Origin of the sequence: Halomonas sp. Ps84H-12 (assembly GCF_024124725.1) — a bacterium.
GTDB lineage: Bacteria > Pseudomonadota > Gammaproteobacteria > Pseudomonadales > Halomonadaceae > Vreelandella > Vreelandella aquamarina.
The window spans coordinates 54,820-112,490 of sequence record NZ_JAMXSJ010000006.1 but is presented as its reverse complement, the minus strand read 5'-3'; the positions used below and the strand labels follow the sequence as shown (position 1 = coordinate 112,490).

General features: G+C 56.7%; 49 protein-coding genes, 4 tRNA genes and 1 pseudogene (1 of these 54 running past the window's edge). 40 read left to right on the top strand and 14 right to left on the bottom strand.

The genetic code is table 11. From position 1 onward, the window contains the following. The 18 genes from motB to NH344_RS04695 all read left to right on the top strand — a co-directional run. Positions 1 to 148 carry the 3' end of a flagellar motor protein MotB gene (gene motB / locus NH344_RS04780; RefSeq protein WP_253027591.1) on the top strand. Its footprint begins 773 nt before the window's first position, so only the last 148 of its 921 coding nucleotides appear in the window; its start codon lies beyond the left edge, outside the window; its stop codon occupies positions 146 to 148. Between the two features lie 44 nt (positions 149 to 192). Further along, on the top strand, positions 193 to 2,295 hold the full coding sequence (cheA, locus tag NH344_RS04775; RefSeq protein ID WP_044629562.1) for a chemotaxis protein CheA: 2,103 nt from the start codon (positions 193 to 195) through the stop codon (positions 2,293 to 2,295). Continuing rightward, the gene (cheW, locus tag NH344_RS04770) at positions 2,292 to 2,792 is read left to right on the top strand and encodes a chemotaxis protein CheW (RefSeq protein WP_044629561.1); all 501 of its coding nucleotides are present in this window, start codon (positions 2,292 to 2,294) and stop codon (positions 2,790 to 2,792) included. Before cheA ends, cheW begins: the two co-directional genes overlap by 4 nt. A gap of 132 nt (positions 2,793 to 2,924) precedes the next feature. After that, on the top strand, positions 2,925 to 4,202 hold the full coding sequence (locus NH344_RS04765; RefSeq protein WP_044629600.1) for a methyl-accepting chemotaxis protein: 1,278 nt from the start codon (positions 2,925 to 2,927) through the stop codon (positions 4,200 to 4,202). An 87-nt stretch (positions 4,203 to 4,289) separates the two neighbouring features. Next, entirely contained in the window at positions 4,290 to 6,467 is a 2,178-nt protein-coding gene (locus tag NH344_RS04760; protein WP_044629599.1) for a methyl-accepting chemotaxis protein, read from the top strand. Continuing rightward, complete coding sequence (locus NH344_RS04755) at positions 6,464 to 7,336, top strand: CheR family methyltransferase (RefSeq protein WP_044629560.1); 873 nt, start codon at positions 6,464 to 6,466, stop codon at positions 7,334 to 7,336. Before NH344_RS04760 ends, NH344_RS04755 begins: the two co-directional genes overlap by 4 nt. 84 nt (positions 7,337 to 7,420) lie before the next feature. Next, a complete protein-coding gene (locus NH344_RS04750; protein WP_058577009.1) occupies positions 7,421 to 8,482 on the top strand; it encodes a chemotaxis response regulator protein-glutamate methylesterase in 1,062 nt (353 codons plus the stop codon). A 57-nt stretch (positions 8,483 to 8,539) separates the two neighbouring features. Beyond that, the gene (locus NH344_RS04745; RefSeq protein ID WP_172515208.1) at positions 8,540 to 10,243 is read left to right on the top strand and encodes a methyl-accepting chemotaxis protein; all 1,704 of its coding nucleotides are present in this window, start codon (positions 8,540 to 8,542) and stop codon (positions 10,241 to 10,243) included. Positions 10,244 to 10,296: 53 nt separating this feature from the next. Continuing rightward, positions 10,297 to 10,686 carry a chemotaxis response regulator CheY gene (gene cheY, locus NH344_RS04740; protein WP_044629557.1) on the top strand — a complete coding sequence of 130 codons (390 nt, stop codon included), beginning with the start codon at positions 10,297 to 10,299 and terminating at the stop codon, positions 10,684 to 10,686. 42 nt (positions 10,687 to 10,728) lie between these two features. Next, positions 10,729 to 11,424, top strand: a complete 696-nt coding sequence (gene cheZ, locus NH344_RS04735; RefSeq protein ID WP_172515209.1) for a protein phosphatase CheZ — start codon at positions 10,729 to 10,731, stop codon at positions 11,422 to 11,424. Positions 11,425 to 11,557: 133 nt separating this feature from the next. Next, entirely contained in the window at positions 11,558 to 12,724 is a 1,167-nt protein-coding gene (flhB, locus tag NH344_RS04730; protein WP_253027596.1) for a flagellar biosynthesis protein FlhB, read from the top strand. Continuing rightward, entirely contained in the window at positions 12,721 to 14,802 is a 2,082-nt protein-coding gene (gene flhA, locus NH344_RS04725; RefSeq protein ID WP_058577010.1) for a flagellar biosynthesis protein FlhA, read from the top strand. The genes flhB and flhA overlap by 4 nt, the downstream gene beginning before the upstream one ends. 52 nt (positions 14,803 to 14,854) lie before the next feature. Next, on the top strand, positions 14,855 to 17,044 hold the full coding sequence (flhF, locus tag NH344_RS04720) for a flagellar biosynthesis protein FlhF (protein ID WP_253027590.1): 2,190 nt from the start codon (positions 14,855 to 14,857) through the stop codon (positions 17,042 to 17,044). Beyond that, positions 17,041 to 17,640, top strand: coding sequence for a hypothetical protein (locus tag NH344_RS04715; protein ID WP_089674599.1), 600 nt, complete (start codon positions 17,041 to 17,043; stop codon positions 17,638 to 17,640). The genes flhF and NH344_RS04715 overlap by 4 nt, the downstream gene beginning before the upstream one ends. Positions 17,641 to 17,811: 171 nt before the next feature. Then, positions 17,812 to 18,162: a flagellar protein FlhE gene (locus NH344_RS04710; protein WP_244154881.1), complete on the top strand. Its 351-nt coding sequence runs from the start codon at positions 17,812 to 17,814 to the stop codon at positions 18,160 to 18,162. A 26-nt stretch (positions 18,163 to 18,188) separates the two neighbouring features. Continuing rightward, positions 18,189 to 18,890, top strand: coding sequence for an RNA polymerase sigma factor FliA (locus tag NH344_RS04705; protein ID WP_044629552.1), 702 nt, complete (start codon positions 18,189 to 18,191; stop codon positions 18,888 to 18,890). A 39-nt stretch (positions 18,891 to 18,929) separates the two neighbouring features. Beyond that, on the top strand, positions 18,930 to 19,745 hold the full coding sequence (locus tag NH344_RS04700) for a MotA/TolQ/ExbB proton channel family protein (RefSeq protein ID WP_062360455.1): 816 nt from the start codon (positions 18,930 to 18,932) through the stop codon (positions 19,743 to 19,745). 4 nt (positions 19,746 to 19,749) lie between these two features. Beyond that, on the top strand, positions 19,750 to 20,421 hold the full coding sequence (locus NH344_RS04695) for an OmpA family protein (RefSeq protein WP_044629550.1): 672 nt from the start codon (positions 19,750 to 19,752) through the stop codon (positions 20,419 to 20,421). Positions 20,422 to 20,564: 143 nt separating this feature from the next. On the opposite strand, the gene NH344_RS04690 is transcribed toward NH344_RS04695, so the two are convergent. Next, a complete protein-coding gene (locus NH344_RS04690) occupies positions 20,565 to 21,155 on the bottom strand; it encodes a hypothetical protein (protein ID WP_052509941.1) in 591 nt (196 codons plus the stop codon). Between the two features lie 193 nt (positions 21,156 to 21,348). Between NH344_RS04690 and NH344_RS04685 the strand changes: the two genes are divergently transcribed. Further along, positions 21,349 to 23,460 carry an adenosylcobalamin-dependent ribonucleoside-diphosphate reductase gene (locus NH344_RS04685; RefSeq protein WP_253027589.1) on the top strand — a complete coding sequence of 704 codons (2,112 nt, stop codon included), beginning with the start codon at positions 21,349 to 21,351 and terminating at the stop codon, positions 23,458 to 23,460. Between the two features lie 58 nt (positions 23,461 to 23,518). Continuing rightward, positions 23,519 to 24,274 carry a hypothetical protein gene (locus tag NH344_RS04680; RefSeq protein WP_044629547.1) on the top strand — a complete coding sequence of 252 codons (756 nt, stop codon included), beginning with the start codon at positions 23,519 to 23,521 and terminating at the stop codon, positions 24,272 to 24,274. 9 nt (positions 24,275 to 24,283) lie between these two features. On the opposite strand, the pseudogene NH344_RS04675 reads toward NH344_RS04680, so the two are convergent. Next, a pseudogene (locus NH344_RS04675) lies at positions 24,284 to 24,511 on the bottom strand (helix-turn-helix domain-containing protein); the annotation flags it as partial. A 32-nt stretch (positions 24,512 to 24,543) separates the two neighbouring features. Then, positions 24,544 to 27,393 carry an excinuclease ABC subunit UvrA gene (gene uvrA / locus NH344_RS04670; RefSeq protein ID WP_044630317.1) on the bottom strand — a complete coding sequence of 950 codons (2,850 nt, stop codon included), beginning with the start codon at positions 27,391 to 27,393 and terminating at the stop codon, positions 24,544 to 24,546. Between the two features lie 171 nt (positions 27,394 to 27,564). Between uvrA and NH344_RS04665 the strand changes: the two genes are divergently transcribed. From NH344_RS04665 to NH344_RS04650, 4 genes are all read left to right on the top strand, one after another. Then, a complete protein-coding gene (locus tag NH344_RS04665) occupies positions 27,565 to 28,944 on the top strand; it encodes an MFS transporter (protein ID WP_044630318.1) in 1,380 nt (459 codons plus the stop codon). Between the two features lie 79 nt (positions 28,945 to 29,023). Continuing rightward, a complete protein-coding gene (gene ssb / locus NH344_RS04660) occupies positions 29,024 to 29,614 on the top strand; it encodes a single-stranded DNA-binding protein (protein ID WP_044630319.1) in 591 nt (196 codons plus the stop codon). A 75-nt stretch (positions 29,615 to 29,689) separates the two neighbouring features. Then, positions 29,690 to 30,583: a sugar nucleotide-binding protein gene (locus NH344_RS04655; protein ID WP_058579859.1), complete on the top strand. Its 894-nt coding sequence runs from the start codon at positions 29,690 to 29,692 to the stop codon at positions 30,581 to 30,583. After that, positions 30,580 to 31,314, top strand: a complete 735-nt coding sequence (locus tag NH344_RS04650) for a lysophospholipid acyltransferase family protein (RefSeq protein ID WP_044630321.1) — start codon at positions 30,580 to 30,582, stop codon at positions 31,312 to 31,314. Before NH344_RS04655 ends, NH344_RS04650 begins: the two co-directional genes overlap by 4 nt. A 61-nt stretch (positions 31,315 to 31,375) precedes the next feature. On the opposite strand, the gene fabB is transcribed toward NH344_RS04650, so the two are convergent. Beyond that, positions 31,376 to 32,593 carry a beta-ketoacyl-ACP synthase I gene (fabB, locus tag NH344_RS04645; protein WP_044630322.1) on the bottom strand — a complete coding sequence of 406 codons (1,218 nt, stop codon included), beginning with the start codon at positions 32,591 to 32,593 and terminating at the stop codon, positions 31,376 to 31,378. A gap of 12 nt (positions 32,594 to 32,605) precedes the next feature. Further along, a complete protein-coding gene (gene fabA, locus NH344_RS04640) occupies positions 32,606 to 33,121 on the bottom strand; it encodes a 3-hydroxyacyl-[acyl-carrier-protein] dehydratase FabA (RefSeq protein ID WP_044630323.1) in 516 nt (171 codons plus the stop codon). Positions 33,122 to 33,391: 270 nt separating this feature from the next. On the opposite strand from fabA, the gene NH344_RS04635 reads away from it, so the two are divergent. Beyond that, positions 33,392 to 35,230, top strand: coding sequence for a GGDEF domain-containing phosphodiesterase (locus NH344_RS04635; RefSeq protein ID WP_058579858.1), 1,839 nt, complete (start codon positions 33,392 to 33,394; stop codon positions 35,228 to 35,230). 169 nt (positions 35,231 to 35,399) lie between these two features. Here NH344_RS04635 and phrB read toward each other — a convergent pair whose 3' ends face one another. Together phrB and NH344_RS04625 are read right to left on the bottom strand one after the other, a co-directional pair. Beyond that, a complete protein-coding gene (gene phrB, locus NH344_RS04630; protein ID WP_253027588.1) occupies positions 35,400 to 36,812 on the bottom strand; it encodes a deoxyribodipyrimidine photo-lyase in 1,413 nt (470 codons plus the stop codon). A 33-nt stretch (positions 36,813 to 36,845) separates the two neighbouring features. Then, a complete protein-coding gene (locus NH344_RS04625) occupies positions 36,846 to 37,766 on the bottom strand; it encodes a MerR family transcriptional regulator (RefSeq protein WP_253027587.1) in 921 nt (306 codons plus the stop codon). A gap of 690 nt (positions 37,767 to 38,456) precedes the next feature. Between NH344_RS04625 and NH344_RS04620 the strand changes: the two genes are divergently transcribed. Next, the gene (locus NH344_RS04620) at positions 38,457 to 39,359 is read left to right on the top strand and encodes a TIGR01777 family oxidoreductase (protein WP_062373737.1); all 903 of its coding nucleotides are present in this window, start codon (positions 38,457 to 38,459) and stop codon (positions 39,357 to 39,359) included. A 25-nt stretch (positions 39,360 to 39,384) separates the two neighbouring features. On the opposite strand, the gene rapA is transcribed toward NH344_RS04620, so the two are convergent. Both rapA and NH344_RS04610 read right to left on the bottom strand, forming a co-directional pair. After that, positions 39,385 to 42,330, bottom strand: coding sequence for an RNA polymerase-associated protein RapA (gene rapA / locus NH344_RS04615; RefSeq protein WP_253027586.1), 2,946 nt, complete (start codon positions 42,328 to 42,330; stop codon positions 39,385 to 39,387). Positions 42,331 to 42,443: 113 nt separating this feature from the next. Further along, positions 42,444 to 43,247, bottom strand: coding sequence for a TlpA disulfide reductase family protein (locus NH344_RS04610; RefSeq protein ID WP_062363398.1), 804 nt, complete (start codon positions 43,245 to 43,247; stop codon positions 42,444 to 42,446). A gap of 66 nt (positions 43,248 to 43,313) precedes the next feature. Here NH344_RS04610 and NH344_RS04605 point away from each other — a divergent pair, with 66 nt between their 5' ends. Together NH344_RS04605 and NH344_RS04600 are read left to right on the top strand one after the other, a co-directional pair. After that, positions 43,314 to 43,562, top strand: coding sequence for a hypothetical protein (locus NH344_RS04605; protein WP_058579851.1), 249 nt, complete (start codon positions 43,314 to 43,316; stop codon positions 43,560 to 43,562). 97 nt (positions 43,563 to 43,659) lie between these two features. Further along, on the top strand, positions 43,660 to 44,868 hold the full coding sequence (locus tag NH344_RS04600; RefSeq protein ID WP_253027585.1) for an ABC transporter substrate-binding protein: 1,209 nt from the start codon (positions 43,660 to 43,662) through the stop codon (positions 44,866 to 44,868). A 71-nt stretch (positions 44,869 to 44,939) separates the two neighbouring features. On the opposite strand, the gene NH344_RS04595 is transcribed toward NH344_RS04600, so the two are convergent. From NH344_RS04595 to typA, 5 genes are all read right to left on the bottom strand, one after another. Further along, positions 44,940 to 46,265: a branched-chain amino acid ABC transporter permease gene (locus tag NH344_RS04595; protein ID WP_058579849.1), complete on the bottom strand. Its 1,326-nt coding sequence runs from the start codon at positions 46,263 to 46,265 to the stop codon at positions 44,940 to 44,942. Continuing rightward, positions 46,265 to 47,269 carry a branched-chain amino acid ABC transporter permease gene (locus NH344_RS04590; protein ID WP_058579848.1) on the bottom strand — a complete coding sequence of 335 codons (1,005 nt, stop codon included), beginning with the start codon at positions 47,267 to 47,269 and terminating at the stop codon, positions 46,265 to 46,267. Before NH344_RS04590 ends, NH344_RS04595 begins: the two co-directional genes overlap by 1 nt. A gap of 16 nt (positions 47,270 to 47,285) precedes the next feature. Beyond that, positions 47,286 to 48,014 (bottom strand): ABC transporter ATP-binding protein, encoded by a 729-nt coding sequence (locus NH344_RS04585; protein ID WP_058579847.1) that lies wholly within the window; start codon positions 48,012 to 48,014, stop codon positions 47,286 to 47,288. 104 nt (positions 48,015 to 48,118) lie between these two features. Beyond that, positions 48,119 to 48,889 carry an ABC transporter ATP-binding protein gene (locus NH344_RS04580; RefSeq protein WP_253027584.1) on the bottom strand — a complete coding sequence of 257 codons (771 nt, stop codon included), beginning with the start codon at positions 48,887 to 48,889 and terminating at the stop codon, positions 48,119 to 48,121. Positions 48,890 to 49,332: 443 nt separating this feature from the next. Continuing rightward, positions 49,333 to 51,159 (bottom strand): translational GTPase TypA, encoded by a 1,827-nt coding sequence (gene typA / locus NH344_RS04575; RefSeq protein WP_058579846.1) that lies wholly within the window; start codon positions 51,157 to 51,159, stop codon positions 49,333 to 49,335. Positions 51,160 to 51,322: 163 nt separating this feature from the next. On the opposite strand from typA, the gene NH344_RS04570 reads away from it, so the two are divergent. The 12 genes from NH344_RS04570 to rplL all read left to right on the top strand — a co-directional run bounded on the left by NH344_RS04570 (position 51,323) and on the right by rplL (position 57,384). Further along, positions 51,323 to 52,306, top strand: a complete 984-nt coding sequence (locus tag NH344_RS04570) for a biotin--[acetyl-CoA-carboxylase] ligase (protein ID WP_074211191.1) — start codon at positions 51,323 to 51,325, stop codon at positions 52,304 to 52,306. Beyond that, positions 52,303 to 53,142 (top strand): type III pantothenate kinase, encoded by an 840-nt coding sequence (locus NH344_RS04565; RefSeq protein ID WP_054644986.1) that lies wholly within the window; start codon positions 52,303 to 52,305, stop codon positions 53,140 to 53,142. Before NH344_RS04570 ends, NH344_RS04565 begins: the two co-directional genes overlap by 4 nt. Positions 53,143 to 53,269: 127 nt before the next feature. Continuing rightward, positions 53,270 to 53,353: transfer RNA gene (locus tag NH344_RS04560), tRNA-Tyr, on the top strand. Positions 53,354 to 53,459: 106 nt separating this feature from the next. Continuing rightward, positions 53,460 to 53,533, top strand: a tRNA-Gly gene (locus NH344_RS04555). 14 nt (positions 53,534 to 53,547) lie between these two features. Further along, positions 53,548 to 53,622: transfer RNA gene (locus NH344_RS04550), tRNA-Thr, on the top strand. A gap of 149 nt (positions 53,623 to 53,771) precedes the next feature. Then, positions 53,772 to 53,847 (top strand) — tRNA-Trp (locus NH344_RS04545). A gap of 72 nt (positions 53,848 to 53,919) precedes the next feature. Continuing rightward, on the top strand, positions 53,920 to 54,303 hold the full coding sequence (gene secE, locus NH344_RS04540) for a preprotein translocase subunit SecE (protein ID WP_044628847.1): 384 nt from the start codon (positions 53,920 to 53,922) through the stop codon (positions 54,301 to 54,303). A gap of 8 nt (positions 54,304 to 54,311) precedes the next feature. Next, positions 54,312 to 54,845, top strand: coding sequence for a transcription termination/antitermination protein NusG (gene nusG / locus NH344_RS04535; RefSeq protein ID WP_054640893.1), 534 nt, complete (start codon positions 54,312 to 54,314; stop codon positions 54,843 to 54,845). Between the two features lie 122 nt (positions 54,846 to 54,967). After that, positions 54,968 to 55,399, top strand: a complete 432-nt coding sequence (rplK, locus tag NH344_RS04530; protein ID WP_044628845.1) for a 50S ribosomal protein L11 — start codon at positions 54,968 to 54,970, stop codon at positions 55,397 to 55,399. 2 nt (positions 55,400 to 55,401) lie between these two features. Then, entirely contained in the window at positions 55,402 to 56,094 is a 693-nt protein-coding gene (gene rplA, locus NH344_RS04525; protein WP_044628844.1) for a 50S ribosomal protein L1, read from the top strand. A 299-nt stretch (positions 56,095 to 56,393) separates the two neighbouring features. Further along, positions 56,394 to 56,900, top strand: coding sequence for a 50S ribosomal protein L10 (gene rplJ, locus NH344_RS04520; protein ID WP_044628843.1), 507 nt, complete (start codon positions 56,394 to 56,396; stop codon positions 56,898 to 56,900). Between the two features lie 112 nt (positions 56,901 to 57,012). After that, the gene (rplL, locus tag NH344_RS04515; protein WP_054640897.1) at positions 57,013 to 57,384 is read left to right on the top strand and encodes a 50S ribosomal protein L7/L12; all 372 of its coding nucleotides are present in this window, start codon (positions 57,013 to 57,015) and stop codon (positions 57,382 to 57,384) included. The last annotated feature ends 287 nt before the right edge of the window (positions 57,385 to 57,671 follow it).

Genomic DNA, 57,671 nt, shown 5'->3' with positions numbered 1-57,671 from the left:
GCGTATTGAGTTGGTTGTGTTGTTACCTGAAATTGCCGAAGCCATTCGTAACCCTGGTGTTCTAGCGCCTGATGCTCAGTTTTCTGAGGAAGAGGTGCCGAAAGAGCTAGTGCCACAAAACACCCCACAAGCCAACGACGACCAGTAAGCGCGGCTTGTCACAAAAAATATGACGTTCACGTGGAGCGGTGCATGGATATAGCGGATTTTTTTGACACCTTTTTTGAAGAGGCTGAAGAGCTGCTCGCTGATATGGAGCAGCACTTATTGGAACTGGATGTCGATGATCCGGATAGCGAGCAGTTGAACGCTATCTTCCGCGCAGCCCACTCTATCAAAGGTGGCGCAGGAACCTTCGGTTTTAGCGTGCTACAAAAAACCACGCATATTTTCGAAAACCTGCTGGATCACGCGCGCAAAGGGGAACTCACCCTGCGTGCTGACCTCGTGGATACCTTTTTAGAGGCCAAAGACATCATGCACGAGCAACTCGATGCCTATCGCAACGAGGAAGAACCCAATCAAGAAGCGTATGAGCGTATCTGCCAAACGCTGCAGCAAATTGCCCTCGAAGAGATTGGCAAAACACTTGATGCCCCTGCGGAGGCACCGGCCCCTCAAAAATCAGCGCCTGCAGAGGACGACAAAGAAGCATCGGCAGCCGCTAGCTCCAGCGAGCACACCCTCAAAGTGGTGCTTCTCAATGTGGGCGATAAAGATCGTGGGCTGCTGGTAGAAGAGTTAGAGCAGCTAGGCGATATTCAATCCCAGTCGGGGGATGAAAAGCGCTATGAGGTCACCCTAAAAGGGGGCGTCAGCGCCGATGATATTGAAGCCGTAATGTGCTTCATTATTGAGCCAGAACAAATTGAAATCACCACGGTAGCTGTGGAGGAGGCTGCTTCGGCAGCAGAGCCCGCAACACCTGTACCCAGCACACCGGCTGAGCCCTCTGCGTCAGAAGAGAAGCCAGCCGCGCCAGTGGCCGAAAAAGCACACGCCAGCAAGTCGCCTGCTAGCAGTAAACCAGGTAAAGCGGCTCCGAAAAAGGCAGCAGCAGAGTCCTCCTCTATTCGGGTGTCCGTGGATAAGGTCGACCAGATTATTAACTTGGTGGGCGAGCTGATCATCACTCAGTCGATGCTGGACCAAACAGTGAGTGATCTTGGTGACCAGTCGGTCGGCAACAGTTCGCTACAGAATGGCATGAGCCTATTGCAGCGTAATGCCCGCGATCTTCAGGAAGCGGTCATGTCGATTCGCATGATCCCCATGGAGTTCGTATTTAGCCGTTTTCCGCGTGTAGTGCGTGATACCGCTGGCAAACTAGGCAAAGAGATTGAACTGATCACCGAAGGTAAATCCACAGAGCTTGATAAAAGCTTGGTCGAGCGTATCACCGACCCGCTAACGCACTTGGTGCGTAATAGTCTGGACCACGGTGTTGAAATGCCCGACGAGCGTGAAGCCCTGGGCAAGCCGCGTACGGGTAAGTTAGTTCTGTCTGCCCGGCATCAAGGTGGCAATATTTTGATTGAAGTGCGTGATGACGGCGCCGGAATGGATCGTGAACGCCTGCTAGCGAAAGCCCGTGAGAATGGTCTTAACGTCTCCGATACCATGTCGGATGAAGATGTTTTTCAGCTGATTTTTGCCCCCGGTTTCTCGACTGCTAAAGAGGTTACCGATGTCTCTGGACGTGGCGTGGGCATGGATGTTGTCAAACGGAATATTCAAGGCATGGGCGGCCGGGTTGAGATCCAGTCGAAAAAAGGTGAAGGCACTAATACACGTATCGTGCTGCCGCTAACTCTGGCAATTCTCGACGGTATGTCGATTAAAGTCGGAAAGGAAACCTTTATTCTGCCCCTGTCTACCGTACTTGAGTCACTGCAGCCCGCCAAAGGCGATATGTATGCCATGGCAGGGGACGACGTGGTACTAAAAGTACGCGATGAGTACCTGCCCGTAATAGCCATTCATGAAGTGCTCGATGTGGAGAACGCCATTACGGACCCCACTAAGAGCATCGCTGTAATTGTGCAGGGCGAAGGGCGTCGCTATGCCATGCTGGTCGATGAATTGATTGGCCAGCAACAGGTCGTGGTTAAAAACCTCGAAGATAATTACCGCAAAGTGCCCGGGGTATCGGCCGCTACCATCTTGGGAGATGGCAGTGTTGCGTTAATTCTGGATATCACAGGCTTGCATCGCTTAAGCCGTGCCAAAAAAGAAGCAGGAAAAGCCGCTAACCAACCATATCTCTCTTATTACAAGGAGGCTGAGCCGTCATGAGTCAAGCATCTAATGAGGCGGTGCTAGCCGCAGCAGAAGCGGAAAATCGCGAGTTCCTGGTGTTCTCTTTAGGTGATGAAGAGTACGCCATTGATATCTTAAAGGTTCAGGAAATTCGTGGTTACGAAAACGTCACACGTATTGCGAATGCACCCGACTTCATTAAGGGAGTAACGAACCTGCGTGGCGTGATTGTGCCGATTGTGGATCTGCGCATTAAGTTTCACCTGGATAACGTTGAGTACGGTGGCCAAACTGTGGTGATCGTCGTCAACGTGGCAGATCGTATCGTAGGTATCGTGGTAGATGGCGTTTCTGACGTAATGACCTTGACGCCGGATCAAATCAAGCCTGCGCCAGAGTTTGGCGTAACGCTCTCCTCTGATTTCCTAAGTGGCCTCGGTAGCCTGGATGACCGAATGCTGGTGCTGGTCGATATCGATAAGCTGCTGACGAGCGAAGAGATGGCGCTGGTAGATAGCACCAGTAACCGCTAACGACCTGCCACGGGGCACAGGGAGACGTGCCCATCTTGAGCCAAAAAACAACCCACTCTGGCGCGATGGATGGCGCTGGCTAGTACGGTTGTGTTTGGAGAAATGCGTGTGACACAGCTAGTACGTCAACTGATGAGTAATATGACCGTCCGTCTGAGTTGGGGGCTAGTATTGGCCACCTTCTCGCTGCTGGTGCTCATTGCCTGTGGTATCGGTCTTTATGCGCTGCATCACGGGGCGACCATTGTACAAAGTGCCAGCGACCCACAAGTCCAGCAGTTGGCCTTTACTTCCTTTGCCACCCGCATCCGCTGGGTATTGATCGGCGTTGTGGCCATGACCGTTTTAACGGTAGTGGTAGTGGTATGGGGCGTCAGTGCCAACGTACTGCGCCCGCTGGATCGGCTGGTCGGCTATTTTGAGCGCATGGCGCAGGGTGACCTCAGTCAGCAGATCCAGTCACCTGGCAACAATGAGATCGGCAAGCTCTATAGCGCGATGGCCCATATGCAAGGTTCCTTGTCGGAAACTGTTGGCGTGGTCAGGCGTAGCGGCACCACGATTTTTGAGCGCTCCCAGCACATTGCCAGCGGCAACAACGACCTCTCCTCTCGCACAGAACAGCAGGCTTCATCGCTAGAAGAGACGGCATCGAGCATGGAGCAACTCGCGTCGACCGTTAGCCACAATGCCGACAATGCTCGGCAGGCAAGCCAGTTGGCAGGAGACGCGACGCTCACGGCGCGTCGCAGTGGGGAAGAAGTCAGTAACATTGTTGAGACCATGCAGGAGATTAGCGCCAGTTCTCATCAAGTCGCTGACATTATCACCCTGATCGACAATATCGCTTTCCAAACCAATATCTTAGCGCTTAACGCTTCTGTAGAGGCGGCGCGTGCGGGCGAGCATGGCAAGGGCTTTGCCGTGGTAGCACAAGAAGTTCGCAGCCTTGCCAGCCGCAGTGCCAATGCTGCCAAAGAGATTCGTACGCTGATTGATGCGTCGCTCGGTAAAGTAGACGCTGGCACACATCGCGTGAATCAGGCGGGCCAAACCATGCAGGATCTCGTCGCGGCGGTACAGCGCGTTAGCGACATCATGGATGAGATTGCCTCCGCTTCAGAAGAGCAGAGCAACGGTATTGGCCAAGTTAACCAAGCGGTTGCGCAAATGGATCAAGTCGTTCAGCAGAATGCTCAGCTGGTGCAGCAAGCCGCGCGGAGCGCCAATGAGCTAGAGAGCGAGGCAGCACGCCTGCGTGAAGCCGTGGAACGGTTCCGTGTAGCAGGTGGTGGGCAGCCCGACACACAAAAACGTGTCATCAGCGCCCCTTCGCACTCGCCAACGACAACGCAGCGCCTACCGGCCACTAAAACACAAGCGCTGACCGAAGAGTGGGAAGAGTTCTAACTCAGCGCTCTCTGCTCTGGCCATGGAATGAACCAAGCTATTACCGCGTTAAAACATAAACAATAACATAAACAATGAGGCAGCATGATGCGTAATAACCAGCCAGTGACTCAACGGGAAGTTGAGCTTAAACAAGACGATTTTCTCGTTTCGCGTACTGATCTAAAAGGGCGTATAACCTACGCAAATCCAGCATTTATCGAGATTAGCGGCTATCAGCATGAAGAGCTGATAGGAGCGCCTCATAACCTAATACGTCATCCAGACATGCCGTCGCCTGCGTTTGAGAACCTCTGGAAAACCGTTCAGGCGGGGGAGACATGGCGAGGGCTGGTGAAAAATCGCTGTAAGAATGGAGACCACTACTGGGTAGACGCCAGCGTCACACCGATTGTAGAGAACGACCAAGTAATTGGTTACACCTCTGTGCGGGTGCAAGCGACCCGCAAGGCGATTGCTCAGGCTGAACAGCGTTATGCAGAGATACGAGAAGGGCGCAATAAGCGCCTCTACTTGGATAAAGGGCGCGTGCGCCAAAAGGGCTTGTTACAGCGCATTAAGCGCATTCGTCTCGACACAATACGTGCCAAATTAGTTGGCATGGTGGTCGTGGCAGGGGCCCTGCTAGTAGCGAGCGGTGGCGTGGGGCTTTATGGCCTTAATGTGGCAGGCGAACGATTGGGTGAGCTAAATAACGATGGCTTAAGGGATGTTATTCGCCTTCAGCAAATTGATCAAACGATTGCGCAAACACGTCAGGCGCTGATTGAGCCTGAGCGCATGGAGCTGATTAACCAGCGTTTCGAGATGGGGGAGGCGATAGAGGGAAGTGCTACACAAATCGTTGATATCTGGCAGGCATACTTCAGTCGCGATGTGAATACGACGCCGTTGGCCACTTCGTTCAACGAGCGGCTACAAGCTTTTTTGTCTGAAGGCATGAACCAAGCGGCTAGCGTGCTACAGGCTGAAGAGACTTACCAAGCGTTCACCGGCCTGGATGCTGTTATCAGTGTGATGAACGAGGAGGGGCGGGAGCTATCCGCTATGGTCAATCAACTGATCGCTCAAAAGCAGGAAGCTGCGGAGGCAATGGCAGCAGAGGCCGAGCGTGGTCAAACCGCCATGCTTAGCGTACAAGCTGGTGTATTAGGCGCAGGACTATTGTTACTGGTACTGATTAGTGTCCTAACGCTGCGCTCTATTATTACGCCACTGAAGCGCGCGTCACGTTTTACGTTGCAAATCGCAGGCGGCAATTTAGCGGCACATGTACCGCCCAAACGCCGTGATGAAATTGGTCAGTTGATGGACTCTCTCAACACCATGCGTAAAAGCCTGAGCAACATCATTAGTGATGTAAAAAGTGGCATTGACGTAGTCACCCCAGCAGCTAAAGACATTGCCAGTGGCAACGAAGCGCTCTCCACGCGAACTGAACAGCAGGCAGCTTCGCTTCAGCAAACGGCCTCCAGTATGGAAGAAATGACTACTACAGTTAGACAGAACAGTGATAACGCTCAAGAAGCGCGTCGACTGGCCGATAATAATGCAACAAGGGTTACACAAACCGGGGAATTGATGACACAACTGGTCGCTAATATGCAGCGGATAACACAAAGCTCGCAGAAAATGACCGACATTATCAACGTCATCGATTCGATTGCGTTTCAGACCAATATCTTGGCTCTGAATGCCTCGGTGGAAGCCGCCAGGGCGGGAGAGCATGGTCGTGGCTTCGCTGTGGTGGCCGAAGAGGTGCGTAAGCTTGCTGGGCGTAGTGCTGGAGCAGCGCAGGAAATTCGCACACTTATTGACGATTCGAGCCAGGAAGTGAGCGTAGGCGCTGGCTTAGTCGAAAAAGCTGAGGCAGCGATTAGTGAGGTTGCCGAAGCCGCACGCAGCGTTACTCATATTATGCACGACATCTCGGCGGCTTCTGCGGAACAAAGCAGCGGTATTACGGAAGTCAACCAAGCCGTTGCGGAAATGGATCAAGCAACACAGCAAAATGCTCTGCGCGTTCAAGAAACTGCACGGGCAGCTGTTGCCCTAGAGCAACAAGCAGGACTGTTGTCGCTTTCCGTTGAAGCGTTTCGACTTAACCAAAGCCCGCTAGCGGCCACTGGCTTGCAGCCGCCTGTGACCGCAACTCCAAAGGCAAACGTGTTGCCAGCGGGGTCTGCACATAACAGCAGTGCCACATCGCCTGTGCCGACTAAGAAACGGCAAATGGCCTCTGTAGAGGAGTGGGAAGAGTTTTGACAGACCAACGCGAACGGGGTAGCGACGCAGGCCAATGGGCGTCCAGTGGACAGATCGAACGCGATCTGGTGCTGACCGATGCTGATTTTGCGCGCATTCGAGAGCTGATTTACCAGCGCGCTGGTATTGTATTAGCTGAGCATAAGCGCGAAATGGTCTATAGCCGCTTAGCTAAGCGGCTGCGCCATCATGGCATGACGCGCTTTACTGACTACCTGTCGCGGCTGGAGCGTCAACCCGACGCGAAAGAGTGGGAGGCGTTTACCAACGCCTTGACTACCAATCTAACTGCTTTCTTTCGTGAATCGCATCACTTCCCATTATTGGCGGAACATATTAGGCATAAGCAAGATCCGGTAACGATCTGGTGTTCAGCCGCTTCGACAGGGGAAGAGCCCTACTCGATTGCCATGACGCTGCTAGAGACACTTGGCGCGAAAGCCTCCCAAGCCAAAGTGATTGCTACCGACATTGATACCGATGCACTGGCGAAAGCACGTAAGGGGATTTATCCCCAGGAGCAAGTGCGCAAACTGGACGAAGCGCGAGTGAAGCGGTTCTTTCAAAAAGGTACCGGCAATCACATCGGGCTTGCCCGCGTGCGCCCAGAAGTCTCGGCACTTGTTGAGTTTATGCCACTGAACTTGCTGGCCCCTCAGTGGCCTATCAAAGGCCCTTTTGATGCAATATTTTGTCGTAATGTCATGATTTATTTCGACAAAGAGACGCAAGCTAAGATTTTGAAGCGGTTTGCGCCGCTGATGAAACAGGATGGTCTGCTATTTGCGGGACACTCCGAAAACTTCTCGTATATCAGCGATGCGTTTAAGTTGCGCGGGCAAACGGTTTATACCCTCGCGAATAAGTGAACAATAGACGTGAGCTAAGCTCCGGCGAGGGCGTTTGCCAGCAGGGAGTGATGCCGCGGTGGATACCGTAAGAGGAGGCGTGCTTTGAGCGCTGCCAAGATCAAAGTGTTGTGCGTCGATGACTCGGCGCTGATTCGTGATTTGCTGACCGAAATCATTAACTCACAGCCAGACATGGAAGTTGTCGCCGTTGCGCCTGACCCCATTGCTGCCCGAGATCTGATCAAGCAGCATAACCCAGATGTACTGACGCTTGATGTCGAGATGCCGAGGATGGACGGCCTCGATTTTCTTGAGCGGCTGATGCGATTGCGCCCTATGCCGGTGCTGATGGTGTCGTCGCTAACCCAAAGCGGCTCTGAAATTACCCTGCGCGCCCTGGAGCTCGGTGCGCTGGATTTTGTAGCGAAGCCAAGCCTGGGTATTCGCAGCGGTATGATGGAGTATGCTAACGAAATTGCTGAAAAATTGCGTGCTGCAGCTCGTTCGCGTCCGCGTCAGGCACGCCATAAAAACACGCCGCCGCCCACTCGGCTTAAAGCACCCATGATATCCAGCGAGAAGCTCATTATTATTGGTGCTTCTACTGGCGGCACTGAAGCAATCCGTGCCGTATTAGAACCTTTACCTGCCAATGCGCCTGCCATTTTAATTACCCAGCATATGCCCGGTGGCTTCACGCGCTCTTTTGCAGAACGCCTGGATCGACTGTGTAGTATTACCGTGAAGGAAGCCACGGACGGTGAGCGGGTTCTGCCAGGCCATGCCTATATTGCCCCTGGCGACCAGCACTTAGAGCTTGCCCGCAGTGGCGCCAACTACGTAGCCCGCCTAAATGATGGACCGCCGGTTAACCGCCATCGCCCCTCGGTAGATGTGTTGTTTCACTCCGCTTCTAAGCATGCTGGCAAAAACGCCATCGGCGTCATTCTGACCGGTATGGGGAAAGATGGCGCGGCAGGCCTATTAGAAATGCGTCAAGCAGGTGCGCCGACGATCGCACAAAATGAAGAGACCTGTGTGGTTTTTGGTATGCCGCGAGAGGCGATTGCCGTTGGGGGAGCAGTCGAGGTCGTTGCACTCGACGATATACCGTCGCGTCTTATGGCGCTGGTTGCTGCTTCAGGGCGCGCGCAGCGCGTTTAAGTACCAAGAAATGTCAAACCCTTCTTGGTTCATGCATTAATAAGGGGAGCCATAACAATGACGCGTTTACTGCGCAATTTAAGTATTCATTCGACCGTGGTAACGGCGCTAACCTGCCTCGTCACGCTGATGTTGGTTGTGGGTGGGCTTGGCGTCGTGGCTGACCGTAATGCTCAGAGTAACTTAGCGACGCTGAATCTTATTGGAAATGAACAGCTTAACGAGCTGAACCGCGCCGACTCTCTACTCAACCAAGCCATGCTAGCCATGGAGACTGCCTCTAATTTACTGATGGTGGGGCAGACTCGCCAATCTAATGAGCAGGTAGAGGTGGCGGCAAATCGTATCGAACGGGCCGAGCGTCGCTTTGAGAAGTATCAGGCCGCGCCGCGTACAGCACGGGATGAAGTTTTGGGAAGCGCTGTCGATGAAAACTTCCGCGCTGTGCTTGATCTGGTAAAGCAGCAACACGCTAGCTTTGAGTTCATGGATATCAATACGTTTAACCAGCTACGAGGCGAACTGGCCGAGCCACTAAACGCACTCTCCGAAAGTATTGATGCCTTCGTCGATTATGGTTTTGGGCGTGTTGATACAATCCGTGTGGATGCTGAGTCTCAGGGAGAGCTGTTTACCTTAATCAACGCGCTAGCGGTAGGCCTTGCGCTGATAGTGACGCTGGCCATTTATATCGGTTTACGCCGCACAGTCATTGCGCCACTTAACAATGCCGTTCAGCGGCTTGATCGCATTGCCGAGGCAGACTTAACGCAGCCGCTGCCAGAGGCCGGTAAAAACGAAATTGGCCGTTTATTTTCGGCTATGGCCACCATGCAGCAAAACCTTAGCGCAACGGTGGCACGGGTGCGCGAGGGGAGTCGAGAGATTCACCACGGCACCCGAGAAATCGCCAGCGGCAACGCTGATCTTTCATCGCGTACTGAGCAGCAGGCAGCGTCCATTGAGCAAACGGCGGCCAGTATGGAGCAGATGACAGCCACCGTGAAACAGAATGCTGACAACGCTCGACAGGCCAGTACGCTAGCCGCTGATGCTTCCACCACAGCAGAACGGGGTGGCCAAGTCGTTGAACAAGTGGTGCAAACCATGCACGGTATCTCCACCAGCTCTCAAAAAGTGGCAGATATCACTAATGTGATCGATTCCATCGCGTTTCAGACCAATATTCTGGCACTGAATGCTTCGGTTGAGGCAGCACGGGCTGGCGAGCAGGGGCGCGGGTTTGCGGTGGTGGCCGGGGAAGTGCGTAACCTCGCTAGCCGCAGTGCGGATGCGGCAAAAGAGATTAAAACGCTGATTGAGGCGTCTGTTAGTCAGATCAACCAGGGTTCATCTCTGGTAGAAAAGGCGGGCCAGACAATGACGGAAGTCGTCACCGCGGTGCGCCGGGTTACAGATATCATGGATGAGATTTCAGCGGCGTCCCAAGAGCAGAGCGACGGTATTGAGCAGGTGAGTCAGGCAGTGGGGCAAATGGACCAGGTGACTCAGCAAAATGCCGCGTTAGTCCAGCAGGCAACCGCAGCGGCCGCTTCACTAGAAGAGCAAGCAAATCGCTTAGAAGAGGCGGTCGCGGTCTTTCAGGTGCTAAGTGCTCAGCAGGCATCACATGCGTTACCTACGCGTGTATCAGCATCGCACACGTCGGTTCCTAAGGCGTCTGCTGCTCAGTCAACGGCTTTACCGCCGAATCGTCGAGCAACTGCCCAGCAGCACCACGAAGAGTGGGAAGAATTTTAACCCTGACTGAATTCCCAGTCACCCTATAGATGTCGTTATTGAGAGGATGACCAATGGCTGATAAGAACATGAGTTTCTTGGTAGTAGACGATTTTCCCACTATGCGCCGGATCGTACGTAGCCTGCTGAAAGAGCTGGGCTTCACTAATGTTGAAGAAGCCGAAGATGGTCAAGATGCGCTTAATAAATTGCGCGCGGGCAATTTTGAGTTTGTGGTTTCCGACTGGAACATGCCCAACCTAGATGGCCTGGAAATGCTGAAAGAGATTCGCCAGGACAATGCGCTAAAAGACTTGCCAGTACTGATGGTAACGGCCGAAGCAAAGAAAGAGAATATTATTGCTGCCGCACAAGCGGGTGCCAATGGTTATGTCGTCAAACCGTTCACTGCCGCGACCCTAGAAGAGAAGCTGAATAAAATCTTCGAGAAAATGGGTAAATGACGCAGCTGAGCCAAGGCGCTCGGTTAACGAGGAGACAACACAATGAGTCAGAATGAGCAGGGTGGTTCTGCCCAACTGTCTGAAGAAGCCGCAGAAGACCTTATCTTTCGTATTGGTAAGCTTACCCGCATGCTGCGTGACAATATGCGCGAGTTGGGCTTAGACAAAGAGATTGAAAAGGCCGCTGAAGCGATCCCCGACGCCCGTGACCGGCTGCACTACGTGGCGACGATGACCGAGCAGGCTGCAGACAGGGCGTTGAACGCCATTGATCGTGCGCAGCCGCTGCAAGATCAGCTCTCTGAGCGTGCGGAAGCACTCGACAAGCGTTGGGCCGAGTGGTTCGAAGCACCAAAAGAGCTAGACGACGCAAAGGTGTTGGTAAAAGAGACGCGCACCTACCTGAGCGACGTGCCAGAAATTACCTCAGCGACCAACAAGGAGCTGATGGACATTATGATGGCACAGGATTTCCAGGATCTTACCGGTCAAGTCATCAAGAAAATGATGGATGTGATCCGTGAGATCGAGCATCAGCTGGTACAGGTACTCATCGACAATGTTCCCGGTGTTGAAGCTCGTGAAACGATGCAGCGCAAGGCCGAAGATCAGTGGAAAAATGAGAAAGCTCGCCGCAATGAAGATCTTCTTAATGGGCCGCAGGTGAAAGGGAACGCCCCTGATATCGTTACCGGCCAGGATCAGGTAGACGACTTATTGGACGAATTAGGCTTTTAATGCTGGGTTATTAGCTCATTGTAAGCCGCTACATCTGGCAAAATAGGTAGACTGTTCAGCCGTCCTTTAGGGCGGCTGAGTTTATGGTATGCCTTATTTTGGTCAACTGGCCACTCGTCAGCCGGATAACAGCATGGCAGATAACGACAGCGATCAGGAAAAAACCGAAGAGGCCACGCCCAGGCGATTAGATAAAGCCCGCAAAGAGGGTCAGGTGCCTCGATCCCGCGAACTAACTACCTTCATGATGCTGCTGGGTGGGGTGATGGGGTTGTGGGGTATGGGGCAAATGCTCTATGACCAGCTTGGGATGGTGATGGAGCAGGCGTTTTTATTTGAGCGCCGCCATGCCATGGAAAGCACGCCTATGTTGGTGAATGCGCTGGATCTTGGCCAGCGAACCCTCATCGCTATGCTTCCCTTATTTTTACTGCTCACGGTGATTGCACTGGTTGCACCGGCACTGCTAGGTGGCTGGTTAATCTCTTCAAAATCGTTGCAGCCTAAATTTTCAAAATTAAACCCAGTGAAAGGGTTAAAAAGGATATTTTCTGTTCAGGCCCTTGCTGAGCTGGCTAAGGCGATTGCTAAGTCCATCTTGGTGGGCGGTGTGGCAGCTGGCTTTTTATATTTTAATATTGGCAAATTTATGGGGCTAATGGACCAGCCCGTGCAGCAGGGACTGGTCAGTGCGCTGAATATGGCAGCGCTGGTGGCGGGCCTCATCGTCCTGTCACTGATCGTGGTTATTCTCATTGATGTCCCATTTCAGCTGTGGAATAACGCCAAACAGCTGCGTATGACCAAAGAAGAGGTGAAGCAAGAGCATAAAGACTCTGAGGGCGACCCCCATGTGAAGGGCCGTATTCGCCAGCAGCAGCAGGCCATGGCCCGCGGGCGCATGATGAGCAAAGTACCTGAAGCTGATGTCATTATTACCAACCCAACCCACTATGCAGTGGCGCTGGTTTACCAGGAGGGGCGTATGGGGGCTCCTCGGTTGGTGGCCAAAGGGGCCGATGCTGTTGCCGCTCGAATCCGTGAGATTGGCGAGGAAGCAGGTGTTCCGCGCTTGGAGGCAGCACCTCTGGCGCGCGCCCTGTATCATCATGTCGACTTAGAAGCTGAAGTGCCCGCCGAACTGTACACTGCCGTGGCCGAAGTGATGGCCTGGGCCTACCGCCTGAAACATGTTGCACAACAAGGAGGCGAGGTGCCCCCCACACCCGATAATTTACCGGTACCCCCGGAAATGGATAGTCCCGGCCGTCGTGCCGATGGCAATGAGGCGCAACCATGAAAGGCTTAAGCCAGTTGATCAATCAGCGTAACTGGATGAACGATGTGAGCATGAAGCTGCTCGCCGGTCCGCTGCTGATTTTAATGATTCTGGGCATGATGATTCTGCCCCTTCCGCCGTTCGCGCTGGATCTGCTGTTCACTTTCAATATTGCGCTATCGATTATGGTGTTGTTGGTCAGCATGTTCGCCGAGAAGCCGCTGGACTTTGCCGCGTTTCCGGCCGTGCTGCTGTTTACCACGTTGCTGCGTCTTTCGCTGAACGTCGCCTCGACCCGTGTGGTATTGATGGAAGGCCACGAAGGCGGCGATGCGGCGGGCAAGGTCATTGAGGCCTTCGGCACCTTCCTGGTAGGCGGTAATTTCGCGGTAGGCTTGGTCGTGTTCCTCATCCTGGTGATTATCAACTTTATGGTAATCACCAAGGGGGCTGGGCGTATTGCCGAGGTAGGGGCCCGCTTCGTGCTTGACGCTATGCCCGGCAAGCAGATGGCGATTGATGCCGACCTGAACGCTGGCCTGATTGGTGAGGACGAAGCGAAAAAGCGCCGTGCCGAGGTTGCCCAGGAAGCGGATTTTTATGGCTCAATGGACGGTGCCAGTAAATTCGTCCGCGGTGATGCCGTGGCAGGCCTGGTTATCATGGTGGTTAATATTATCGGCGGCCTACTGATTGGTATGATGCAACACGACCTGGGGTTTGCCGATGCCGCCCGCACGTATACGCTGCTAACGATTGGTGATGGCCTCGTCGCCCAGATTCCAGCGCTGGTGATCTCCACGGCGGCGGGCGTGACCGTGTCACGGGTAAATACCGAGCAGGACGTTGGTCAGCAGATGATCAGCCAGCTGTTTGTAAACCCCCAGGTGATGATTCTGGCAGCCATGGTAATGGGCCTGCTAGGCCTTGTTCCCGGTATGCCCAACCTCGTTTTCCTTATTTTCACGGCGCTGCTGGGCGGCCTAGCCTGGTATCTAATGCGTAGAAAAGAGCAGACCTTGGTTAAGGAAGAGATCTCTGCAGCACCACCGCCCATCCAGGAAACACCTGAAGCCAGCTGGGAAGATGTTCAGCTGGTAGACATGCTTGGTTTAGAGGTGGGGCATCGCTTGATCCCCTTGGTGGATTCCCGGCAGAAGGGTGAACTGCTGGACCGTATTAAAAGCGTACGCAAGAAGTTTGCCCAGGAAGTGGGCTTCCTGCCGCCCGTGGTGCACATTCGCGATAACTTAGAACTACCACCCAATACCTATGTGCTCTCCATGAAGGGAGCGGAAATTGGCCGCGCTGAGGCGCAGGCCGGTAAATGGCTAGCCATTGATCCTGGTCAGGTCTCGGGGGAGCTTCAGGGTACACCGACCCAAGACCCTGCCTTTGGCTTGCCAGCAGTATGGATTGACGCTAACCAACGGGAGCATGCTCAGGTATACGGGTACACGGTCGTGGATGCCAGTACGGTCATCGCCACGCACCTTAACCATCTGCTGCACCGCCACTCGCCTGAACTGCTGGGCCGCCAGGAGGTTCAAAAGCTGCTGGACAAGTTGGGCGAAGATCAAAAATCGCTGGTCGAAGAAGTAGTGCCGAAGTCCATCTCCCTCACCGTGCTGCAGCGCATTTTGCAGAACCTACTGGATGAGGATGTCTCGATTCGTGATATGCGTACCGTGCTGGACACCTTGGCAGAGCATGCGGGTCAGCAGAAAGATCCCAACGAGCTAACGGCTCTGGTGCGTATTGCGCTGGGCAGGGCCATTACCCAGCAGTGGTTCGCGGGCCAAGATACGCTGCATGTGATGGGGCTGGATGCGCAGTTAGAGCAAGTCTTGTTGCAAGCAATGAACGGCAATGGTGCGATGGAGCCAGGGCTGGCGGATACCTTGATGAATCAAGCGCAGCAAGCGTTAGAGAAACATGAAGGCAGTGGTGAAGCGCCTGTGCTGGTGGTTCAGCACTCGCTACGGGCCGTGTTGTCGCGCTTCCTGCGCCGCCGCATGCGCCACTTAGTGGTGATGTCTCAAGCGGAAATTCCCGACGACCGCACCCTGCGCGTTACCACGCTGGTGGGTGGTCGCTAATGGCCACACTTCGAGCGGTAATAGCCTTTTACGTTTTGGCAACAGGTGAAACATGAGCGTTAGACGTTTTGTCGGAGCAAATAGCCGCGACGTAATGCGCCAAGTGCGCGAAGTGTTAGGTGATGATGCACTTATTGTCGCCAACCGTCGCACCGAAGGCGGCGTTGAAATTCTCGCCATGGCGGATGACGCCGTTGACCAGTTCGACCCGTCGCCGACGACGCCAGCGGAGGAGCCGAAGGCTAGCCCCGCGCCAGCGCCTGTCTTTTTACTGCCAAAGCAACCAGACCCCCTAGAGGCGATGAGTGAGCGTCTGCTTCGGGAAATGCAAGATATGCGCGAACTACTGGCCCGCCGCCAGCCGTTGCCAACGACTCAAAGCGGTGCAGACACCGCCTACGAGCACCTACGGCAGTTGATGGCCCGGGTTGGCTTCAGTACAGAGCTGAGCGAAGAGGTGCTGGAAGCATTGCCAGATGAGTTGAGCGCGCTCGAGGCTACTAACGACGCGCCGCTTAACTGGCTGCGTGAGCAGTTAATGGCACGGCTTAACGTGCTGCAGCACGAAGAGAGCTTCTTTGATCAAACGGGCATCGTCGCATTGGTTGGCCCCACTGGGGTGGGTAAAACGACCACTACTGCGAAGCTTGCGGCACGCTTTGTGATGCGCCACGGCACTCGCCCAGTGGCGCTAGTGACCACCGATAGCTTCCGTATCGGCGCTCATGAGCAGCTGCGCATTTATGCACGGCTCTTGGATACGCCCATGTATGCCCTAGACGCTGAACAGCCGATTGATGAATTGGTTGGTCGGCTACAAGGTAAGCAGTGGGTGATTATTGATACCGTGGGGATGAGCCAGCGGGATCAGCGGGTGATTGAACAGATCGCCCATTTACAGGGTGGGAAGTCCACCGTGCGTCTGGTGCTGTTGCTCAACGCCGCCAGTCAGCCGGAAACGCTAGAAGAAGTCGTATTGCGCTACCGCCAAGCGGCGAGAGCTGCAGGTGCCGAGTTAGACGACTGTATCATCACGAAGCAAGACGAAGCTGGGCGGCTTGCGCCGGTATTAGACATCGTCATGCGCCACGGTATGAGGGTGCTGTTTGGCTCCTATGGCCAGCAGGTGCCAGAAGATATGGTGGTCGCGACACCACCCGCACTGATTGATCAAGCACTGTCGGCCAACGTTTCGAGTAGCGCGCGTGCTGAAACAGCCCCACTCAGCTTGCCACGCTGGTCGCGGGATGTGTTAGGGCAGGGGCGCAGGCTCTCCTCGGTGTTAACCCGCTTGCGTCAGCGTGTCGTCGATTTTCACCGCTTGGAAGCCGCCTGGGACATCGCAGCGCTGCCGGGGGTGATACAAGACCAGCGCCTAGATGAGCTGTTAGCCGGAGCCTCCACCACTCGTGACGCGTTAGGGGTGGTTTGGTCGCCCCGCCGCAACGAGCGAGGTTGTGACTGGTCGATGCCAGATGTTGCCTTGAATGAGCAAGGTGCTTGGCTGGCACTGACTCGCCTTCAGCACCGTCAGCTAGCGGGCTGGCAGCCACGTTTGGTGCGTTGTGCAGGAGATGTTGCGGTTCATCTGCTGCCTACCCTGCCAGACGCTGAGGCGCTGGCTTGGCTAAACGCTCAGCATCTGACGTGGGTCAGCATGGTGCCCGCGAGCCAGCGGGTATACTGCCAGGGCGAGCGCTATACCCTGCGTTCCCTGTTCCAAGAAAGCACCTTAACCCATAGCGTGGGCATCCGTTTCCGCGGGCAAAGCATGCAGCTTTCCAGCGCCTATGTTGAAGCGCAGGACGTATCAGGTAACCCCGTATTGGCGTGGGTCGGTGAGGTAAGCGACCCTGAAAGCACTAAGCGAATCGTGCGCCGCTACTGGCTAACGCCTGCACGTTTGGGCAGCGATGTGTTAACGCTTTTAATCACTCAACTGCAGAGTGACGGACTGGCATCGCTCACCAAGCGTGCTTGGCAGCAGCTTAAAGAGGCCGATGGGGGTGATGTCAGCAGCGAGCTGCGCCTGCTGATGGCCAGCGGCGCGGCTGCAGTAGCTGGCCATCTAGATATCGTTGACGATGAGGACGCTCAGGCCCTGCGAGCCGATTTGCTGCGCTTGTTAGGAACCCAGCGCAAGCGGCGTGATACGGCACTGCTTGATGCATTAGTACACGTTCTGATGGCGCGCGATGCCATTCGTCAGCTAGGTAGCGTCAGTCGTGAGGGCGTGGTATGAGTGGCCAGGATCAGGCGGCTGGCCTGCGCAAATGGGCCGATTTACAGCGCCAGCAGCGCGGTGCTGATGAAGTCGGCCATAACATGGAAAGTGACGAGGCAGTGCCTGCCGCACCCGTTAACGAAGAGAAAGCCGCCGCGTATACCCAGGAGGCCATGGCACCGACGGTAGCTGCTGCTGCCGAGCCTGCCACCGTGGCGCCTCCAAGACCGAAAAAAACGTTAGTGGTAGTAGGCTTACCTCATGCTGGCGCAGCGCAGGTGGACAAAGTGCGAGGTCGGCTGGGGCAATGGTCGGCCCTTGGGAGGCAATGGGCAGGTGACCCACAGGATTGGGATATTCATATTGTCATGCCTGACAGCGCCTCGCTGACTGACTTAGCCGAGCGTTACACTCGCTGGGCGCTATGGGTAAACAGTGATGCTGACGCCTTTGCCACCATGTACCGAGTGTTGCGCCAATTACGCGAGCATGGTGGTCCGCAGCGTCTTCTAGCCCTTCATGAACCCCACCTGCCGCGCCGGGGGTTGCTGGATAATTTGGGCAATGCTTCCGCTCGTTATTTAGATATTGAGCTTCTGCTGCTGGCGCGCTAGCGGCGGGCCAGGGTGCATGTGTCGCTCAAGGGGAGAGTTATGCAGAGTTTGGCGAGTTGGGTAAGTAACGCTAAGCAGATGGCTATTGAGGCGTTGATAAAACCTGCAAAGTTGTTAACAGTAAGAAAAATGGGCTGTTTAGGGCTAGTAGCAGGGTTATGGTTTTTCGCGTTGAATACGCAGGCCGCAACCGGCAGTTGGAGCAGCCAAGTGCCTAGTGTGATGGTAGCAATGAGCGACCGTACCAGCAGCAGTCAGGCGATAACCCCGCCAGCGGGCGTCTCGCTGCGTAATGCTGTGCTGTCGCGAATTCAATGGCGCTTTGAGTCACCGCCGGGAACGCCTGTGCACGCTTGGCTATGTCATCCTGAACGCTGTGTTGCACTATCAGGCATGCGCGGTAGCACGACCGCTCTATCGGGAATGTTGGCGAGCGCACCGCTGTACTTTCGGTTTACGCTGCAGCCAGGGCAACGCCCTGTGCGAGTACAGGGGTTACAAGTGATCGTGAACTATCAGTAAAGGTTGTTAAGCCGCGAGGCACGAGGATGTATACAGCACAAGGCAGGATCAAACAGAGTGAGCTGTTAACTCAATACATGCCACTGGTGAGACGTCAGGCCTTAACGCTGCAGGTAAGGTTGCCCGCGAGTATTGAGCTGGATGATCTGATCCAGGCGGGTATGGTGGGCTTGTTAGAGGCATTAGGGCGCTTTGATGCTGCCCAAGGAGCAACATTTGCTACCTTTGCAAGCCAGCGCATCCGTGGCGCGATGATGGACGAGCTGCGCACTCGTGACTGGCTGCCCCGCAGCGTACGCCGCTCGGCACGGGCGGTAGATGATGCTGTGCGTCGTTTAGAGCAGCAGCTGGGGCGCCCCCCGGAAGAGGGGGAGATTGCCCGTGAACTGGAGATGCCGCTAAGTGATTACCAGCAACTGCTCAACGATACCAATAGCGGGAAATTATTGCCGTTCGAAGAGCTCATTGCGGATGGCGGCGAGCCTGCGGGGGACGACACTCACCGACAGCCGTTTGAACAATTATTGGATGAACAGCAGCGGCAAACGCTGATCGACGCCATTGAAGCACTGCCCGAGCGCGAGAAGCTGCTAATGGCGCTGTATTACCAAGAAGAGATGAATCTAAAAGAAGTGGGCGCTGTGCTCGGTGTCACCGAATCACGGGTTTCACAGCTTCACAGCCAGGCGGTGAGTCGGCTGCGTGCTCGCCTACATGAGACTAATTAATCCTCTCACTCACTAACCATAACCGGCGAGGAGCCGTTGATGAATCCATCTACGCTGATCGGTATATTTGCCAGCATGCTGTTGTTGGTAAGCGTTTTATTTTTTACCGCAGAGTCTCCCGAGAGCTTTATTAACTTACCGGGGCTTGCCATTGTGGTCACTGGCACGCTGGCGGCCACGTTTATCAGCTATCCGCTGAAAGAAGTGCTGCGTGTGGTGCGTCTGGTTGGTTTAGTTTTCCGCCGTGAAAACACCTATGTGCGAGATGACATCAATGAGTTGGTTTCCATGTCGCGCCTTTGGTTTAAGGGGGATGTTAGAGCGGTTGAGAAAGAACTGGAACATACCCGTAATCCGTTTTTGCGCACCGGTATTCAACTGGTCATTGCGAATACAAAAGAGGATGAAATCTTCGACATGCTGCGCTGGCGTATTGCGCGGCTGAAAGCCCGCGAGCATGCTGAAGCCCAAATTTTCCGCACCATGGCCACCTATGCACCGGCCTTTGGCATGATTGGTACTTTGGTAGGCTTGGTCAACATGCTCGAAGTGATGGATGCGGGTGACCTGGAAGTAATTGGGCCCCGGATGGCAGTGGCGCTGTTGACTACTTTCTATGGCATCCTGTTGGCCAATTTGGTGTTTAAACCGATTGCCGTGAAGCTAGAGCGGCGTACGGAAGAGCGCCTTATCACTATGAACATGGTGCTGGAAGGCATTTCGCTAATTACCAAGCGCCGTCTGCCATCGTTTATTGAAGAGACGCTTAACTCCTTCGTAGCGAATTACCACGACGAAATTCGTGACTCGAACGTTAAGCCTCGGCCCGATATGGGTTCCGCATTAAAAGGGTAGCGCCATGCTCGACCGCGACTCACGGCATGCTTTGGAGCTTCCCGCCGAAGTGGGGGAGAGTGACGAGAGCTGGCTGACCAGTTACCTGGATGTATTGACGCTGCTGATTACCCTGTTTGTACTGCTGTTGGCGCTTACGCCATCCGGCGGTGGCGAAGGGAGTGAAAGCAGTATCATGGATCCCTCGAATGCCGTTACGTCACTGCCATTGGCTAGCCTAGCCACAGGAATACTTCCCCGCCACGATGGCTTACATCCCCAAATGGCAGGGCTTGATATCCCTGGAGTGAGTGTCTCCCAGGGGCAAGAGGGCGTTACGCTACGTATTGACGATAGCCTTTTATTCCCCAGTGGCAATGATGTGCTAACGCCCCAGGGGCAAGCTGTGTTAGAACGGCTCTCCTCGGTGCTGCAGTCCTTTGAAGGTCAAATTTCTGTTGAAGGCCACACCGATAACGTGCCGATCGCGACCGCTCGGTTTCCGTCTAACTGGGAGCTCTCAGTGGGACGAGCCATCGCAGTGGTACGCCAGTTAGAGCGGCAAGGTATTGCCATTTCACGTATGCGGGCCGTCGGCTATGCCGACACCCAACCCATGGAAAGTAATGCTACTGCGGAAGGGCGAGCTGCCAACCGACGCGTTGAGCTGTTGCTGAAGCAACAGGTCAAGGGGTAAAGAGATATCTCGAGGCTATCTTCGTGTCGAAGCATCATTCGCTACTGACAGCTGTAAAACGCTGATGGCCCGGGCCGATGCCGCTATGTATCAAGCCAAGCACAGCGGCCGTAATCGAGTAGAGGTTGCGGAAGAGCGTGCGCTTAACCCGGAGGAGCAGGTGCCTCTGTGAGAGAGGCGCCGCTACACAGCGACTGCATGCGTTGAATGGCGTTGCCAGCACCTTCCAAACTAAAGGTCATGTACCACGGTTCCTGCTCTCCCTGGTCAAATCCTAAAAACAGCTGCTCGCCCGACTGCATCTCAGCGATCAGCGTCTCCATATCGCTCAAATAAAAATGGGCATAAAAGCCGTCATCGCCCCGCTCGGTAATAAACTCCGCCATGGTATCGACAATCGGGTTGTCACCAATCCGCAGCCGAGTGGGTACCAGATTCACCGCGCGGCTCTCTCCCTGCTGCTGCGCTAGGGTGACGCGCATCTCCAGCCACGGTAAATCACAGACTCCTTGAGTAGCATTTATGCTTAGCGTGGCATCGGAGTAGCTGTGGGTCTCCACAGCACGAAAGTGGCGCTCTTCTCCTAGGGTCAGCGCCATGGATTGCCAGTGCCCATGGGTAGCCACTGATTCCACATTAAATGTAGCGGCCAATGAAAGGGGAGCTGTGACAAGCAGCATGGCGGTGACGGCGAAAGTTGATGTTTTCAGGAAGTTCATAGGTCGTATCGTCATCGAAAACCTTAAGCCTATAGCGTGTTGGGAATAAGCAAAAGGGTAAGGTGCTGATTTTTCTATATCTAGTGCTGTTAACGTCAAAAAACGGCCCATATAGTAGAAAGTCGGGGCTATACTCCCCTACGATGCCACGTATAATCGGCCCGTTTTTTAGCGCTATCGCTACCCATCGTGAAGGAGTTTCGTGAACATGAGTACCGCAGCCAAGGCGATGAAGACATCCAGTGAAGTCCCTATGCAGGCTCCATCTAGGGAAATCTGGGATGCCAAATATCGGTTAAAAGATCGTCATGGCCAACCGGTGGATCAAGATGTCGCAGCGACCTTTGAGCGCGTGGCTCGCGCCCTAGCCGCCGTAGAGGGTGAAAAGGCCGATGAGTGGCTACCCAAATTTCGCTGGGCGCTGGAAAATGGTGCTATTCCCGCTGGGCGAATTCTCTCTAATGCGGGAGCCGAAGCCTACAAGCCCGCCGTCAGTCTGATTAATTGCACCGTTTCTCGCACTATTCGTGACTCTATGCGCGATATCCTCGACTCTGTGGTCGATGCGGGTATGACATTGAAGTCGGGCGCCGGTATTGGCTACGACTTCTCAACCCTGCGCCATAAAGGTGCCTTTGTGTTTGGCGCAGGAGCAGGCACCAATGGCCCGCTGGCGTTTATGGATATCTACGACAAGATGTGCTTCACCGTGGCGTCTGCCGGAGGCCGTCGCGGCGCGCAGATGGGTACCTTTGATGTGGGGCACCCGGACGTGCGCGAGTTTATTCAAGCCAAGCGCGAAGCAGGGCGGCTGCGTCAATTTAACCTGAGCCTACTCATCACCGATGAGTTTATGGAAGCGGTGAAGCACAACGCTGATTGGCCGCTGGCCTTCCCGCTGCATCCTGGTGAGAAAGAGGATGTGAGCGTCGAAGAGGTGATTTACCGCGACTGGCCGGTGGTGGAAGAGGGCTACACGGTGGATGCCGAAGGGCGCGTGGCCTGCCGTGTTGTCGAGGTGATTAAAGCTCGCGAGTTGTGGGACACGATTATGTCCTCCACCTACGACTACGCCGAGCCGGGCTTTATCCTGATCGATCAAGTCAACCGCATGAACAACAACTGGTTCTGCGAAGATATCCGCGCCACTAACCCCTGCGGCGAGCAGCCACTACCGCCAGAGGGCGCTTGCCTGCTGGGCTCGGTCAACCTGACCAAGTTTGTGATCGAGCCGTTTAGCGCCGAGCCGCGGTTTGATTGGGAGCGCTACCGTAAAGTCGTGGCGATTTTCACCCGTATGCTCGACAACGTGGTGGAAATTGCTGGCCTGCCGCTCCCCCAGCAACAGCGCGAAATTGAAGCCAAACGCCGCCACGGCATGGGCTTTTTAGGTCTTGGTTCGACCCTGACCATGCTGAAAATTCCCTACGGCTCTCAGGCGTCGCTGACGTTCACTGAAGAGGTCAGTCGTCATTTGGCGTTGGAAGGGTGGAAGCAGGCGCTGGAGCTTTCTAAAGAGAGGGGCATGGCGCCAGTGCTTGAAGAGGAGCACACCATTACGCCCAAGATGATGCGCGAGCGCCCTCAGCTCGCCAGCGACGGCTACGAGGTAGGTGACAAGGTGCCGGGGCGGATTCTGCACGCCCGCTATAGCCAATACATGGCCAAAGTGGCCGAGCTTGAGCCGGAGCTGGTAGCGCAGCTCGCCGAGCACGGTGCTCGCTTTACTCACCATAGTTCGATTGCCCCCACAGGCACTATCTCGCTCTCCATGGGCAACAACGCTTCCAATGGCATTGAGCCGTCGTTCTCCCATCGCTATTTCCGCAACATCATCCAGTCCGGTAAAAAGACCAAGGAGCAGGTGGAGGTGGTGTCGTTTGAACTAGCGGCCTACCGCCACTTTATCGCTGCCGATGCGGTAGAGAGCGATCTGCCGGATTACTTTATTACCGCTGACGCGGTCACTCCCGAGCAGCACGTCGCCGTTCAAGCGGCAGCTCAGCAGTGGGTGGACTCGGCGATTTCCAAAACGGTCAATGTACCCACCGAGTTCCCCTTTGAGCAGTTCCAAGACCTCTATCTGCAGGCCTACGAGAGCCGTTTGAAAGGTTGCACTACCTTCCGCTTTAACCCGGAAGCCTTCCAAGGCGTGTTGGTGCGTGAGGATGACCTGAAAAACACCACCTATGTGTTTGAGCTGGAAAATGGTGAAACCCTTGAGCTAACCGGCGATGAGAAGGTGCTTTACGACGGTGAAGAGCATAACGCCGCTAACCTGTTTGATGCCTTGAAAGAGGGCACCTACGGCAAATGGTAATCGTAAGCGCAAGCAAGGCTTAGCTTGATGAGCTGTCTAAAGAACTGGGGAGAACGTTATGGCGGTTGAAATTACGTCGAAAATTGTCGGTTACCGTATTAAGCAACAAGGGCAGCCCGCGCCTGCACCGGAGCTACCAGATGAAGACCCATTAACGGTCCGCATTCCATCGCGCCCGGAAGGCACACTGGAAGCAGTGTCTGAAAAAATCTCTTATGTGGGGGCTGAAGGGCGCAAGAAGGTCTACTTGCTGGTCTCGTTTATGCCAGTGGAAGGCGTGATTGGCGGCCAGCGTGTGGTGATTGAGCGTCCGGTGGAGTTCTTCTTTCCCTCGGGCCAGCTCTCCAGCGAGCACCAGTGGATTACTGCGACCATGCGCAGCCTGTCGCTTGCAGCGCGTGGGGGCTATGTCACTCAAGCCGTGGCAGACCTGCGCAAAGTCGCCTGGGACAAAGGCTTGGTGCGCTGTGGCATGAATCGCTGGAATAAGCCCATGTTTCACGATTCTGAAGTGGCGGCGATTGCTTGGTCGATTCAGCAGATTCTCTATCGGCGTGGCTTTCTGGATCAGGACGGCCACCAAGTGCCGGTGGAGACGCTGGTTGCACGCTATGCGCACCGCATGCAGCATGGACATGCCTGGCAGCCGGAGGAGCCCCCGGCGGCTGAAGACTCTGCCGGCGCATCGTCTTCTGGTGAAGCAAGCGGTGGCCCCGCTACGGTAGGCACGTGCCCTGAGTGTCGGGGTGATTTGATCATGATGGATGGCTGCCCAACCTGTTATGCCGGGTGCGGCTGGTCAAAGTGCGGCTAGCCGCTGGCATCACTCGTCAAATAACGGCCTGATATTATCGGTAAGGTAGCAGTCATCAAATTCCCCTTCCGTGGCCAGCGCTTCAAGGTTGGGGATTGAGACATGATGGCGGTCGCGAAACACCAGCCCATCTTCGCTGAGCGCACTAAAAGTACGGATCACGTGTACTGGACTTAAGCCTAGAATGTCCGCCAGCTGCTCCTGGGAGAGCGGCAGGCGGAATTGGCCACTAATATCGTGATTGGCTTCGGGCACCGGGTAGCTAAGCGCTAGGAAGTGGATGATGCGCGTTTGGCCCGCTCCAGTAGTGGCGCCAGGAAGCGCCCGGTATGCGAAACGCTCTGCTTGGCAATCTGCTCGGGCGTGCCCTCAGCAATAATTTGCCCGCCGCCAGAGCCACCTTCCGGTCCAAGATCAATGAGCCAGTCGGCGGTTTTGATCACATCCAAGTTGTGCTCAATCACGACAATCGTATTGCCGTGATCGCGCAGTCGGTGGAGTACGGTCAGCAGCTGGCGAATATCTTCAAAATGTAGGCCTGTGGTAGGTTCATCCAAAATGTAGAGCGTTTTGCCGGTGTCGCGCTTAGCTAGCTCTCGGGCCAGTTTGACACGCTGTGCTTCACCGCCGGATAACGTGGTGGCGCTTTGCCCTAAGCGAATATACGAGAGCCCTACGTCCATTAGCGTTTGCAGGCGGCGGGCAATGGCGGGCACCGGGCTGAAGAATGCCAGCGCGTCTTCCACGGTCATTTCCAGCACTTCGTGGATGGTCTTGCCTTTATAGTGAATATCCAGCGTTTCGCGGTTGTAACGCTTACCTTTACATACATCGCAGGGTACGTAGATATCCGGCAGGAAGTGCATCTCTACCTTGATCATGCCCTCGCCCTGACACGCTTCACAGCGCCCGCCCTTAACGTTAAAGCTGAAGCGGCCCGGCTTATAGCCCCGTGAGCGCGCCTCTTGGGTACCCGCAAATAGCTCGCGAATGGGCGTGAAAATACCGGTGTACGTCGCAGGGTTAGAGCGCGGCGTACGGCCAATGGGGCTCTGGTCGATATCGATCACTTTATCGAGCTGATCAAGCCCTTCAACCTTCTCATAGGGCGCTGGGGTCAAGGTGGTGGCGCGGTTAAGCTCACGGGCGGCAATGGGCATCAGCGTGCCGTTAATCAGCGTTGATTTACCCGAGCCAGAAACCCCCGTCACGGCAATAAACAGCCCCAAAGGCAGGCTCAGCGTGACGTTTTGCAGGTTATTGCCTGTCGCGCCGCGCACGACCAACTGCTTTTCCGGATTGCTGGGAATACGGTAGGGCGGCACGGCGATTTCACGAGTGCCGGAAAGATACTGACCGGTGAGCGAGTTGGGGTTATCCATCACTTGCTGGGGCGTGCCTTGGGCGACGATTTCACCGCCATGCACACCAGCACCGGGGCCGATATCCAGCACATGGTCTGCCGCGCGAATGGCGTCTTCGTCGTGTTCGACCACAATCACGGTATTGCCCAGGTCGCGCAGTCGCTCCAGGGTTTTCAACAGGCGGTCATTGTCCCGCTGATGCAGGCCGATAGAGGGCTCGTCCAGAATGTACATGACGCCCACCAGCCCCGCGCCGATTTGGCTAGCCAGACGGATACGCTGGGCTTCGCCGCCGGAGAGGGTGTCGGCGCTGCGCTCTAGGTTCAGGTAGTCCAGGCCCACGTTGACCAGGAACTCTAGGCGCGCGTGAATCTCGTTGACGATCTTGTCGGCAATTTCGCCTTTACGCCCCGGCAGGGCCAGCTCGGCAAAGTAGCGCCACGCGTCGCCAATCGGCAGGTGAACGATATCCGCAATGTTGTGGTCATCCACGTACACATGGCGCGACTCTTTGCGCAGCCGCGAGCCGCCGCAGGTGGTACACGGCTGCACGGCGATATACTTGGCGAGATCATCACGCACCATGTTGGATTCGGTTTCCCGATAGCGGCGCTGCATGTTGGGCAGCACGCCTTCAAAGGCATGCTCCCGGGTGACTTTGCGGCCGCGATCCCCCACGTACACGAACGGAATTTGCTCATTGCCGCTACCGTTGAGGATGATCTCACGCTCGTGGCGAGCCAGCTCCTGCCAGGGGGTTTCCAGCTCGAAGCGGTAGTGCTTGGCGAGTGCCTGCAACTGGGTGAAATAGTAAATGTTGCGCCGATCCCAGCCTTTAATGACGCCTTCTGCGAGGGAAAGCTCTGGATGGCTAATCAGCTTATCTGGGTCAAAGTACTGCTGAACGCCGAGGCCATCACAGGTAGGGCAGGCGCCCGCAGGGTTGTTAAAAGAGAACATGCGCGGCTCAAGCTCTGAGAGCGAGTAGCCACATACCGGGCAGGCAAAGCGCGAGGAGAAGGCGAGGTCTTCCTGCTCGCCATCCATAAAGTGAATCATCGCCGTGCCGTCGGCCAGGTTTAGCGCGGTCTCAAACGATTCCGCTAAGCGCTGGGCGATATCGTCGCGCACTTTAAAGCGGTCCACTACCACGCTGATATCGTGTTTTTTACGCTTATCCAATGGTGCGATGTCGTCGAGTTCGAGCACTTGACCGTCGATCTGCACCCGCACGAACCCCTGGGCACGCAGCTCGCTGAGCAATTGTAAATGCTCGCCTTTGCGGCCCTTCACCATAGGGGCCAGCAGCATTAGCTTGGTGCCCTCGGCGAGGTTCATCACTTGATCGACCATCTGCGAAATGGTCTGGGCTTCTAAGTCTTCACCGTGCTCTGGGCAACGGGGCGTGCCTGCGCGGGCAAACAGCAGACGCAGGTAGTCGTAGATTTCGGTGATAGTGCCCACGGTTGAGCGCGGGTTGTGGGAGGTGGATTTCTGCTCAATAGAGATCGCAGGAGAGAGACCTTCGATGTGGTCCACATCGGGCTTCTCCATCATCGAGAGGAATTGGCGTGCATAGGTAGAGAGCGACTCCACGTAGCGACGCTGCCCCTCGGCATAGAGCGTGTCAAACGCCAGCGATGACTTACCGGAACCGGAAAGCCCGGTAATGACGATAAGCTTGTCGCGAGGCAGCTCCACATCGATCTGCTTGAGGTTGTGGGTGCGGGCACCCCTGACCAGAATGCTGTCCATCAACACCTCGAATCGCGTGGCAAAAGCGTAATTATACGATTGCTGTCCCCTTCCCGGCAAAACTGTCTCTGCCTGCGTCACCGCGCTTGGCGTTTCCAGCGTGATGACAAAGCGCTAGAATGGGGGGTTACCTCAGGCCGTTCTGGCCCATCCACCATACACAAGGGCACTATGCGCAAGGTTTCCGCACTGCTGCTGGCCGCTGAACGCCGTGCAATCAGCGGCTTGGCCGGCCTTTATGCGTCTCGTATGCTGGGACTGTTCATGGTTCTGCCGGTGCTCGCGCTTTATGCCGACACGTTGACAGGCGCTACGCCGCTACTGGTTGGCGTGGCGTTAGGCATTTATGGCTTAACCCAGGCGACGCTGCAAATCCCGTTTGGTTTGCTCTCTGACCGCATTGGTCGTAAGCGTGTCATTGCGATGGGGCTGCTGATTTTTGCTTTTGGCAGCGTGGTAGCGGCCATGGCAGATAGCATTGGCGGGGTAATTTTAGGTCGCGCCCTTCAGGGGGGCGGTGCCGTGGCGGCCGCCATAATGGCTCTATTGGCAGATCAAACCCGCGAGCAGGTACGCACGGCGGCCATGGCCACCATTGGCCTTTCGATCGGCGTATCGTTTGCCATTGCCATGGTGCTTGGTCCTTGGTTAGCCTCCTGGGCGGGGCTCTCTGGGGTGTTTTGGTTTACCGCACTCCTAACATTGGTGGGACTGTTAGTCCTTTGGCGCTGGGTGCCGCCTGCGCCGCGCCGGTTACGCCACCGTGACGTAGGGCTGGACCGGAAGCAGTTTAAAAGTGTGATTACCCGGCCGGATTTGTGGCGGCTTGATCTATCGATTTTTGCGCTGCATCTTGTCCTCATGGCAATCTTTGTGGCTATCCCCTTCCGCTTACTCAATGCGGGGGTAGCAGTGGAGTACCATGGATTAGCCTACCTAGGCATTATGGCACTCTCTTTTGTGGCGATGGTGCCGCTGGTGATCATAGCGGAAAAGCGCCAGCGTATGAGGCTGATGTGCCTATTGGCGATTGGAGCCATCGCTGCCAGCCTAGCCAGCCTAGGGTTGTCGCTTTCCCAGGGGCATTGGCTGTTTGTTTGGCTATTTGTTTTCTTTACCGGCTTTAATTTGCTGGAGGCAACGCTGCCTTCCATGCTTAGCAAGTTGGCCCCAGCGGGTGCTAAGGGCACCGCAATGGGGGTGTATTCCACCAGCCAGTTTCTCGGCGCTTTTTTAGGTGGCACGTTGGGCGGCTTGCTGGCGAATACCTGGGGGCTTAACGCGGTATTTATTGGTTGCGCGGTGCTAGCGCTGGCGTGGTGGGTAGCCATGTGGCGGATGTCTTCTCCTCCGCCGCTCTCCAGCGAGGTGGTGGCGTTACACGATACGCAGCCTGATGCGATCAACTTATTGATGGAGCATCTTGCCGACGTGGTTGGTGTGGAAGATGTGATGGTCGTGCCGGAGGAGCGCCTCATGTATTTGAAGGTAAACCGCAAAGAACTCGATCAAGCGGCGCTGGCAAAACTGATTCCACCGCCGCGACCCTAAAGAATGAGCGCTCACCTGCTAAAAACAGCAGGTAGCGACCTACTCAGTTATTTGTCCGATTACGTAAAGGAGCGACCTCATGGCGCGCGGTATTAACAAAGTTATTTTGATTGGCAACCTGGGCCAAGATCCTGAAGTGCGATTCACCCCTTCTGGCACAGCGGTAGCAAACTTAAACCTAGCCACTTCCGATACCTGGATGGATCGCCAAAGTGGCCAGCGCCAGGAGCGCACCGAGTGGCATCGCGTGGTGCTATTCAACAAAACCGCTGAAATCGCCCAGCAGTACCTTAAAAAAGGCTCAAAAGTGTATATTGAGGGCCGCCTGCAAACGCGCAAATGGCAGGACCAGAACGGTCAAGATCGTTACAGCACGGAGATCGTGGCTAACGATATGCAAATGCTGGATAGCCGTGGCGGCGACTTCCAGGGCGGTGGTGCCCCGCAGGGTGGCTACGCTCAGCAGGCCCCGGCTCAGCAAGCGCCTCCTCAACAGAACTATGGCCAAAACCTGCCCCAGCAGGGCGGCTACCCGCCTCAGGGTGGGGCCCCTCAGCGAGGTGGACAGCCCGCGCCGCCGCAGCAGCCGGCACCGAATAACCAAAACAACAGCTATGGCGCCCCCAATCCGGGCAATTTTGATGATTTCGACGACGAAATTCCGTTCTAAAAAGTACCTTACACACGTTCGTCGATGCGTGGCGCAGTTGCCGCCACGGTTTTGGGTTGAGGGGGAGAGGCTGTCTTGAAGCTGCTGATACTAGATGCCGGGCACTGCTTAAGTTTAGCGCTAGCCCGTGAAGCGAGCCGGCGCGCGGATACCGAGCTAGTCATTGAGCAAGGCCTTGCTGTTTCGCCGAGTCAGCTACAGGCGATAGCGCCCGATGCGGTGCTCATTCCCCCGCTGGCGCACCCGCTGAGCATGACGCTCGCCGAGGTGAAAGCCCATGCGGATGCCGTTGATCGCTGTGTGGATGCCTGCCAAGCCCAAGACGTGGCGCTGGTGTGGTGTGTCTCGGATCAGCTTTATGAAGAGGGATTTGATAGCCCGATTGATGAGCATGTCGTGCCTGCCCCACGTGATGAGTGTTTGCGTCGATTGGTGCAAACAGGCGATCGTATCCGTGCCGAATACCACCGCCATCTGATTGTGCGCTTAGGGCCGCTGTTTGCTTTGGAAGGTAGCCACGCCTGGCTGAGTGAAATTATCGACAGCTTTGTCACGGGGCAGACGGTGCGCGCAGCAGAGGACGTAGTGTTTTGCCCCACCTCTGCCGACGCGGTCGCCATGGCGTTGATTGGCATGCTACAGCAGCAGGCCTGCGGCGCTGACGCCTGGGGAGCCTATCACTTGGCGGGCACTGAGCCGGTCAGTGCGTTCACTTTTACATCAATGGTGCGTACTCAGCTGGCCACTCACCTAGAAGGGCGTGGCGAACATATTGATTTAGGGGAGATACAGGCCCTTAATCATCATCACGACGCCAAGCTGCGTCGGGTATTAAACTGCCGTCGAGTGTTGGATGTTTTTGGTGTGCATCAAAAACCTTGGCGGCTGGAAGTGGGACGCATGCTGGATGCGTGGTGTTTAACCCGTGACCAGCAGCGTGATGACGTTGGGACAGGAGAGTCAGTTTGATCAATGTGGGTCGCAGCCTGCTGTTTTATTTAGGTTATTTCACTGCCATGCTGCTCATTGGGGTGCTTTTTTTACCCATCGCACCGTTTCTGCCACTGGCGGCTCGCTATCGGCTATTGAATCTCTACAACTACTTCTTGATGGTGTGGTTCCGCATTGCCTGCGGTGTGCGCTATGAGATTCAGGGGCGGGAAAATATCCCGTCAGGGCCCTGCGTCATTCAAGCCAATCACCAGTGTGAGTGGGAGACGCTCTTTCTGCAGGTGATGAAGCCGCCGGTGTGCACCGTGCTCAAGCGCGAGCTGCTGCGCATTCCCGTTTTTGGGTGGGGGCTGCGCTTGCTACGCCCGATCAGTTTGGATCGCTCCAAGCCCGCGCGAGCCATGAAACAGGTGCTGACGCAGGGCGTCGAACGTCTGGGCACTGGCCTGTCTGTCCTGATTTTCCCAGAGGGCACGCGGGTAGATCCTGGCGTGCGCAAGCGCTATAACAAAAGCGGTAGCGTCGTTGCTTGCCGAGCCGGTGTGCCGGTGCTTCCCGTCGCTCACAATGCCGGTGAGCGCTGGCCTGGTCGTCACTGGGTCAAGCGCCCGGGTGTACTGCGGGTGCGCATTGGAGCGCCCATTGAGACCTCCGGGCGTACTCCCGATGAAGTCTTGGAAGATGTAGAGGCTTGGATAGAGGGTCAGCTACAGGAAATTTCAGAGGTGCCACGGCCAGCGTCTCGCTAATCGTTTTATAACGCAAAACGGCGCCTCGAAAGGCGCCGTTTTTATGCTGCTTAAGTGCTGATCAACCGTTATAGCGCTGGAAGACTAAGCAAGCGTTCGTACCGCCAAAGCCAAAGCTATTAGACAGCACGCGGTCGATGGTGACGTTATCGCGACGCTGGGTCACAATATCGAAGCCATCGGCCTGCTCATCCAGCTGATCAACGTTTGCCGAGGCAGCTACAAAATTGTGCTGCATCATCAACAGTGAGTAGATGGCTTCTTGTACGCCTGTTGCTCCCAGGGAGTGGCCCGTTAGCGATTTGGTCGAGCTCATAGCAGGCGTTGAGTTGCCAAACACATTGCGGATGGCCTTCAACTCAGCCATATCACCAACCGGCGTAGAGGTGCCGTGGGTATTGATATAGTCGATATCGCCCTGCACGGTCGCCATCGCTTGGTGCATACAGCGTGTAGCACCTTCGCCAGAGGGAGCCACCATGTCGTAGCCATCAGACGTTGCGCCATAGCCCACCAGCTCGCCGTAAATCTTCGCGCCACGAGCTTTGGCATGCTCCAGCTCTTCAAGCACCAGCATGCCGCCGCCGCCAGCGATCACAAAGCCGTCGCGCGCCTGGTCGTAGGGGCGAGAAGCCTTGTCAGGCGTGTCGTTATAGTGCGTAGAGAGAGCACCCATGGCGTCGAACAGACACGACAGCGTCCAGTGCTCCTCTTCGCCACCGCCAGCAAATACCACATCTTGCTTGCCTAGCTGGATCTGCTCCATGGCATTGCCGATACAGTGAGCTGAGGTTGCGCAGGCGGAAGAGATTGAGTAATTCACACCTTTGATTTTAAACGGCGTTGCCAAGCACGCAGACACTGTGCTGCCCATGGTGCGGGTAACACGGTAGGGGCCTACGCGGCGCAGGCCTTTCTCGCGCATGGCGTCGGCAGCTTCAACTTGGTTGGCGCTTGATGCACCCCCCGAGCCTGCAATCAGCCCCGTACGCACGTCAGAAACCTGGGCTTCAGTTAGCCCGGCGTCTTCGACTGCTTGAGCCATGGAGACATACGCATAGGCTGCTGCGTCGCCCATAAAGCGGCGCAGTTTGCGGTCGATTAACGCGTCCAAGTCGATATCAACGCTGCCTGCTACATGGCTACGGAAGCCACGCTCAGCGTACTCTTCCTTAAAACGAATACCGCTGCGCCCGTTTTTGAGCGCGTCTAGGACCTGTTGCTGGTCGTTGCCTAAGCACGACACGATGCCAAGGCCGGTGACTACCACTCGTCGCATGGGAGCCTCCTGTTAGAAATTCGCAGTGGAGGTGAATAGGCCAACGCGCAGGTCATTAGCCTGGTAGATGTCGCGTCCGTCAACGGACACGGTGCCGTCAGCAATGCCTAGGATAAGCCGACGAGTGATGACGCGCTTCATATTAATGCGATACGTCACTTTTTGTGCATCGGGCAAAATTTGGCCGCTGAACTTCACTTCGCCACAGCCTAGCGCACGGCCACGGCCAGGATGGCCAAGCCATCCCAGATAGAAGCCCACCAGCTGCCACATCGCATCAAGCCCTAAGCAGCCGGGCATCACTGGATCTCCTGGGAAGTGGCAATCAAAAAACCACAGATCAGGTGCGATATCCAGCTCGGCGATCAGTTCGCCCTTGCCATGCTCACCGCCCTCTTCGTGAATGTGCTTAATGCGATCAAGCATCAGCATGTTAGGAGCTGGCAACTGTGCATTGCCGGGGCCAAATAGTTCGCCGCGCGAGCAGGCCAGCAGTTCTTCGCGATCAAAGGAATGTTGCTTGGTCACTGAGTCGTTCCGAGTATGAAGATGATTGTTGCGCCTAGTCTACTTCCCGAAACCGCTGAATGCACGTCGCGAGCGGCTTATCGTAACGTTCTAACACTTTTTAATGGGTTGTCGATAATCCAGGTTGCCTTATTGTGTTGTTCGGATTAGTGAATTCGCCCAATAAACGGTGTATTGACGTAATATGCTCTATCCAAGATTTTAGTGAGACGGCATGATGTCGTCATCGTTTGTTTTTGTTAGTGACTGATCAGGACAACAAGAATCGCCATGTGGCTGCCTGTCTCTCTTAATCGCCCGTTGGTATGGGTGGCGCTGATGGCGCTACCTGCCTGCGTGTGGATCCCCGATGCGGCGCTGCGTATGGTCGCGGCTAGCTTCGTTACTTTAGGCTTGTGGGATGCTTGGAACCAAGTGCGTCTGCAGCGTCTGCGCCTGCGTCTTTCACAGGATGCGTTGGGGTTGTCTGGTGATGCGGTGGTCATTAGTGATGTCCAAAACCGTGTGCTAGCGGTGAATCCGGCGTTTACCGAAATTACCGGTTATGAAAGCCAAGAGATGATAGGCCGAAAACTAGACACCCTGGCGGCTCAGCGCCATGACAAAGCGTTTTATGAAAACTTTTGGAGCACCCTAAAAGCCACTGGGCGCTGGGAAGGCGAAATGTGGAACCGTCGCAAACATGGCGATGAGTACCCTGAATGGCTCAAAGTGCGTGCCGTCACCGACAAGCGAGGCAAAATCACCCACTTTATCAGCTGGTTCTCCGATATTTCGGCACAAAAAGCTCGTGAAAACGATTTAAGGCGTATCGGCTATGAAGATCCGCTAACAGGCCTACCTAACCGACGTCGCTTGCATGACTTAATGGCGTCCAGGCTGCGCCACCTGCGTGCAGGTGAAAGCTTGGATATGGCGCTGATTGATATTGACGGACTTAAGTCGGTTAACGATAGCTTAGGCGTTGAGCAGGGCGACCGGCTGCTGGCTCGATTTGCCCAGCGGCTCACCAGCTATATGGCGGGAAGCGTAGTGGGGCGGCTGGGTGGTGATGAGTTTATGGTGATTCGCACCACTACCTTTGATGACCACGACAAGTGGCTAGGGAATCTGCGCGACCATATGTGCCGCCCCTTCGAGATTAATGAACAGTCGCTGCGATTAGGCCTCACCATTGGTAGCTGCCGTGCGCCGGAAGATGGTCAAGATTCCAGCGTGCTGTTTCAGCGTTTAGAGTCAGCGCTTTACAGCGCCAAGCGGCTGGGTCGCAACCACAGCCTGCGGTTTTGCCCCGCGCTGGATAAACAGGATAATCCCCAATTAGCATTAGTCAGCGACCTGCGTGCCGCGCTGATCTCCGGTGACCAGTTAGAGCTTCACTACCAAACCCAACACCATCCCGGTAGCGGTGAGTTGGTAGGTATGGAAGCACTGCTGCGCTGGCGTCACCCCAAAGGTGGCATGATATCGCCGGGGGAGTTTATTCCCCTGGCCGAGCGTCACGGCTTGATGGCAGAGTTAGGCAGTTGGGTGATCGAAAAGGCCTGTGCTCAGCAAGCGCATTGGCAAAATAGCGGCATGCCGAAGACCATTGTTTGGGTCAATATCTCTGCCCTTCAGCTCTTTCAGGGCGATCTAGAAACCCAGCTTGCCACCTGTCTTGAGCGTTACCAGCTAGAGCCGTCACAACTTGGTTTGGAGCTGACCGAATCGGTGTTACTAGACGAACGAGCAGGGGACATGGGGCCGCGTCTGCAGGCACTAAGAGAGCTTGGCTACTCAATCGCTATTGACGACTTTGGCACCGGCTACTCGTCGCTGGGATATTTGAAGCGGCTACCAGTAGATAAAATTAAATTAGATCGCGCTTTTATTAGCGAGTTGCCCAACGACCAAGCAGATGCCGCGATTGTTACAGCGGTACTGGCCATGGCAAAAGGCATGGGGCTGGAAGTGATCGCCGAAGGAGTCGAAACCCAGGCCCAGTGTCAGTTCCTGGTAGAAGCAGGCTGCACCCTGGTACAAGGGTTTTACTTTGCTAAACCGATGCCCGCCGCCGAGCTTGAGCAGCGCTGGGCACCGCTACCGCAGGCAGAAGGCGCACATTAATTAATCGCTAGCGGCTAAACGCTGAATGTAACGGCTGATGCCCCAGCAGAGCGCTGCCCAGATGACGGCCTGTGCTGGAAGTAGCCACGGTGCCAAGCTAACGTTTGCCAGCGCTGCACCGCCTAAAATAGCAGCGGGACGCCGCTATGGAGAGGTGCTGAGGTTAACGTTATTTGGAGAGCACTTTGAAGGCATTCAGCGCCCGCTGGCGAGCCGCTTTGTGGTCAACGATGGGCGCTGGGTAGTCAATTGGGTTGAGCATATCCTGAGGCGGCGCATGGCGCGCTTTGGCAGGCAACGTCTTGAGCTCGGGTAGCCACTGAGCAATAAATTCGCCGCCTGGGTCGAAGCGCGTGGATTGGGTCGTGGGGTTGAAAATGCGGAAGTAAGGTGCCGCATCGGTACCCGTTGAGGCTGCCCACTGCCAGCCGCCGTTATTGGCGCAAAACTCGCCATCGACCAAGTGACGCATAAAAAAGGCTTCGCCCCGCCGCCAGTCAATCAGCAGATGCTTGCTGAGAAACATGGCCGTAATCATTCGCAGGCGATTGTGCATCCAGCCGGTCGTCACTAGCTGGCGCATGGCGGCATCCACAACCGGATAACCGGTGCGGCCTTCGCACCAGGCGGCAAACCCTTCGTTGTCATCCCGCCATTGCAACTGCTTGGTGTGCGCTTGAAACGGCTGGTAGCGGCATACCTGAGGAAAGCCGACCGCTACATGCTGATAAAACTCGCGCCAGATGAGTTCGTTTACCCAGGTGGTAAGGCCTGCATCGCCATCGGCAAGGTGCCCGCCATTTTCGCTCATGACCGCTTGCAGGCACTGGCGGTGGGAAATAACGCCCAGCGCTAAGTAGGGCGAAAGCTCGCTCGTGCCGCGCACCTTAGGAAAGTCACGCTGATCTTTATAGTGACGCCCCCGAAAGCGTAAAAAACGCTCAAGGTTATCGCTGGCAGCATTTTCACCCGCAGGCCAGAGACGCCCATCCAGCGGCTCATCATCTAGCGTTGGCAGTGCGGGTAATGGATCACTGTCAATGGCTAGCGGTGACTGCGCGCTGGGCGTGTCGCGCAGGGCTAACTGCTCGGCGGTAACATGCTTGTGCCACGCTTTTGAAAACGGGGTGAAGACGCCGTAGTAGTCGCCTTTGCCTGTCAGCAAGGTACCGGGGGCAAACGCCACCGCGTCGTGATGGCCTTGGGCGGTAATACCGGCCTGCTGAAAAGTCTCCAGTACCGACTGGTCGCGGCGCTGCTCGTTCAGCGGATACTCATAATTGAAGTGGAGCTGCTTGATGCCATGCTCGCGGGCAATCTCTAAAAGCGCCTTGGGGGCGTCGTCGAAACGCCCAATATCGCGATGCAACAGCGGAATATTCAAGCCATTGAGCGAGGCCTTAAGCGCGCTAACACCACGCGCCCAGAAATCGAGCTTATTTGCGCCGTGGCCGTGGTAACGCCACTGCTCAATGCTACGCAAAAAAACCGCCACTACCGGCCCTTTGGCGGCAGCGGCGGCGAGTGCGGAATTGTCATGAATACGTAGATCGCTGCGAAACCAAACAAGCTGCAGGTTCATGCAAAGCCCTTAGATTGGCGACTTTTCGTGCGCTTAAAGAATGCCTGATTCACGCAGCAGAGGGCGTAGCCGGGCGATCGCCTGGGGTAGGTCGTCGCCCAGCATATGAACAGGACCGTCGCGCAGATCGTTCTCACGCAGGCGCGCGACTTCACCGCATACGCCGATAGGCACGCCCAGCGCTTCAGCGGCTTTGGGTAGCGCTACGCGAATATAGTTGTCGCATTCCCGCTGGCCGCTAGAGAGCAGAACCATTGAGGAGTGCAGGCGAGACACCGCTTGTGCAAGGTCTTCGAGTGCCAGCGAATGATCAAACAGCTGGACTCGGTAGCCCTGCTCGCTGGCCATCAGTGCACACATCAGTACCCACAGCGGGCCAGGATCGTCGGGCATGGCGCTGAGCAGAATCAGCGGGCCGCGGGTTGCCTGGTTGGCGTAGTGCAGGCGAATACCCACCTGACTACGCAAAAAGGCCTCAAAGGTGCGGCGCACCAAGTCATCTGGCTGCGCCGCCCATTTAGCTTCTAGGGTTAGAATGACGGGCTGCCACAGCTCGTTAATCGCCACGCTTAGCGGATAGAGCGCTAGGCTTTGATTGTAGAGTGCTTCCAGCTTGGGAAGGTCGACGGCTTCAATGACCGCCAGAAGCTGCTGGCGCTGGCTAGACCAGTCCCCAGCATCTGGGGCGGGGGCCTCTACCGTTTCGGGCTGGTCAAGCAGGTCGGCGACCTGGCTGACCGGCACGCCTCGGTTGAGCCACTGGAGAATGCGTTCAATACGGCTGATATCGTCCTGGGCATAGAGCCGGTGACCCTTAGGGGTCCGCTGTGGGCGAATTAATCCGTAGCGTCGCTCCCAGGCGCGCAGGGTGACCGAGTTCACACCCGTTAAGCGGGAAACTTCCCGAATCGGATAGAGCGGGGTATCGGGTGGGTGGGTCGCCTTGTTGCTCATGGGCGCCATTGCCTCTTGGTTGCCTGCAACAAGCGCTGCAGGGGTCTGTCAATAATTGCGGTGGCCGTGTTGTCGCGCCAGTTCGGCGCTAGGCCACTTAGTCGTGTAGCGGTTTGCTGAATAGCACCTAATCGGTTAGATAGGGTCACGCTATTATAGGCACCTTTGTACAACTTGTGGCTACTAGGTACAACCTTTGCTGTGTCCCTTTGGGTGTAGCCTCGCGTTAGCTTCCATTAGACCGACCGGCCTAATAATGCCTCTCCCAACTCGTCATCGGAGAGCCATGCATCCTCCACGCGGCTGCCACGAAAGCTGCCGCCGTATAGCCATAAACCGCGCTCGCTGTATAAGAATGACTGACTGCCCGCAGCGCTTTTGCCTGGGGAGGCGGCGCGCTGATCACCACATGATCGAAGTGGCCATACTGTTCAGTCGGCAACTTTGCTCGCAAAGGTGGGCGCGGTGGAGGGAGTGAAGGTTACACTTGCCGGTTCAGCCATAAATCCTCGCGAGTAAGGTAGTGCTCAACTAAATTTATTGTAGCAGTTATGTATAAATATTGTACAATTAAGCGCTATGCAACGTGCGCGACGGTGCGGTGACCACTTTTTGATATCAACCATCTGATGGATCAGTAGTGGCGACTACGCTGGCGCAAGTGACGTCCAACGCCAAAGGAGTGACACCATGCGGGTATTAATTACCGGGGGAAGCGGCTTTGTAGGCCAACGGCTCTGCCAACAGCTCATTGCCCAGGGGCACGATGTACAGGTGGTATCTCGCACGCCCCACGACGTGCGGGGAAAACTACCCAAGGCATGCGATATCCGTGATAGTGCCCAAGCCTTTGTGGATACACCGCCGGATGCGTTGGTAAACCTAGCGGGGGAGTCCATCGCGGCAAAGCGCTGGAGCGCCGAGCAGAAAGAGCGGCTGATTCGTTCACGGGTGGAAAGTACTCAGCAGCTGATTGCGCTCTGTGAGCAGCTGGCGGCCAATGGTCAGCCCTTACCGAAAGTGATGGTGAGCGGTTCGGCCATGGGCTATTACGGTGATCAGGGCAGCAAAGTGGTGGATGAATCCACGTCCCCTCATGATGAGTTCGCCCATCGGCTCTGCGCCCAATGGGAAGCCGCGGCAAAACCGATTGAAGCCATGGGGGTTAGGCTAGCAGTTTTACGGATTGGCTTAGTGCTAGAGGCGGGAGGCGGTACGCTGCAGAAAATGCTGCCACCGTTCAAGCTGGGATTAGGCGGGCGATTTGGCGATGGCACACAGTTCATGCCCTGGATTCACCGGGATGACTTGGTAGCGGCGATTATGTTTCTGATCAACGAGCCGACCTTGTCAGGTGCCTTTAACGGCAGCGCACCGCATCCGGTGACCAACGCCGAATTCACCCAAGCGCTGGCCAAGCAGCTGCATCGTCCGGCCATGTTTCCGGTGCCCGCTTTTGTGCTGAAAGCGGGCTTTGGGGAGATGTCACAACTGCTGCTTACCGGTGCGGATATGCGCCCGGCGCGCTTGAGCGAGGCAGGCTTTCATTTCCAATACCCGACGCTGAAGCAAGCGCTGGCGGCAATTTTATAGCGCCACCAGCGGGTACTTGCCTGGTTTAAGCGTTCGGGTCGACGGTGATAATGACCCGTACGGAGTCAAGCCGCAGGCGGGTATTCTCAATCGCGTTGCTCAGTGCTTGGCGCTCCTGTTTCAGCGCTTCCAGCTCTTCGCTGCGTACTGCCGGATTGTGCTCTGCCAGCGCCGTCAGGCGGGCCAGTTCGGCATCCAGTTGGGCACGCATACGGGTTTCAGCGGCCTCAACAATGCTCGGCAGCTCCCGTTCGGCTTCGCCTTCCCCTTGGGTGAGGAGTTCGCGTAACTGGTCATGGCGGCTTTTGATCAAGTCCCGCGCCAGCGACTTGTTCACCTTCTGCAGATTTTTGCCCAGCCCGGTGAAGGAGATCTTGCTGGTCAGGTTAGCCCCTGATTCATCCAACAGTACCCGCACGGCGGTGGGTGGCAAAAAGCGGTTCAGGTGCAGCGATTTGGGTGCCGGGCAGTGGGTGCGGAACACCAGTTCCGCCATTAAGCGCCCGCTGGGGATCGCTGGGTGGCGCAGCAGCGCCAGCGCCGTGTTGCCCATGGTGCCGTCGAGAATGCGGCCCATCATTTCGCGCAGCAGCGGGTGCTCCCAGGAGAGCCGCTGAACATCATCCCGTGCCAGCGCCTGAGCGCGGCTATAGGTGGCGGAAAAGCCCTCTTCGCCTTTGACCAGCCCCGGCAGGCCATCCAGCATGTGCTGGCTGGGCTGAAGGTAGAGCAGGCCATTGCCGATCTCCTGGCTATCGACGCCGAAGATATCCAGCGCGCGCTCCACGTAGCGGGGCAGTGCCGGGTCCTCGTCCAGCTCGCGTACCGCCTCAATCACCTGCTGTGCTCGTGCTGGGCGGCAAGCATTAAGCTCCAGCAGGCGGTTGCGACCCGCATCCCGCTCGGCGAGCTTGGCAGTGAACATCTCGCGCGTCTCTTCGATAATCTCGTCGAGCGCTTCATCGTCGAGCAGCGCATCGGCCAGGGCATCGCCAAAGGCATCGAACAGGTCGCTGCCCACCCCATGGGGCGCGCTGAACGCGTCCATGCCTTCGTGGTACCAGCGCAGCAAGCGCTCGCCGGGGCTGCCGGTGAAGTTGGGCACGTGCAGCTCGATGGCATGGCGCTGGCCGATCCGATCCAGACGGCCAATGCGCTGCTCTAGCTGGTCGGGATGCTGCGGCATGTCAAACATCACCAGGTGGCGGCAGAATTGGAAGTTACGCCCTTCGGAGCCAATCTCAGAACACACCAACACCTGGCAGCCATCCTCTTCATCGGCAAACGCGGCGGCGGCCCGGTCGCGCTCTATCAGTGACAGGCCTTCGTGGAAGACCGGCGCATGGTAGCCGCCCAAGACCCGCAGGCCCTCCGCGAGCCCTTCGGCGGTTTCGCGATGGTGGGCAATCACCAGCACTTTGTCGTTGGCAAAGCCGGATTCACTGTCGTCGCTGAGTTTTTCCAGCAGCCAGTTGACGCGTGGGTCGATATGCCACCAGGACTCGGTGTTCAGCGGATCGTTGCTTAACTCGCGGTACATGGCGTCCGGGTAGATCAGTACATCCGGGTGGTCCATGCCGGTTTCGATCAGCAGCTCGTCCAGGTAGTCGTCGTCGCGCTCCAGGCGGCGCAGCACGCGGCGGTAAGCCGACGGCAGTTCCAGTGATGCCTGATGCAGGCGTCGCTCGGGGAAGCCGCCTACGTGACGGCGGCTGTTGCGGAACATCACGCGGCCGGTGCCATGGCGGTCTAACAGCGCATCGCGCAGCTGGGCGCGGGCGGCGTCCTGCTGCTCAGGGCTTGCCTCTGGGTGGCACAGCGTGGCGAGCAGCGCTTGGCTATCTCGGTCGTCGGCTACGGCGGCGACGCGTTCACGGGCGCTCGCGGTCTGGGGCAGTTCCTCGAGAGCATCGATGGCCTCGGCCACCGCCACGTAGTGCTGCTCCTCCTCTTTGAAGCGCTCGATATCGTGGTAGCGCTCGGCATCCAGCAGGCGCAGGCGCGCGAAGTGGCTCTCCAGCCCCATCTGTTCTGGCGTGGCGGTGAGCAGCAGCAAGCCCGGGATCTCAGAGGCGAGCTGTTCCACGCACTGGTAGCCGGGGCCGCTGCTTTCTGGGCTCCAGTCCAGGTGATGCGCTTCATCGACAATCAGCAGGTCGAAGCGGCTGGCCAGGGCTTGGTCCTGGCGATGAATGTTGGCGAACAGCCAGCCTTGGCTGGCCAGCACGAGCTGGGCGCTCTCGAACGGGTTGGTGCTGCCGTGGGCTTGGCTCTGGTGCTCGTCCAGCAGTGTCACGTTTAGTGAGAAACGGCGCAGCAGCTCTACCAGCCACTGGTGGGTCAGGCTGTCGGGCACCAGAATCAGCGCGCGCTCTACCCGGCCTGCCAGCAGCAGGCGGTGGAGAATCAAGCCCGCCTCAATGGTTTTGCCCAGGCCTACCTCGTCGGCCAGCAGTACCCGCGGCGCATGGCGTCCGGCCACTTCGTCGGCGATATAGAGCTGGTGGGGAATGAGATCAATACGCGGCCCAGCAAAGCCCAGCGCGCTGTGCTGCTCAATGCGCTGATAGTGGTGCAACGTACGAAAGCGCAGATCAAACCAGTCGTTACGGTCTACCTGACCGGTCAGCAGGCGGTCACGGGCTTGGTCAAACTGCATGGTGTCGGCCAGCTTCGCCTCAGGCAGTTCGCGCAGGTTGCCTTCGCTATCTTCACCAATGTAGGTGATCAGGCCGCGGGTCTCTTTGCTGTCATCAACGATCATCTGCCAGCCGTCGGCAGAGAGCACGCGGTCGCCGCTGCCGAACATGACGCGGGTGAGCGGTGCTTGACGGGTGTTGTAGGTGCGGGTTTCCTGGCTGGCACTGAACAAGATGGTAACGCTACGGGCGTCGCAGTTAAGCACGGTGCCGAGTCCAAGCTCAGCCTCGCCGTCGCTAATCCAGCGCTGGCCGGGAGAAAAATCGCTCATGATGCCTCGAGGAAGTCGTCAAAATCGGTCGTGCGCCGCTGGGCAGGTCACCAGTGGCAAACAGGGCGGGGGATTCTAACGCAAAGCAGCGGGGGTATTAAGGTCTATCGTGGTCAATCGCTTAACCAGCGCTCTAACTGCGCTCGAGTGAGCTCTCCCACATGAACGTCCAGCGTCTTGCCTGTCTGGTCAAATAGCACAGTAGTGGGGAGGCCTGGGGCTTGAAACTGGGCCATTAGGGTTTGCTGTGGGTCGCGCAACGGGTAGCGAAAGCTCAGCGACTGCTCGTCTAGGTAGCGTGCGATAGGTAGTAAGTCCTCGCCCTGATTGGCCACCACGACAGTAACGCCCTCGCGCTGGTCGGCCTCTTCCAGCAGCGGCATTTCACGCAGGCAGGGGGGACACCAGGTGGCCCATAAATTCACGATAATGAGCTCATCTTGATTCGTCAGCGAGGAGAGACTAACCGCGTTTCCATCGAGATCTTCCAGGGTGACGTCGGGCAGCGATGCCACGGCAAATTGCTGGCCTAGCGGGGCCAGCGTGACCAGCACCAACCAGAGGCTAACGGCCCCCACCGTCATGGCGAGTCCGCCGATCATCGCCAGCAGACGTGCACGCAGCGTCCAGGCGGTCCACAGTAAACCGGCAAGTAGCCCACCAAGCGCGTGATAGCCCGGTTGCCATACCTTCAGGGCGTCGAGTGGGGTGGCGCTGTAGCTCTCCCAGTTGAAGGCCACAAACGTGACGCGCGCTGCTAATAGCCACACCACCAGCAAGCCATTAAACCAGCGGCCATGCTGCTTGGTAGACAGCCCCAGCAGGAAGCGGCTGCTTAATAAAAGCAGCAGTGCACAGCCAAACGCATAGAGGCGGGGAGTGGAAATCAGCAGTGGACCGAGAGCAATGGCATTCATAGTCGTTCCGATAAGCAGGTACACTGGGCAACCATACCATGCACGCTTCACATGACGGAGATGTCGATGCCGCAATCCTCTTTTGACACCCTGCGCGCCCTGGCCATAGGTACCCAGGCACTTGGCCTGGCGCTCATCATTACCCTCGAAACCGTCCTCGGCGACGCCGCACGCCCCTGGCAGGGCGGCGTGCTGGCCGCCATGGTGGCGTGTGCACTGGTCATTGCGCTGGTGCGTATGTACCGCAACAAGCGCCGCCAGAAGCGCTTGGCAGAGCGACTAGACGCGTCGGCGTCAGAAAACCACGAGCGTTAGAAACCGTTGCTTGTGTTTTTGGCGCGATGGTTCCAGATTAAGGGAAGCCCTGCGCTGGACAGTCGGGGCACTTAACACACTGGGAGCGACAAACAATATGATTAATAAGCGCGCATTAGCCATTGCCGTAGCGGCTTCATCACTTGCCTTAACCGGGATGGCCCAGGCGGAGGTCAAAGTTGGCTTCTTGGGCGGCTTTACCGGGGGAATTGAGAGTCTGACGCCGCCGATCTTTGCAGGTGCTCAGCTGGCGGTTAAGCAAGTCAACGAACAGGGCGGTATTTTAGGTGGGCAAACCCTCGAAATGCCCTCGGGTGATACCACCTGTTCCGACGCATCGGCCGCTTCTAACGCCGCCGACCGCATGGTGAACTCTGAAAACGTGACCGCTATTGTCGGCGCGCTGTGTACCGGTGCCACGATTGCCGCTGCTAACAATGCCGCGATTCCCGGCGGTGTGCTGATGGTGTCTCCGGCATCGACCGCGCCTGCGGTATCCGAGTTGGACGACAATGATCTGGTGTTCCGCACCGTGCCTTCCGATGCTTTCCAGGGTGAAATTCTGGCTAAGCTGCTGCTGGATAAAGGCATCGACTATGTCGCGGTCACCTTTGTGAACAACGACTATGGCCGTGGTCTGTCGGACGCCTTTAGCGCCGCGTTTACCGCCGGTGGCGGCGAAGTCGCCGAGAACCTCGCCCACGAAGATAATCGTGCCGACTACCGTTCGGAGCTGGGCTCACTCTCCGCCAGCGGCGCCGATACCCTCGTCGTGCTGGCGTATGCCGATACCTCCGGCCAAACGGTGCTACGCCAGGCCTACGAGAGCGGCATGTTCACCCAGTACGTGGGGGCCGACGGCATGGTAGGTGACAGCTTAGTCGAGGCGATTGGTGCCGACGTGCTGGATGGCATGATTGCCACCCGCCCCGGCAGCCCAGAGTTACCCGGCACCGAAATTTTTAACAATGCAGCGACTGAGGCGGATATCGATCCCAGCGCCGTGTTTGCAGCCCAGGCGTACGATGCCGCCTTCCTGATTGCGCTAGCCATCGAGCAGAACGGCAGCGCCGACCGTGAAGGGCTTTCCGAAGCACTGCGTAACGTTTCCAGCGCGCCGGGTGAAGTGATTCTGCCGGGCGAGTGGGAAAAAGCGGTCGAGCTGATCGCTGCCGGTACCGACATTAACTACGAGGGTGCCTCTGGCTCCCACGAGTTCGATGACAACGGCGACGTACCGGGGGTAGTGCTCGAGATGGCCGTAGAGAACGGCACCTTTACCAGCAAAGGGCAGGTGGATCTGTAATTACTTACCATCTGCCGATAGCAAAAACGCCCCGCTCAATGAGCGGGGCGTTCTTTATGGGGCTAGAGGCTTTAGCCGTGGCTTTTGATCTTTTCAGGCAGCAGCCCTTTGGGCGCAAAGCGCAGTACCAGGGTAATCAGCATGCCGATCACTAAGACCCTCGCCTGTAGCGCTCGGCTGTCCATATTGCTGGGTGCCTCCCAGCCAAAGGCGTTCTCTCCGAGCGCGACGAACAGCTCCATCAAAAACAGCGCCAGCGGCTCGGACATGATCCAGATGATGTAGACGGCCACCGCCCCAAAAATGGTGCCCAGGTTATTGCCGGGGCCGCCCAGGATGACCATCACCAGCACCAGAAAGGTGTGGTTCAGCGGTAGGTAGCCCTGCGGGTCGAACAGGCTGTTGAACGTGCCCAACATGCCGCCCCCTAGGCCCATCAAAATGCAGCCCAGCACGAAAATCTCCAGGCGACGCTTGTTGATGTCCTTCCCCATGGCCGCCGATGAAATTTCGTTATCGCGAATCGCGCGAATCATTCGCCCCCAAGGGGCGTGATAAGCACGGTGCAGCAGGAAGAAGATCACCGCAATGACCACCGCCGTCACCGACAGGTAAATCGCTCGGGAAAGGGTAAAGCCGAGTTCGGCAGGGCCAGGCGTGGGCCAAGGCAGCGGCGAGACCGTGGCCGTGCCGCGGGTGAGCCAGTCGGAGTTTTTCAAAAACGCCTTGATGATCTCGGCAATGCCCAGGGTGGCAATCGCCAAGTAGTCGCTGCGCAGCCCAAGACACACATGGCCGATGAAGTAGCCCACGCCACCAGCCAGCGCGCCGCCGACGATCCAGCCCACCCAAGGCGGCAGTCCAAACCCACCCACAAAGCCCGCCTGGGACTGAATTTGGCTGGTCACATCGCGTAGCAGACTGATCACGACGAGGTAAAGTACCACCGCCAGCACTACGGCGATCACGGTGCGCAGCGTTTTGGGCACACCCAAGCGGTCGAGTTTGGTGGCACCGATGACCACGACCGTGGCCGCAAGGCCATAGAGCAGCACTTGGCCGAGCTCACCCGGCAGCTCGGTACCCCAAAAGGCGTCGTTGACCGGTACGCTAAACAGCATGGCGCAGAAGCCGCCGAGGGCGACGAAACCCATCACCCCGGCATTGAACTGTCCGGCGTAGCCCCACTGAATCGTCAGGCCTAAAGCGAGAATGGCGTAACAGGCGGCTTCGACCAGCATGCGCGTGCTGTAGGCCGCACCCATCAGGGCATACACCGCCAAAACAGCGAGGAGCAGCGCACCAAACAGCACCAGTTCGCGCAGCGGGAAGCGGCGCTGCGGGGTGGCGTCTTTCGGCGTGTAGGCCGGGTTGCGAGTATTGGTTGGATGGCTCATTAGATCACCTTGCCTTTGAACAGGCCGGTCGGGCGCCACACCAGGATGGCCACCAGAATGAAGAACGGCACCACGATTTTGTATTCAGTGCCCACGAAGGCAAGATTCGACGGCAGCGCCAGCCACTCGGGAAAACTGTCTTGGAAGGGGCGTAGCAACACGTTCCAGTTGAAGACGGCCAAGGTTTCGGCAAAGCCCACCACGAACCCACCGGCAATCGCGCCATACGGGTGGCCCACCCCGCCGACGATGGCCGCCGCGAAAATCGGTAGCAGCAGGAAGAAGCTGAGATCGGGCTTGAAGGTCACGTCCAACGAGAGCAGCGTGCCCGCAATTGCTGCGAGGCCGCCCGCAATCACCCAGGTGACCGCCACGATGGTATTGGTATTAATGCCCGATGCCTGAGCCAGCTCCGGATTATCCGACATGGCGCGCATGGCTTTGCCTAACCGTGAACGGTTGAGGAACAGGTGGAGCGCCATCACCGCAACGATGGTGATCACGAACAGATAGATCTGCGGTTCGGTGATCACGATCGGTGCCCGCGCGCCTTCGAACGGTAGCGCTAGACGAAAGATCTCTTTGCGGTCATCGACATACAGACTTTGCCCGCCGGTACCCGAGAACAAGCGAATCAAGCCCTGTAGCATCAGTGTGACCCCCAGCGAGCCAATCACCATGACGATGGGCTTGACGCCATGGGCGCGTAGCGGCTTATAGAAGGCCTTATCGATGCCGACGGCGAGTAGGGCAGTGAGTAGCATCGCCAGGGGCAGCATGATCAGCGCCGTGGGGACGCCAATGCTGGCGCCGACGGCAGGGAAAGCGGTGGTGAGCAGCAGCACCATGAAAGCACCGAAGGTCATCATGTCGGCATGGGCAAAGTGGGCAAAACGCATGATGCTGAAAATCAGCGTCACGCCAATCGCGCCAATGGCATAAATCGAGCCGGTGACGCTGCCCGCAATCACCACGTTATTAATGAAAAAAGCCAGTTCGTTCACGCGTTTCTCCCCCGGGCTAGCCGCCCAAAAAGCTTTTGGCGACATCGGGGTCGGCCAGCAGAGCCGCCCCGGTATCCGTAAAGCGGTTCTGGCCTGCTGCCAGGACAAAGCCTTTATCGGCAATCGCCAAGGCCTGCTTGGCGTTCTGCTCGACCATCAAGATGCCCACACCTGCGGCGTTGATCTTCTTTACGCGATCAAATATCTCATTCATATAGAGTGGCGATAATCCGGCCGTGGGCTCGTCTAGCAGCAGCAGGCTGGGCTCTGCCATCAGTGCACGACCCATGGCCACCATCTGGCGCTGGCCGCCGGAGAGCTCGCCCGCCGGCTGGTGGCGCTTCTCGACCAACGGCGGGAAGAAGTCGTACACCTGTTCCAGCATGCGCTTGACGTTCTGCGGCTTCAGGTAGGCGCCCATCTCTAGGTTCTCTTTCACCGAGAGGCTGGGGAAGACGTTTTTCTCCTGGGGGACGAAGCCCATGCCTCGCTCCACGAGTTGGTTGGGCGGTAAATTGTGGATGGGTTGGCCGTTGAGCAGGATTTCGCCCTGGTTGACGTTCAGAAGCCCAAATACGGCTTTGAGCATGGTGGATTTTCCCGCGCCGTTGGGGCCGACGATGACGCCGACCTCGTCGGCATACAGAGTCATATCGACCCCGTTCAAAATGTTCATACTGCCATAACCGCCGTGCACGTCGCGTGCTTCAAGCAGTGGCTGGGGGGATGCCTGTATCGATGACATAAACGCGTCTCAGCAAGCGTCGCGCTGGGGTCTCCAGACGCGATCATGTTGTTGTAGCCGTGGGTGGGCTGTTGGTCGTGACGGTGTGAAGCGTATTGCCGGGGTCAGGCGGCATCCGAGCCGAAGTAGGCCTCGATGACTGCCGGGTCGTTCTGTATCGCTTCGATGTGTCCTTCCATCATGACGCTGCCCTGGGCCAGTACGATGACCGGATCGCAGAGCCGCGAAATCATGTCCATGTCGTGCTCGATGACCAGGAAGGTGTAGCCCATCTCACGGTTGAGCCGCTCGATATTGCCCATTAAATCGCCAAGAAGCGTACGGTTCACCCCCGCAGCGATTTCATCGAGCAGGACGATCTTGGCATCGGTCATCATGGTGCGGCCAAGCTCCAGAAGCTTCTTCTGTCCGCCGGAGAGATTGCCCGCAAGTTCGTTGCGCACATGGTGTAGGCCGACGAAGTCGATGACCTCCAGCGCGCGGCGGCGCACCTCGGCCTCTTGCTCGCGCACCAGCGATGGCTTGAACCAAGTATTGAACAGATTTTCACCGGCCTGCCGGGGGGGCACCATCATCAAATTTTCCAGCGCGCTCATCTGGCTGAACTCGTGGGCAATTTGAAAGGTGCGTAGCAGTCCTTTGTGGAAACGCTGGTCGGCGCTCAAGGTGGTGATGTCTTCGCCATCGAGCAGGATCTGCCCGCTGTCCGGCGTCAGCGCCCCGGCGATCAGGTTGAAGAGCGTCGATTTACCGGCTCCGTTAGGGCCTATCATGCCGGTGATCGAGCCCTTCTCCACGCGTATGGAGCAGTCGTTGATGACGTGTAACCCACCGAATGCCTTGTTGACATGTTGTACTTCGATAAGGGGGTGCATGGTGTCCTCGGCAGGCAGGCGGCCAGGGCCGCCTGCCATCGCATGTTATTGTTGAAACCCATGATGTTGCGTTGGCCGGTATCTAGCCTCTGGCTTGGCGAAGCTGATGCGCAGCCCCGATTCGATGCCCTTGTGCGTCCAAACGTTATGACCGCTCATGTGAAGGAGTGTCCGTATAGGGGTGCCAGGATGGGGTAAGTATCCAAACACTTGTATGAACTGTGGCATGTCAGCACCCCGAGGGCGCGCTGAGAATAGCGCTACTTTGCGATAGAACGTCAGCGCTTTCCAGCGTACTAGCGTTTAGGGTGCGTTAACGATCACGCTTGGCGATGAACCAAAACGCGCGGCCAGAGGGGCTGTCGTACGAAAAAGGTTGCTACGCTGAGAACTTACATAAAAAAGCCCGCACGGCGGCGGGCTTTGTGTCGGCAGTGGTCGGCTTACTTCTTGCTGGCGCGCTTGCGCTCGTTTTCCTTGAGGAACTTCTTGCGCAGGCGGATATGGTTGGGGGTCACCTCCACCAGCTCGTCGTCGTCGAGGAACTCGATGGCCTGCTCCAGAGTGAATTTCACTGGCGGGGTCAGTACGATGTTCTCGTCGTTGCCCGAGGCACGCATGTTATCGAGCTTCTTGCCCTTGGTGGGGTTGACCACCAGGTCGTTGGCGCGGCTGTGGATGCCCACCAGCATGCCCTCGTAGACCTCGGTGCCGTGGTCGATGATCAGCTTGCCGCGATCCTGCAGGGTGTAGAGCGCGTAGGCCAGCGCCTTGCCGTCGACCATGGAGACCATCACGCCGTTGCGACGCTCGATAGCGGCGTCGGGCTTGAGCGGGCCGTAGTGGTCGAAGCGGCTGGTGAGGATGCCGGTGCCGGAGGTCAGGGTCATGAACTGGCCGCGGAAGCCGATCAGGCCGCGGGCGGGGATCATGAAGTCCAGGCGTACCCGGCCCTTGCCGTCGGGGTTCATGTTGGTGAGCTCGCCCTTGCGGTAGCCGAGCTCCTCCATGATGGCACCCTGGTGCTGCTCCTCGCAGTCGATGATCACCTCCTCGTACGGCTCCTGCTTGACGCCGTCGATCTCTTTGATGATGACCTCCGGACGGCCAACGGCCAGCTCGAAGCCTTCACGGCGCATGGTTTCGATCAACACCGACAGGTGCAGTTCGCCACGGCCAGAGACTTTGAATTTCTCGGGGGTTTCGCCTTGCTCGACGCGCAGGGCAACGTTGTGAATCAGTTCCTGATCCAGGCGATCTTTGATGTTACGGCTGGTGACGAACTTGCCATCTTTACCCGCGAACGGCGAGTCGTTGACCTGGAAGGTCATAGAAACGGTCGGCTCATCAACAGACAGCGGCGGCAGTGCTTCAACGGCGCTCGGGTCACACAGAGTGTCGGAGATGGCCAGGTCTTCGATGCCCGTGATGCATACGATATCGCCAGCGGTGGCTTCGGTGGTTTGAACTCGCTCAAGGCCCATGTGGGTCATGACCTGACCGATTTTGCCTTTCCGAGTCGTACCATCAACACTGATGACTGAAATCTGCTGGTTAGGCTTCACAGAACCGCGCTTAATGCGGCCAAGACCGATAACGCCGACGTAGCTGTTGTAGTCCAGGGCAGAAATCTGCATCTGGAAGGGACCATCTACTTCAACTTTCGGTGGCTCAACGATGTCCACAATCGCTTGGAACATCGGATCCATGTTGTCGGCCAGCGCTTCCGGATCCATACCAGCAATACCGTTCAGCGCCGAGCAGTAGATAATCGGGAAGTCGAGCTGTTCGTCAGTGGCACCCAGGTTGTCGAACAGATCAAAAATCTGGTCGATAACCCAATCAGGGCGTGCACCGGGGCGGTCGATTTTGTTAACCACCACGATCGGCTTCAGGCCCTGGGAGAAGGCTTTTTGTGTCACGAAGCGGGTTTGCGGCATCGGGCCGTCTACGGCGTCAACCAGCAGTAGAACCGAGTCCACCATGGACATAACACGCTCAACTTCGCCACCGAAGTCGGCGTGCCCAGGGGTGTCCACGATGTTGATGTGGTAGCCCGTACCATTACCATCCTGCCACTGAATAGCGGTGTTTTTGGCCAGGATGGTAATACCACGCTCCTTCTCCTGGTCATTAGAGTCCATGATACGCTCTTGGCCTTCGGCCTTACGGTCGAGCGTGCCGGACTGGCTTAACAGTTTGTCTACCAAGGTAGTTTTACCGTGGTCAACGTGGGCGATGATGGCAATGTTGCGAAGATTCTCGATCACGACGCGATCCTGCTGGAAAAATAGGGCGGCATTATAGGGTCTGGGGGTGGTCCACTACCAGCGCTGTCTTAAATAAAGCAGCAAGTCAATAACCTAAACGCGGCAGTTTTCGCTGTTGTGACGCTTCCGTTAAGATAGGCGTTTTCCCAGTTGGGGCAAGCACATGACCATCGGTAACCTGATGCGTTTGTTAAGCGATGGCGAGGTTCATTCCGGTGAACAATTAGGCGAAGCGCTGGGCGTTTCCCGAGCCGCCGTGTGGAAACAGCTAAAAAAATTAGAGGCGCTGGGCGTAGAGCTGGTCGCTGTGAAAGGGCGTGGCTACCGGTTGGCTCACCCGTTAGAGCCGCTGGATGGCGCCAAAATCGTCGAGCGACTGCCCGCCGATGCCCGCCACCTGCTGGCGCGACTGTTCGTGGAAGATCAGCTTCCTTCAAGCAACGAATACCTGCGCGAGCGCTTCTCTCAAGGGGCAGGGCATGGCGAGGTCTGCTTCGTCGAGCTGCAAACGGCTGGGCGTGGCCGCCGTGGCCGGGTGTGGTCGACGCCCTGGGGGCAGAGCCTCATGGTGTCAATGGGCTGGCGCTTCGAATCAGGTATCAATGCTCTGGAGGGATTAAGCCTGGCGGTGGGTGTGGTGGTCTCTCAGGTGCTTGAGCAGTATGGCGTATCGCCCAAACTAAAGTGGCCGAACGATGTGCTACTAGCCGAGCAGGGCAGCGAGCTTGGTAAGTTAGCCGGTATTTTGATTGAAGTGACCGGTGATGCGGCAGGCCCTTGTGAAGTAGTGATTGGCATGGGCATGAACCTGTCGCTACCGGATAGCCTGCGGGCCACCATTGACCAGCCGGTGGCGGCGCTGTTTGATGCCAAGGCAGGTATTTCCCGCAACCAGTTGGCTGCCGATATGGTGTCGGGGCTGTTGGATATGCTGGCGGGCTTTGAAAACAGTGGCTTTGCGCCTTGGCTTGATGCGTGGAATCAGCGCCATGCTTATGCAGGCCTACCCATCCGAGTGATTCAAGGTGAGCGCTCAAGCGATGCTGTGGCGGGAGATGTGGATGAGAGTGGTAACCTGTGGGTTACTGAAAACGGTCACTCGCGACGCCTATCGGGCGGTGAGATCAGCGTACGTAGGCGCTTATGATTTTGGATTTGGATATCGGCAACACGCTGTCGAAATGGCGGCTTAAAGATGCCGAGAGCAGTGAGATCCGCTCGCGAGGTGCCGTGTGGACACGGGAGGAGTGGCGCCCGGGGGCGGATATTCCCGACCTGGATGTCGTCGAAGCCGTGCGGATATCCAGTGTAGCCAGGGCTGCTGTGCTGGATGAGACTGTGACGTTGCTACGCCGTCAGGTGCGTCACGTTTATGTGGCGCGCTCAACGCCAGAAGCGCTCGGCGTGGTCAATGGTTATGAAGAGCCGGGCCGGTTGGGCGTTGACCGCTGGATGGGAGCGCTGGCGGGCTACCAGCTGGCGGGTGGTTGCTGCGCGGTGGATTGCGGTAGCGCCATTACCATTGACTTCGTACTACCTGGCGGTGTGCACCTGGGTGGTTTCATTATTCCCGGCCTACGGCTCATGAAAGAGAGTCTGAAGCTAGGAACGCGCAACGTCGCCATCGACCCGGAAAGCGAAGCCGATGCATTGCTAGAGCCAGGGCGGCGCACGGTGGATGCGGTGAATCACGGTATCTATATGGCGGCCGTCAGTGCGATTAACCGTATCTATAGCGAAGTGTGTGACCAGCAGGGGGTGGCGCTACCAGTGCTGCTCACCGGTGGTGATGCCAGAGTCGTTTCCCGCGGTGTGCAGGTGCCCCATGCGGTATGGCCCGATATGGTATATGGCGGGCTTGAGGCCAGTTTTCCGCTCACCTTTGCCGAACGGGCGGGCAAGATGTCAGGTGCTCCTCGGGTTCCAGAGCCGGTATCATTAGAAAAAATTCGCGCAGGCCTTGCATTCTCGATGCTGCTTTGACAGAATGCAGCGCGTTCCAGAGCGGAAGCTGCGCTTGAGAAGGCGTTGCATCCAGCAGGCTTTGATAAATAAAGAGTTTGCAGGCTTGACACCGTTTTGGAGGCTGGCATAATGTGCCGCCACAGATGGAGAGGTTCCCGAGTGGCCAAAGGGAGCAGACTGTAAATCTGCCGCGAAAGCTTCGAAGGTTCGAATCCTTCCCTCTCCACCAGATTGAGCAGGCGTTGAGCTAGTCAGCGTCTGGGAATGAAACGCCGGTAAGCGGGCATTAGCTGCTGTTACTCGTGCAGCGGATTGTCATTCTATAGGCAAGTTCGGCGGGCGTAGTTCAATGGTAGAACCTCAGCCTTCCAAGCTGATGGTGCGGGTTCGATTCCCGCCGCCCGCTCCAGTTTGATGTGTTTGGCTCATGTAGCTCAGGGGTAGAGCACACCCTTGGTAAGGGTGAGGTCGACGGTTCAATTCCGTCCATGAGCTCCATATTGCGGAAAAAGCGAGCGATGCTCGCTTTTTTTTTGTCTCTGCCCTCCGGTGGTTTGGGGGTGAAAGTAAGGGTTGTCAGGCGGAGGTTTCTCCGCTATTATGGCGCCCGCTGTTGCGTAGGCGTTTGCTTGCGCGCATGACGATACAGGCCAGTAGCTCAATTGGCAGAGCAGCGGTCTCCAAAACCGCAGGTTGGGGGTTCGATTCCCTCCTGGCCTGCCAGCCTTCCCCAGGTTGGTATGTCTTTTCTAGAATTCCTTTGTCGCTCGCTGCACCCTTAGGAGTCTCGTTTTTATGAAGCCTAGTTCCGTAAAACATGGCGCAGAGGTGCAACGGACGCGCCATGACGGGCTCAAGTGGGCGGCGGTTGTGGCGCTGCTTGTCGTTGCAGTCGTTGGTAATACCTATTTCGCCGATATTGGTCTGCTCTACCGCGTCTTGGGTGTGGTGGTGTTGTGTGCGCTTGCTGGTTTGATCGCCTTAACAACCACAAAAGGTCGCGATTTAGTTGAGCTTGCCATAAGCGCCAAGAAAGAGATTCAGCGCGTTGTATGGCCGACCCGTCCTGAAACCATTCAGACAACCGCCATTGTGCTGGTAGCTGTGCTGGTGGTGGGTCTGATGCTGTGGTTGATCGATACTCTTCTTGGCTGGGCGATGTCCGGCGTCATTGGTTAGGAGTTTTCATGTCCAAACGTTGGTACGTCGTCCACGCTTATTCCGGCTTCGAAAAGCATGTCATGCGCTCGCTTATCGAGCGTGTGAAGATGTACGGCATGGAAGATCGCTTTGGCGAGATCCTGGTGCCGACGGAAGAAGTGGTTGAGATGCGTGACGGCAAGCGTCGTAAGAGTGAGCGTAAGTTCTATCCGGGCTACGTGTTAGTCGAGATGGAAATGGATGATGAAACTTGGCACCTGGTGAATGAAACGCCGCGTGTCATGGGGTTCATTGGCGGCACCAAAGAGAAGCCCGCTGCGATTACTACCCGCGAAGCCGAAGCAATTCTGCGTCGTGTGAAAGATGGTACCGACAAGCCGCGGCCCAAAACTATGTTTGAGCCGGGCCAGTCTGTCCGTGTTATTGATGGTCCGTTTGCTGATTTCAACGGTGTCGTTGAAGAAGTGAACTACGACAAGAGCCGCCTGCAGGTCAGCGTACTGATCTTTGGGCGTGCGACGCCTGTTGAGCTTGAATTCTCTCAGGTAGAAAAAGAGTAAGTTCATAATATTGCAGGGTGGTGCGCAGTGCGTGCCACTCTGGATTCATGTAAAGCAGCCCAGCGCTGCTTTACGCGTACCGGGGAGCCGTCAGGCGCTATCACCCAACTGGAGTATTTACCATGGCCAAGAAAGTACAGGCTTATATCAAACTGCAGGTTGCTGCAGGTAAAGCCAACCCGAGTCCGCCCGTAGGCCCCGCGCTGGGTCAGCACGGCGTGAATATTATGGAATTCTGTAAGGCGTTCAACGCTGCCACTCAAGAAATTGAGCCGGGCCTGCCGACGCCTGTCGTGATCACTGTCTACTCTGACCGTAGCTTCACGTTCGTCACCAAAACACCGCCGGCTGCCGTTCTGCTCAAGAAAGCAGCCGGCATCAAGTCTGGTTCTGGTGAGCCGAACAAGAAGAAAGTCGGTACCGTGACTCGCGAGCAGCTCGAAGAGATCGCCAAAACCAAAGAGCCGGATATAACGGCTGCTGATCTCGACGCCGCGGTGCGTACCATCGCTGGTAGCGCTCGTAGCATGGGCTTAAACGTGGAGGGTCTCTGATCATGGCTAAACTGTCTAAGCGCGCGAAAGTCATTCGCGAGAAAGTAGACCCGAATAAAGCGTACTCTCTGGAAGAGGCCGTGTCGCTGCTTTCCGAGCTGTCCACGGTCAAATTCAAAGAGTCTCTGGATGTGGCGATCAACCTGGGTGTTGATCCACGTAAATCTGACCAGGTTGTGCGTGGCGCCACCGTTATGCCTAACGGTACCGGCAAAGACGTACGCGTAGCCGTCTTCACCCAGGGTGCGAATGCCGACGCTGCTAAAGAAGCCGGTGCTGACATCGTGGGCATGGACGATCTGGCTGAGCAAGTCAAAAAAGGCCAGATGGACTTCGACGTGGTCATTGCTTCTCCGGATGCAATGCGCGTTGTGGGTCAGCTGGGTCAGATTCTTGGTCCGCGTGGCCTGATGCCGAACCCGAAAGTGGGCACCGTAACGCCCGACGTGGCAACTGCGGTCAAGAACGCCAAAGCGGGTCAGGTGCGTTTCCGTACCGACAAAAACGGCATCATCCACACTACCCTGGGTAAAGTGGGTTTTGACGCGGTGTCCGTTCAGGGCAACTTGGAAGCACTGGTAGCTGACCTGAAGAAGCTCAAGCCGAGCTCCTCCAAAGGCGTCTACTTTAAGAAAATTACCCTGTCCACTACCATGGGCCCGGGTTTGACCATCGACCACTCTGCGCTGGTATAAGCGAGTCGTCGGCAGGTTTTAGTAAGTACCGAGCAAGAACTTTGCGGTCCCTCGCTAGGTAGTTAGTCGAGCGAGGCGCCGTCAAAGACCGCAGGTGCCGCCTTGTCTTTTGAAGATTGGGCGGCTTAATCGCCCTAGAGCGCCTGCGCAGATGGTGTGGCCGCCAGTTGGTTAACGCTTTTCGCAAGCCGCTTTCTGGTGAGCACCATCCCCTAAGGCTTCCAAGGCCAGCAGTATGCCTTGGAAGAGATGGTAACCACCGGAGCCTTGATGGGTTCCGGCACGAAGGAGTGATCACTGTGCCACTAGCACTTGAAGGCAAGAAAGCGATTGTTGCCGAGGTCAGTGAAGCGGCCAAGGGCGCACTCTCCGTCGTAGTTGCCGATTCTCGTGGTGTTACGGTCAGCAAAATGACCGATCTGCGTAAGCAGGCCCGCGAAAACGGTGTAGAGCTTCGTGTTGTTCGTAACACGCTGGCTCGCCGCGCACTCGAAGGCACTCAGTGGGAGTGTCTGAACGAGAGCTTTGTTGGTCCTACTCTGTTGGCTTTCTCTACTGAACACCCGGGCGCTGCTGCTCGTCTGTTCAAAGAGTTCGCTAAAGACGAGAAGAACTTCGAAGTTAAGGCGTTGGCCTACGAAGGTGAGCTGATTCCGGCTGCTGACATCGATCGTCTGGCAACCCTGCCGACTTACGACGAGGCAATTGCCAAGTTGATGTCGGTAATGAAAGAAGCCTCCGCTGGCAAGCTGGTTCGTACTCTGGCCGCCCTGCGCGACCAGAAGCAAGAAGCCGAAGCTGCCTAAGCAGTGTTTCTTGCAGGCGGCGTGAACGATGTGATCGGTACGCTGCCTGAACCAAGCAATGAACCCCGAGTCCTCGGCTGACCGAGACTCCCGCAAAGTTAGGAATGAAACAATGGCACTGTCCAAAGACGATATCATCAATGCTGTAGCCGACATGTCCGTAATGGAAGTTGTTGAGCTGATCGAAGCAATGGAAGAGAAATTCGGCGTTTCTGCAGCGGCAGCCGTTATGGCTGGCCCGGCTGGCGGCGGCGAAGCAGCTGCTGAAGAGCAGACTGAATTTGATCTGGTACTGGCTTCTGCTGGTGACAAGAAAGTTAACGTCATCAAAGCTGTTCGTGAAATCACCGGTCTTGGCCTGAAAGAAGCCAAAGGTGCCGTTGACGGCGCGCCGGCGACCATCAAAGAAGCGATGTCTAAAGACGACGCTGAAGCAGCTAAGAAGAAGCTGGAAGAAGCGGGCGCAACCGTCGAGCTCAAGTAATCCTTGTGCTGATGGCTTTACGCGCTGCGTAAGCTTCCACGGCTGGCGGCGGGCTATCCCGCTGCCGGCCTTTTTCTGTTGTAATATGCTGCAAGGCAACAGCAGAAGCGCTGCGGTAAAAAGCAGCAAAACAGTAAGACCGTTGTTGTGAAGCGTACGTTGTTGTAACGCGTCAGTTGTGAAGCGCGAGTGATGTTGGCAAGCGACAGCAAAGCGCGAACAGCACTACTGTAACACTGTTATCTATCAAGATTTTTGACGGCGAGCTACCGATTTAGGAGCTTGCT

Coding starts and splice junctions, on each gene's coding strand:
- NH344_RS04610 (WP_062363398.1), bottom strand. CDS start 43,247: ATGAATGCCATTGCTCTCGGTCCACTGCTGATTTCCACTCCCCGCCTC.
- NH344_RS04665 (WP_044630318.1), top strand. CDS start 27,565: ATGCGCAAGGTTTCCGCACTGCTGCTGGCCGCTGAACGCCGTGCAATC.
- rplA (WP_044628844.1), top strand. CDS start 55,402: ATGGCTAAACTGTCTAAGCGCGCGAAAGTCATTCGCGAGAAAGTAGAC.
- NH344_RS04565 (WP_054644986.1), top strand. CDS start 52,303: ATGATTTTGGATTTGGATATCGGCAACACGCTGTCGAAATGGCGGCTT.
- NH344_RS04570 (WP_074211191.1), top strand. CDS start 51,323: ATGACCATCGGTAACCTGATGCGTTTGTTAAGCGATGGCGAGGTTCAT.
- NH344_RS04700 (WP_062360455.1), top strand. CDS start 18,930: ATGAATCCATCTACGCTGATCGGTATATTTGCCAGCATGCTGTTGTTG.
- NH344_RS04765 (WP_044629600.1), top strand. CDS start 2,925: ATGAGTAATATGACCGTCCGTCTGAGTTGGGGGCTAGTATTGGCCACC.
- flhB (WP_253027596.1), top strand. CDS start 11,558: ATGGCAGATAACGACAGCGATCAGGAAAAAACCGAAGAGGCCACGCCC.
- rplL (WP_054640897.1), top strand. CDS start 57,013: ATGGCACTGTCCAAAGACGATATCATCAATGCTGTAGCCGACATGTCC.
- flhA (WP_058577010.1), top strand. CDS start 12,721: ATGAAAGGCTTAAGCCAGTTGATCAATCAGCGTAACTGGATGAACGAT.
- rplK (WP_044628845.1), top strand. CDS start 54,968: ATGGCCAAGAAAGTACAGGCTTATATCAAACTGCAGGTTGCTGCAGGT.
- rapA (WP_253027586.1), bottom strand. CDS start 42,330: ATGAGCGATTTTTCTCCCGGCCAGCGCTGGATTAGCGACGGCGAGGCT.
- NH344_RS04715 (WP_089674599.1), top strand. CDS start 17,041: ATGAGTGGCCAGGATCAGGCGGCTGGCCTGCGCAAATGGGCCGATTTA.
- NH344_RS04595 (WP_058579849.1), bottom strand. CDS start 46,265: ATGAGCCATCCAACCAATACTCGCAACCCGGCCTACACGCCGAAAGAC.
- cheA (WP_044629562.1), top strand. CDS start 193: ATGGATATAGCGGATTTTTTTGACACCTTTTTTGAAGAGGCTGAAGAG.
- NH344_RS04695 (WP_044629550.1), top strand. CDS start 19,750: ATGCTCGACCGCGACTCACGGCATGCTTTGGAGCTTCCCGCCGAAGTG.
- flhF (WP_253027590.1), top strand. CDS start 14,855: ATGAGCGTTAGACGTTTTGTCGGAGCAAATAGCCGCGACGTAATGCGC.
- NH344_RS04745 (WP_172515208.1), top strand. CDS start 8,540: ATGACGCGTTTACTGCGCAATTTAAGTATTCATTCGACCGTGGTAACG.
- NH344_RS04580 (WP_253027584.1), bottom strand. CDS start 48,889: ATGCACCCCCTTATCGAAGTACAACATGTCAACAAGGCATTCGGTGGG.
- NH344_RS04680 (WP_044629547.1), top strand. CDS start 23,519: ATGGCGGTTGAAATTACGTCGAAAATTGTCGGTTACCGTATTAAGCAA.
- NH344_RS04620 (WP_062373737.1), top strand. CDS start 38,457: ATGCGGGTATTAATTACCGGGGGAAGCGGCTTTGTAGGCCAACGGCTC.
- secE (WP_044628847.1), top strand. CDS start 53,920: ATGAAGCCTAGTTCCGTAAAACATGGCGCAGAGGTGCAACGGACGCGC.
- uvrA (WP_044630317.1), bottom strand. CDS start 27,393: ATGGACAGCATTCTGGTCAGGGGTGCCCGCACCCACAACCTCAAGCAG.
- phrB (WP_253027588.1), bottom strand. CDS start 36,812: ATGAACCTGCAGCTTGTTTGGTTTCGCAGCGATCTACGTATTCATGAC.
- NH344_RS04635 (WP_058579858.1), top strand. CDS start 33,392: ATGTGGCTGCCTGTCTCTCTTAATCGCCCGTTGGTATGGGTGGCGCTG.
- NH344_RS04760 (WP_044629599.1), top strand. CDS start 4,290: ATGCGTAATAACCAGCCAGTGACTCAACGGGAAGTTGAGCTTAAACAA.
- cheY (WP_044629557.1), top strand. CDS start 10,297: ATGGCTGATAAGAACATGAGTTTCTTGGTAGTAGACGATTTTCCCACT.
- nusG (WP_054640893.1), top strand. CDS start 54,312: ATGTCCAAACGTTGGTACGTCGTCCACGCTTATTCCGGCTTCGAAAAG.
- fabB (WP_044630322.1), bottom strand. CDS start 32,593: ATGCGACGAGTGGTAGTCACCGGCCTTGGCATCGTGTCGTGCTTAGGC.
- ssb (WP_044630319.1), top strand. CDS start 29,024: ATGGCGCGCGGTATTAACAAAGTTATTTTGATTGGCAACCTGGGCCAA.
- NH344_RS04705 (WP_044629552.1), top strand. CDS start 18,189: ATGTATACAGCACAAGGCAGGATCAAACAGAGTGAGCTGTTAACTCAA.
- NH344_RS04585 (WP_058579847.1), bottom strand. CDS start 48,014: ATGTCATCGATACAGGCATCCCCCCAGCCACTGCTTGAAGCACGCGAC.
- NH344_RS04625 (WP_253027587.1), bottom strand. CDS start 37,766: ATGAGCAACAAGGCGACCCACCCACCCGATACCCCGCTCTATCCGATT.
- cheZ (WP_172515209.1), top strand. CDS start 10,729: ATGAGTCAGAATGAGCAGGGTGGTTCTGCCCAACTGTCTGAAGAAGCC.
- NH344_RS04690 (WP_052509941.1), bottom strand. CDS start 21,155: ATGACGATACGACCTATGAACTTCCTGAAAACATCAACTTTCGCCGTC.
- NH344_RS04685 (WP_253027589.1), top strand. CDS start 21,349: ATGAGTACCGCAGCCAAGGCGATGAAGACATCCAGTGAAGTCCCTATG.
- NH344_RS04605 (WP_058579851.1), top strand. CDS start 43,314: ATGCCGCAATCCTCTTTTGACACCCTGCGCGCCCTGGCCATAGGTACC.
- cheW (WP_044629561.1), top strand. CDS start 2,292: ATGAGTCAAGCATCTAATGAGGCGGTGCTAGCCGCAGCAGAAGCGGAA.
- NH344_RS04600 (WP_253027585.1), top strand. CDS start 43,660: ATGATTAATAAGCGCGCATTAGCCATTGCCGTAGCGGCTTCATCACTT.